Below are 47,735 nucleotides of genomic sequence, written 5' to 3' on the forward strand. Positions count from 1 at the left end.
GAACAAACAGCCTGTCAAGGATCGCCCGCATTTGCACCCCGAAGAATATCATGACAACGCCTGGTTTTTGGGAGCCTGTCCGGTTTGGGCTTCTTTCTCTTTCCTCTTTTTCCTCGACGAGCGCAGCAGGCGCATTGACGACAGAACGATCATGCCGAGGATCAAACCCGCCAGAACCGCGAGAAGGATGATGATGGCGAGCGATGCTTCGAAATGCCAGGACAGGAAGGAGACGGCCACTGGCGTTGCATTCTGCACGGAAAAAACGACAACGATGGCAACTACGAATATGACGAGACCGAGAACGATCATTGCTCCCCCCTTGGCAGCTTTTAAAATGGAAACAAATCTGGACCGCACAGAGACGATCTCCATGATCTCCCTGGTTGTTTATGTTCTTTTTTTATAGAACTATACGGGGTTATCGCGCCTGTCAGTGCGCTGATGATAATCAGCTGCCCTGTGCCTTTCTGGCGACTGTCCTTCATTCCTCCAGCCGGTAACCCAGCCGCTCGATGCTGTCCTTCGTGATCTTTGCCAGCTTCTCCTCTTCGATCGTGTTTTCATCGAACGTCACCGCGACCCTGCCTTGTTCGACGTCAATGGACTCGACCCCGTCCATTCCACCTATGAACCGGTGCAGCGCGAGAGAGCACTCGGCGCAGAGATTATTACGTATCGAGAACAGTGCTGTTTTCATCGAGGTTCCCCTCCTCCCCCGTTACCATCTCCCGGGGTATCTTGTCCGCCTCCTTGTATCTTTCTCTAATAATTTACCACAATATTACTGAATCAGGTTAGAAACGACACTGTTCCTTCGATGGCTAATCCCGAACCGGCCCCCCGTTATCCCTTCCGGAGGGGCCTTTCCATGTCCATTCCCTGATCTCCGGCATATCCTCTCCGTATCGGGTGATATACTCCCGGTGGTCGACCAGCTTGTCGCGGATCGTCTGCTTGGCATAGGCCGCAATGCGGGAGAGTCCGGGAACCCGGTCGACAGCATCTCCTGCGAGGTGAAAACGGTCCAGATCGTTTCGCACGACCATGTCGAAGGGCGTGGTCGTGGTCCCCTCCTCCTTATATCCCCGAACGTGCAGGTTTTTGTGGTTCGTCCTTCGATAGGTCAGGCGGTGGATAAGCCAGGGGTAGCCGTGGTAAGCGAAGATGATGGGTTTGTCGATCGTAAACAGCGCGTCAAAGTCCCTGTCCGACAGGCCGTGGGGATGCTCTTCATGGGGTTGAAGGGTCATGAGGTCGACCACGTTGACCACCCGGATCCTGAGCTTCGGCGCGTGGAAGCGGAGCAGTTCCACGGCGGCCAGGGTCTCGAGCGTGGGCACGTCACCGCAGCAGGCCATGACAACGTCCGGCTCATTGCCGCGGTCATTGCTCGCCCACTCCCAGATCCCGATGCCCGAAGTACAGTGCTTGACCGCGGATTCCATGTCGAGCCACTGCTGCTGGGGCTGTTTCCCGGCAACGATCACATTGATGTAGTTCCTGCTCCTCAGGCAGTGGTCCGTAACGGACAGGAGCGTATTCGCATCGGGAGGGAGGTACACGCGTATGATGTCCGCTTTCTTGTTCACCGCCATGTCGATGAACCCCGGGTCCTGGTGGCTGAACCCGTTGTGGTCCTGGCGCCAGACATGGGAGGTGAGAAGATAGTTCAGGGAAGAAATGGGCCTTCGCCACGGGATCTCGTTCCTCGTGACCTTCAGCCACTTGGCATGCTGGTTGAACATGGAGTCGACGACATGGATGAACGCCTCGTAACACGAGAAGAGGCCGTGGCGTCCGGTCAGGAGGTATCCTTCGAGCCAGCCCTGGCAGGTATGCTCGCTCAGTATCTCCATGACACGGCCGTCGGGGGCGAGGCTCTCGTCGTAGGGCAGCTTCTCCGCCATCCACGCCCGGTCCGTGGCCTCAAAAAGCGCGCCGAGGCGGTTGGAGGTCGTCTCGTCGGGCCCCATGACCCGGAAATTCCTGCTGTCCTTGTTCAGCTTCATGATGTCCCGCAGGAATGTGCCCATGATCCTGGTGGCCTCCGCAGTGACAAGGCCCGGCCCCGGGACATCCACAGCGTAGTCATGGAAGTCGGGCATGGTTAATTCCTGGAGCAGAAGACCGCCGTTCGCATGGGGGTTGGCGCCCATGCGGCGTGTCCCTTCGGGAGCGAGGTCGGCGAGCTCCGGGAGCAGCCTGCCGTCGGCGTCAAAAAGCTCTTCCGGCCTGTAGCTCTTCATCCATGTTTCGAGCAGTTTCACGTGTTCCGGTTTCGTCGCCATTTCAGCGAAAGGGACCTGATGCGACCGCCAGAACCCTTCCGTTTTTTTCCCGTCGACTTCTTTCGGACCCGTCCATCCCTTGGGCGTTCGCAGGATGATCATGGGCCATTGCGGACGCGCCGCTTTCCCGCTGTTGCGGGCCTCTTTTTGTATCGACCGGATCTCGGCGATCACCGTATCGAGTGTCTCGGCCATGCTTTGATGCATCGGTCCCGGGTCCGATCCTTCGACAAAATACGGTTTATAGCCGTAGCCTACGAACAGGTCCTCCAGCTCCTCACGGCTGATCCTCGCCAGTACGGCGGGGTTCGCGATCTTGTAGCCGTTCAAATGCAGGATGGGCAGCACGGCTCCGTCGGTAGCCGGGTTCAGGAACTTGTTGGAATGCCATGCCGCGGCGAGCGGCCCGGTCTCCGCCTCGCCGTCGCCCACCACGCAGGCCGCGATGAGCCCGGGGTTGTCGAAAACAGCGCCATGGGCGTGGGACAGCGAATAACCGAGTTCGCCTCCTTCATGGATGGAGCCCGGGGTCTCCGGGGCTGCGTGGCTCGGGATCCCGCCGGGGAACGAGAACTGCTTGAAGAGCTTTTGCATTCCCGCGCCATCACGAGTGATGTGGGGATAGAATTCGCTGTACGTTCCCTCCAGATAGGTGTTAGCCACCATGCCGGGTCCGCCATGACCGGGCCCACAGACGAAGATGACATTGAGATCACGTTCCCTGATCACGCGATTGAGGTGTACATAGATGAAATTGAGCCCCGGCGTCGTGCCCCAGTGCCCCAGGAGCCGCGGCTTGATGTGCTCCAGCTTCAACGGCTCCCTCAGCAGGGGATTGTCGTAGAGATAGATCTGGCCCACGGAAAGGTAGTTCGCCGCGCGCCAGTAGGCGTGCATCCTGTCCAGGAGCGCTTTCGGCGGCGATGATTGGGCAGAAGTTGGCTTCGGTGCCGGATCCTTCTTCATGCGTGCCTCCCCTCTATCGCGATGCAATGTGCGGTGTGCCGCGCGATCATCAGCTCTTCATTCGTCTTCATGACCCGGACCGTTACAAGGCCGTCTGCCCGGGAAATGACCGGGGCTTGTTCGCTGTTTCGCTCCGTATCAAGCCGGATGCCCAGGAAACCAAGGTCATTGCAGATGCGCTCACGAATCGAAGGAGCATTCTCCCCGATGCCTCCGGTGAAGACGAGCGTGTCGAGCCCGCCCAGCACTGCAGCGAGAGCACCGAGGAACTTTTTCGCCGTATAGCAGAAGAGCTCCACGGCCTCTGCGGCGCCCCGATTCGACGGCTCTGCCTTGAGCAGTTCAGCCATGTCAGCGCTCATTGCCGAAACGCCGTAGAGCCCCGACTCCCTGTTCACCATGCGGTTCAAAGCGGATGCGTCCATCCCCTTTTCCTTGAGCAGGTAAACGATCACGCCGGGGTCGAGGTCTCCGGAGCGGGTGCTCATGGCCAGGCCGCCCGCGGGAGTGAACCCCATGGTCGTGTCCGCGCTCTTCCCGTTCCTGAATGCCCCCATGCTTGCCCCGTTCCCCAGATGGGCGATGATCACTCTGCCGTCCGCCGCCTCCGCTCCAGAGATGTTCCCCAGCTCCTTCAGGATATACTCGTAGGACAGACCGTGGAAACCGTAGCGCACCACGCCGAGCCGCCGTACCTCCCCGGGCAGGGCATAACGCTGCGCAACGTCGGGCATGTTCCGGTGAAATGCGGTGTCGAAGCACGCGACCTGGTCCAGTTCGGGGTAGGAGCGCCCGAATGTCCTGATCGCGGCGATCTCCTGCGGCAGGTGATCGGGGGCAAGGGGAACGAGCGCATCAAGGGCCTCGAGCAGAGCGGCATCTACGCGGTGCGGCCTGACATAGGCGCTTCCGCCGTGCACGATCCTGTGCCCTATTGCCGATAACTTCTGGCCGGCCTCGTTGCCGACAAGCCAATCGATCGCTTCCCGGAGCGCCTCCCCATGGTCTCGCAGGTTGAGTGTCTTCTCGGTCATGGTCTTGCCGGCCGCATCCCTGATGCGGAACAGGCCCGTCGACAAACCGATGCCCTCGAGGCTTCCGGACAAGACCCGGGCTTCATTGCTTCCCATGCGGTACCGGGAGAACTTGATGCTTGAGGAACCGCTGTTGATCGTGAGTATGTCCATCGGGCCATGACCGGTCATGTCTGCATCGAGTTCTGCTGGCTCAGGCCTTCTGCTCCATCTCCGGCGCGTAGGTGCCGAGGCGCGCGAGGCCGTTCAGCCTGGCGCGCTGATAGAAAGTCTTCTGCGCGGCCGCCGCGTTCTCCTTTTTGCCGGCCCACGCATGCAGGGCGGTCTCCTGCAGGGCTCTCCCGTAGGAGAACGAAAGCTCCCAGGGTGAATTCGGGAAAAAGGCGTTCATGGCGTTCAGGTTGGCCGTTGCTTCCATGGGCCCCTGGCCGCCGGACAGGAAATTGATGCTCGGCACCGCCGCGGGCACCGTACGGCGGAGAACCTTGACCGTCGCCGCAGCAACGTGCTCGGGCCTTGCCTTGGGAGGATGCCCCTTGCCCGGCAGAACCATGTTCGGCTTGAGCACGGTATATTCCAGGATCACCCGGTGCCGGTGCAGGGCATGGAACACCGCGTGCAGCACCGCCTCGGTGACATCAAAGCAGCGCTCCAGGGTGTGGTCGCCGTCGATCAGCACCTCCGGCTCGACGATGGGAACAAAACCCTCCTCCTGGCAGACGGCTGCGTAGCGTGCCAGCATTTCCGCATTCACCTCGATGCCGAGCTGCGTGGGGTTCTGAGCGCCGATGGAATAGACCTCGCGCCACTTGGCAAAACGCGCCCCCTGGGCCTTGTATGTTCTGAGGCGCTCGGCCAGTCCGTCCAGGCCCTGGGTGACCTCGTCACCCGGAGCGTGGGCCAGGGGGATCTTCCCCTTGTCCACCTTGATGCCGGGCACGATGCCCTGGCGGGACAGCACCTCGGGCAGGGGCGCGCCGTCATCCGCAGCCTGGCCCAGGGTCTCCTCGAACAGGATGACGCCGCTGATGTATTCCGCGGCGCCGGGCGTGGTGAACAGAAGCGAGCGATAGGAGCGCCGGTTGGCCTCGGTGGATTCGACGCTGATGGCCTTGAACCTTTTGGCGATGGTCGGATCGCTCTCGTCGGCGGCAAGGATGCCCTTGCCTTTCTGCACCAGGTGCGAGATTGTTGACTGCAGTTCGTCTTCGTTATTCATGGCAATTCCTCCTTCTCTCGTATCGTGTACTGTTCATACTTAACCACAGAGTCACCAGAGAGGATTTGAATCCAAGGGATAATCGCATTCCTGGAAATAGTCTCACCCTCGGTGCACTCTCTTTAATAGCTCTTTACGCTCTTATACCGTTTCTCAAAATAATCGGTGAGAGCACAGAGCATGTCGGTAAAAAGCAGCCTTTTCGTGTGAGAATGAACCCGAACATTCCTCAAGACGCTCTGTGGTTTCATCTTTTATCAACTATTTTTCATAGAACTTTTGACAATATTTTGACAGTACCTTGCATCGTGTATCACCCCGTCCGTGCTCAGCCGGGGAACGCGGACAGGTCGAAGGTTGCGAGATCGCCGATCCGTTCAAGCGTGATCTGGGGACGCGGATAACGGGAAACGGTATCTGGATCGAGCGCATAGCGTCCCTGCCGGGGGAACACCGTTGTCAACCGGTCGCCCCAGACCCGCTTCATTGCCTCGAGTATGCGCAGCTTGTCATCGATCATGACGTAGTGCCGCGCGGGGTAGCGCCGTTCGACATCGGCAAGCATCTGCTCTTTGTGGACGTAGATCAGAACCCGGCCCTCGACAGCTTCCCACAGGCCTGACCGCTGCACCTTGCGCGGCTGAAACACCACGTCGCCGTCGGAGAGTATGACCGTTCTCCCCCGCGTCCGGACGTGTTCGATGGCCGCGATAGCGCCGGGGAACAGGCGGTCAACGAAGGGATAATCCATCAGAAAGGAGGACATCGTCAATAGCCGGGGATCGCAGAGGTCCTCGAGACGGTAGCGCTGCAGGGCGCCCAGATAGTCCGCGTAACCCAGCTCGGACCGCAGCTCTTCGAAGAGTGAGAAGTACCGGTCCCTGCTTGCGGCCCCGAACTCTCTTTCAAGGTGGACCCGCAGATCCTGTTCTACCCGGTCGTTGTCAAGCAGCGTATTATCGACATCGAACAGGAAGACGACCTCGTTCCGGGACATCATGACGTTGCCTCGCGACAGAATGCTTCAGAACGTTCTTTTCCTGAAGGCACTATCCGGTTACTTCCAGCACTCCCTCCATGCCCTTTGCCCGGTGGGTCCAGAAAAGGAACCGTTTGTCGCAGTAAAATTCGTACTTCCCGGCCTTTGTCGGCGTAAACTTGATTGTCTTCGGGTCGGTGCTGAGCTCCACCTTGAAATCGATCCCGGCCTCGGGCGCGTGGAGAACAATGTCATGCGGCACGAAACCCGATTCTTTCCGTATGATGATCTCCACCGGAACGTTCACCTTCACGATGATATCATTCGGCTTAAAAAAATAGCTGCCACCCAGCATTTCGACTTTCTGGCTGCCGCTGCTGTCGATAACGGCCTTGTAGACCACCCTTGTCTCATCACCCCATGCCCCTGACTGGACGAAGGCTGCCGCGAGAGCGATCAGCGTTGTTATTATAATGCTCTTCTTCATAACAATATTCCTCCTCATACTTAGGGTATCTCCCGGCAGGAGCACTGTCAAGACGTCCGGCCTTCATTTCAAGACAACCTTAGTAGCACAAGTTGAAATGAATGATCCAACGGGCCCACCCAATTAACTTTTCCTGAATGTAAGAGTCTAATATTTTGCTAGAATGATCTGTGTAGACAATGAGGTCATTTGCATATTCTTTATTTAGGAGGTCATCAATGAAGATTCAGAAGGGACGTGCAACAGTATTCGTTCAGGTTCTTTCCCTGGCCCTCGCGTTCGTGCTCGCAACAGCGCTGTCGGCAGCCGGCGTGGCGACGGCCAAGGAAAAGGCCATATCGCAGGAATCCGTAAAAATGCTCGGCAACCTGAGCAATGCCCTGTCGGAAGTCGCCGAGGCGGTCCGCCCGGCGGTCGTGAACATATCAACGACCTCGATCGAGACCATGGAGGACAACCCCTTCGGCGACATGTTCAACGATCCTTTTTTCAGGCACTTTTTCGGCGACCAGTTCGGGCACCCCGGGCAGAAGCGAAAATTCAAATCATCTGCCCTCGGCTCCGGCGTGATCGTATCGGAGAACGGCTATATCCTGACGAACAACCACGTGGTCAAGGGCGCGGAAGATATCAAGGTCATCCTCTATGACAAGCGTGAGTTCACCGGCAAGGTCGTCGGCACCGACCCGCGGACGGACCTTGCCGTCATCAAGATCAATGCGAAAGACCTGCCGACCCTTTCCTTCGGGGATTCGGCAAGGCTGAAGACTGGCGATGTCGTCCTGGCGATCGGCAACCCCTTCGGCCTGAACCAGACCATCACGATGGGCATCGTAAGCGCAGTCGGCCGGTCGAACATCGGGCTCGCCGATTTTGAGGACTTCATCCAGACCGATGCCGCCATCAATCCGGGCAACTCCGGAGGAGCGCTGGTGAACGGAAGTGGAGAACTTATCGGGATCAACACGGCGATCTTCTCGACCAGCGGCGGCTACATGGGGATCGGGTTCGCCATTCCCTCGGACATGGCCAAGACAGTCATGGACAGCATCATCAAGCACGGCAAGGTGGTTCGCGGCTGGCTCGGCGTGAGCATCCAGAACCTTACCCCTGAGCTCTCGAAGTCCCTGGGGATCAAGGAGACCGAGGGTGCCCTGATCTCGGGTGTAGAGAGCGGCAGCCCGGCCGACAAGGCGGGCCTCAAGCGGGGCGATCTTATCATTGCCATGGACGGGAAAAAGGTCACTGATGTTACGAACCTCAGGAACAGGGTCGCAGCAGCGGCACCGGGAACGAAGGTCGATTTCAGGATCATCCGTGAGGGCAAGGAGCTGACCCTGCCAGTAACGCTCGGAGAGTACAAAGAGAAAAAGATCATAAAAAAGACGGAGTACCAGAACGCGCTGCGGGGCGTGACGGTCCAGGAACTTACCCCAAGCCTGCGGGACAAACTGAACCTTCCGGAGGGACAGACCGGCGTGGTCGTCACTGATGTCAGTGCGGACAGTCCGGCCCAGGAGCTGCTGCAGGCCAATGATGTGATCCTGGAAGTGAACCGTAAATCTATCCAGAGCGCACAGGAGTATGAGGAGGTCGTATCGAAGATCGGAGAAAAGGACACCGTTTTGCTGCTGATCTCCCGCGAGGGCGGGTCGATCTATCTCACGATCAAGCCGTGAGGCGACACGTAAGCCTCTTCTAGATAAGTCTGAATTCCCTTTCGCCCGGTCAAGCCGGTTCGGGCAACACGTTGTTCTTCCGAAAGGGAGTTCAGGGAGGTTATATGAGAAAAGCTCGGTTCTGTTTCCCCCTCGTCGTAGTTCTGTGCCTGCTGCTGGCGTCTATGCCTGCGCAGGCAGGAGCGCAGACGGACGTTCTGCGTGCAACGCTGGAGAATGGCCTTCGGGTGGTAATTGTGCCGAACAGGCTGGCGCCGGTGGTCGCCACGGAAGTGAATTATCTCGTGGGTTCCGATGAAGCGCCGGAAGGCTTCCCCGGTATGGCCCACGCCCAGGAGCACATGCTGTTCCGCGGCAGCCCCGGGCTGTCCGCAGAACAGCTCGTGAACATCATGGCCCTGATGGGCGGTGATTTCAACGCCGATACGCAGCAAAATGTGACCCAGTATTTCCTTACGGTGCCGAAGGATGATCTTGACGTCGCGCTGAACGTGGAAGCGGTGCGCATGCGTGGCGTCCTCGACTCTGAAGAGCTTTGGGCGCAGGAGCGAGGCGCGATCGAACAGGAGGTGGCACAGGACCTTTCGAATCCCGAGTATGTCTTTTCCATGAGGCTTCTCGAGAATATGTTCGCCAATACGCCCTATGCCCACGACGCCCTGGGCACGCGACCCTCGTTCGAAAGGACGACAGGCGCGATGCTCAAGGCGTTCCACGATACCTGGTACGCACCGAACAATGCCATCCTCATCGTCGCGGGGGATGTCGACCCGGCGAAGACCCTGGATAAGGTGAAAGAGCTGTTTGGACCAATCCCCTCCCGGACCGTGCCTCCCCGGCCGGACATTCATCTTCAGACGCTCAGGCCGGCTTCGATCAATCTCGATACCGACCTTCCTTACGGCCTAGCCGTCGTAGCGTTTCGCCTGCCCGGCTTTGACAGCCCCGACCACGCCGCCGGGGAGATCCTTGCTGATGTTCTGGACAGCCAGCGGGGGTACCTCTATTCACTGGTTACCGAAGGGAAGGCCCTCTTCACGGGGTTTGATGGAGGGGCGCTTCCGAAGGCTGCTTACGGTTATGCCACGGCCGCGTTCCCTCCGGGCGGGGACGGCTCCGCCCTCATAGCCACGATCAAGAACATCATCGCCGGATACGTGAAGAACGGCGTACCGGCCGACATTGTTGAAGCCTCCAAGCGCCACGAAATCACGGACGCTGAATTTCAGTCCAATTCCATCTCCGGGCTCGCCTCGGTTTGGTCGCAGGCGCTGGCTGTCGAAGGCCGCTCCTCTCCGGAGGACGACATTGAGGCTATCAAAAAAGTGTCTGTCGAAGATGTGAACCGCGTTCTGAGGGAATACCTCGTGAACGACACGGCGATCACGGCCATTCTCACGCCGCGACCTTCGGGGATCCCCGTATCATCGGGCGGGTTTGGAGGCAAGGAGTCCTTTGCCCCGAAAGAAGCCTCGCTCGCGAGCCTTCCCGCGTGGGCGAAAGGGGTAGAATCATTGCCCTCCATTCCGGCGTCAAACGTCAAACCCGCGCTCTTTACGCTGTCCAACGGCATCAGCCTCATCGTTCAACCGGAAAATGTGAGCCCGACGGTAACGGTCATGGGACAGATCAAGAACAAGCCGGAGCTTGAAGAACCCGCGGGAAAGGAAGGTGTTGCCGAGGTCCTGGCAAGCCTCTTCTCCTACGGCACGACATCCCTCGACCGGATCGCGCTCCAGAAGGCGCAGGACGATATCGGGGCAAACATCTCCGCTGGCACGAGCTTTTCGCTCAAGGTTCTCTCCGATCGGTTCGACCGGGGCATGGAACTGCTCGCCGACAACCTGCTGCACCCTGCGCTTCCCGAGGCCGCCTTCGCGGTCGTGCGCCAGGAAAAAATGAGCTCGCTCCAGGGCCGTTTGAAGAGCCCTGCCTATCTTTCACAGCGAACTCTCCGCGAAGGCCTCTATCCCGTGAAAGATCCGTCGCTCCGGCAGGCCCTGCCCGAAACGGTCGGCGGGCTGACGTTGACGGATGTCAGGACTTATTATGAGAAGGCGTTTCGTCCTGACCTGACGACCATCGTGATCATAGGCCGCATAACGCCTGCACAGGCCAGGGCTGCGGTTGAAAAATATTTCGGCGCGTGGCGTTCTCAAGGCCGGAAGCCCGCAACCGATCTGCCGCCGGTGCCCTCCAACAGGCCTTCTGCCGCCACGGTGCCTGATGCGAGCAGGGTACAGGACCAGGTAACGCTTGCCGAAACGATCGGCATCACCCGCTCCCATCCCGACTATTACAAGCTTATGCTCGGCAATCACGTTTTGTCCGGCGCGTTCTATGCTTCACGGCTGTACCACGACCTGCGGGAGCAGGCCGGTCTGGTCTACACGGTGGAGTCTTTTCTCGATGCGGACAAAACACGCTCGCTTTTCGGCGTATTCTTTGCCTGCGATCCCCCGAATGTCGACAAGGCACGGGCCATGATCGAGCGGAACCTCCGTAAAATGCAGACAGACCCGGTAACGGAAGCTGAATTGCGGCGGGCCAAGATCTTACTGATAAAACAGCTGCCCCTCTCGGAAGCCAGCATGGACAGCATCGCCGGGGGAATGCTTTCCCGTTCCCAGGAAGACCTGCCGCTCGACGAGCCGGTCCGCGCGGCCGCGCAGTATCTGAAATTTACCGATAAAGAGGTGCAAAAAGCCTTTGCCCAATGGATCCGGCCGGCGGGATTTGTGCAAGTCACCATGGGGTCGAACCCGGTAAAGTAACTGACCTGACCCTGCGGGGCAGGGTCGCTTCCTCGCGGGATCACCCGGGAGCATTCTCTGGATGAGCGGGTAAAACAACCTGGCGCGAGAAAAAACTTGCTATTTATGCCGGAATCGGTATAATGCCTCGACTGTTAAAACATTGGCGGGATATGAAGCTCCTGAAATCCCATCCTATCCCCGCCTTCGAACTCCATCGATCCCTGACCCCCCCTTGCTTTCAGTCCCCTTCTGAAATAGCGGCAGCATGCATGGTTGGCGAACGATGACGTTACCAGCGGTCGCATCCGTGCTCATGCCGTCCTTGTTCAGGGATACAGGTGTATCCCTGCGGCCCGCACACTAACCACTAACCCGCTTTACCGCACGAAACGAACGTTCACGCAGTGTTGCCGTGAACGCACGGGACCGGTTCCCCGCGCGACGACGGATGCGCCGGTCGTTTTGGCTGATCAGCGGCTTTCTTGAAAGGACTAGAATGCCATTTTCACATCTGCAGCTCGTTGCACCGATCCTCAAAGCCATAACCCAGTGCGGCTATCCCGCGCCCACGCCCATCCAGGACCAGGCAATTCCCAGGGCGCTCGAAGGCCGTGACCTGATCGCCTCTGCCCAGACGGGCACCGGCAAGACCGCGGCGTTCGTACTTCCTGCGCTTCAGCGCCTCGCCGTGCCGTCAACAGCAGCAGGCCGGTCCAAAGGCCCGCGCGTGCTCGTGCTCACGCCGACGCGGGAACTGGCCAACCAGGTGACCGCCGCGGTCCAGACTTACGGGAAGTTCATGAAGATCCGGAGCGGCGCCATCCTCGGCGGCATGCCCTATTTCGAACAGCAGCGGCTCCTGTCGCAGCCCGTGGACCTGATCGTGGCGACGCCCGGCAGGCTGATTGACCACCTGGAACGGGGCCGCATCAATTTTTCGCGTCTCGAACTGCTCGTCCTCGACGAGGCCGACCGCATGCTCGACATGGGTTTCAGCGAGGCCGTCGAGACCATCGCAGCGGCCACGCCGTCCTCGCGACAGACGCTTCTCTTCACCGCGACGTGGGACAATTCGATGGCAAAGCTTGCCCAGCGCCTGCTGAAGGACCCCGTCCGCATCGAGATCGCGGGAAAAAAGACCACCCTCGAATCGATCGAACAGCGCCTCCATGCCGTCGATGACATGCAGCACAAGAACCGGCTGCTGAAGCACCTTATTGCCGACAGCGCCATGACGCGGGCGATCATTTTTTCGGGAACCAAGCAGAACGCAGACCAGCTTGCCCGGGAACTGTCCGATCAGGGCCACAGCGTCGAGGCGCTCCATGGCGATATGAGCCAGAATGCCCGGAACCGCGCCATCATGAGGATGCGCCAGGGAAGGATCCGGCTGCTCGTGGCGACCGATGTCGCCGCGCGGGGAATCGACGTGGCCGGCATCTCCCATGTCGTCAACTTTGACCTCCCGAAAAATGCCGAGGATTACGTTCACCGCATCGGCCGCACCGGCCGGGCCGGCGCCACGGGCATAGCCGTCTCCTTTGTCTCGGGCAGGGAACTGGATTCCCTGAACCGGATCGAGCGTTACATAGGCCAGACCCTTCCACGCCACGTGGTCCCGGGTCTTGAGCCGCGGTATGCGCTTCGCGCCCCGAGCCCGAGGAACAGCTCCTCGCGTCCCGGGCCGAAGACGTTCGGCGGCGCCCGAAAAAGCAATGCCTATTCGAAAGCCCGCGGATTCTCAGGCGGCATGCCCTCCCGTAACAGCGGCTTTGATCGCGACAGGATGAGACAGGATAGAAGAGACAATCGCTGATCCGGGAAGCAACACCCTGCGCACAGGCACCATGCTCCGGAAAAAGAGGGCCAAGGGGCTTGCACAGACACGGAACGTATGCTAATCTAGCTTAAAGGGCAACTTTTGTTCACCGAACAGGGAACCGGAAAACGTTGCGTTTTGGGGTCTACCCTGCGGAAAATCCAGGGAGGGATGGAGAGATGGCCAAGAAGCTTTATGTAGGAAATTTGTCGTACAGCACGACGGAAGAGGATCTGCGAGAAGCCTTCTCCAAGATCGGCGAAGTTTCGTCGGTCAAGCTCATCGTAGACCCGACAAACGGCAGGTCAAAAGGGTTCGGTTTCGTCGAAATGGGTTCCGATGATGACGGTGACAAGGCAATTACCGCCCTGAACGGCACTTCGTTGATGGAACGGACGATCACGGTAAATGAAGCGAGACCCCAGCGTGAGCGAAGCGGCGGGGGTGGCGGCTACGGTGGTGGTGGAGGCGGCGGCAGAGACCGGCGGGGCGGCAGCGGAGGCGGCTTCGGCGGGGGACGGAACAAGAACTGGAGGTAAGGGTCGAGGGCAAGAATGTTGAAAAAGCGCCCGGACACTTAAACGCACACTCCAGACCGACGGCATCTTCCGGGAACTGAAAAGCAAGCGCTTCGCGGCAATCGTCCTTCCAGCGGGGAGCAGCAACGATATGAAGCTTCCTGACCATCTCCTTTGATAGAATCTCCCGGGAAGTCCGGGTAACGTACGATGAATTGAGTTATAAAGAAGGGTCGGCTCTCTGCCGACCCTTTGCTGTTTAAACGCCTGTTGGTTTAGCGCATCGAGCGCGGGAAAACAATCCCTTGACATCAGGGAATGAAGACATACAATAAGAGCGGTTTCACGATTCCAGAATGTGCCGCATCACGGCCATGCTGTATGCACGGTACCCCTCTTCCCCGAACTTGTTCCGATCATCGGATGTCGCAGTTACCAATAGGAGCGAGGTTTCTATGAAGAACGAACAACTGAGCGCGGCCCTCGAACACTTCGCAAAGAATAAATCGGAACATGTGAAGGACCTGATCGACCTTGTCCGCATTCCGAGCATCAGTTTTCCCGGCTATGACCCCGCGCCGCTCGTCCAGGGCGCCGAAGCGGTTGCGCGGCTCCTCTCCAGGAACGGCCTCACTGACGTACGCGTTCTCCCCGCAGGAACAGGTCATCCCTCGGTGCTCGGCCAATGGACGGAACAGAAGGGCAAGGCCACGATCCTGCTGTACGCCCATTACGATGTCCAGCCGATCGGCCGGGAACCGCTCTGGAAGTCGGGCGCTTTTCTGCCCGAAGTGCGGAACGGCCGACTCTATGGCAGGGGCTCGTCGGATGACAAGGGAGGCGTGGTCATGCATGCCGCGGCCATCGGCTCCTTTCTCCGGTCAACGCGCTCCCTGCCCCTGAATGTCAAGGTGCTTGTCGAAGGCGAGGAAGAGGTCGGCTCCACGAATCTCGAGATGCTGCTCAAAAAGCATGGTGATCTCCTTGCCGCGGACGTCGTGCTGATCGCGGACAGTGAGAATTTCGACAGCGGCGTGCCGTCGCTCACCGCCTCCCTGCGGGGCATTGTCACCGTGAACGTGGAGGTCCGCTCGCTGGAATCGAGCGTCCATTCAGGCACCTGGGGAGGTCCGCTTCCGGACCCCGTTCTCGCCCTCGCCAGGATGCTCGCAAGCCTCGTGGACGACGAGGGACGGCCGGCTATCCCGGGTCTGATGGACAGGGTACGCCCGCTCTCGAGCGCTGAGCAATCTGACCTCGCTGCGCTCCCCTTTGATGAACGCCTGTACCGGAAGCAATCGAGAATGCTCGATACTGCGAAGCTCGTCGGCGGAGCAGGAACCGTGTATGAGAAGATGTGGCATCGCCCGTCCATCACCGTCAACGTGATCGAAGCAAGCAGCAGGAAGCAGGCCTCGAACATCGTGAATGACAGCGTCTATGCCCGCATCGGCATCAGGACCGTCCCCGACATGGACCCCTCTGAAACGCTCGAGCAGTTGAAGGGCCATCTGCTCCACCACGCGCCCTGGGGGGTGCAGGTCAGCATCGAGCCTGAAACGCCTTCGCGCTGGTGGTACTCCGATACGAAGGGCGATGTATTCGAGGCCGCGCTCAACGCGCTGGAGCGGGGTTATGGCAGAAAGCCGGCCGTCGTGGGAGCGGGAGGGTCCATTCCCTTTGTGCAGACCATTACGGACGCCCTCGGGGGGGTGCCCGCGCTTCTCTTCGGCGTCGGTGACCCGTACAGTGCGGCTCATTCCGAGAATGAGAGCCTGCTGCTCTCGGACTGGGAAAAGGGCTGCATGAGCCTGATCCATCTCTTTTCCGGCCTGGCGGATCTCAAGCGCTGATACCCGGCAGCCTTTTGCCGCGTGAACATTCATCGGTTGTGAGGAATTCCTGAAATGTCCGAAAAAAAATCCGTCCTGATCATCTGCCGCACGCCGGCAGGCCAGATGTACCTCGGCGTCCTGCTGAAGCGCATCTGGTACTCGCCGATCCTCGCGAAAACCGCTGAAGAAGGCGTGCGCCTGGCGCAGAATACCCGCTTTTCGCTGATCATTTATGACGGAGACGTCACCGGCCTGGAGCAGCGGGCTTCGATCATGCTCTTGAGGAGCGATGCCGCGGTGAAGGATCTGCCGCTCGTCGTATTCCTGACGAGCGAGAACACACCGGCCGACGATTCGCTCCTGTCGCTCGGCTGCACGGCGGTCCTCACCAAGCCGCTCGACCTGTCCATCGTCTACGGCGTCCTCGGCCGTCTGACCGGCGAACAGCGCCACGCGCCGCGCATCCCCGCAAAGTTCATCGTGGAGATCAGGGAGGGAACCCCTGAAGCGCGACTGATGTGTGTCGACCTTTCCGAGGGCGGTCTCTATCTGCGGTCGCACGAAAGCCTGCCGGAAGGTGCGGTGATCCATGTCCGTTTCACCCTGCCCCGCGATACCGTGGTCATGGAACTGACCGCCCGGGTCGCCCGGGTGATCCCTCTTGGAACGCAGATCGATGCCGAGCCGGGTATCGGTCTCGAATTCGTGGACGCTCCGGAAGATTCCAGGCTCAGGATCCGGAACTTCGTGCAATGGGAAATGACGGGGGATCTGGAGTGGAAGGCGGATATCTGAGCTCCTCTCGTGATGTCCGGGACATTGTCTGGCATTAAACCTGTCGATCCAACAAAAAAGCCGCCGGATGCATTCCGGCGGCTTCTGTTTTATTGTCGGTTCTCTTCTGATTACGACCCCATGGACCGTTCGTTTACGCTGATGGACGCCTTGCCCATCAGGCCCTTGACGAAGGCGTTCAACGCCTCACGCTTCTTTTCCGCTAAGTACGTCTGACCGAACGCTTCCCTGTTCTTCTCGAAATCGCCCTTCTTCGCCTTGGGGTTCTTTGCGGCATAGGCCGAGCTCACCTCACTGTCCGTCACGGCGACCGCGTCTTCGACCAGCCGCTCCAGCTTCATGCGAAGGAGATATTCACGCTGGCTCGCCTCGAATACGGCAGGCGTCATATTGATGTTCCTGAGCGCGTACTCGTAATTCCGCTGGTCGAACTTCCCCTGCTGGTTCGTGAACGCTGGGATCTGCATGATGTAGGATTGGATCTCGCTGTCGCTTACCTTCATCCCCATGCGCTCCGCCTCCTGCACGAGCAGCCTGGTCTGGATCAGCTCCTGCAGGGCCTGTTTTCTGAGCACCTGGGAAAAGCCCTCATTGAACTGGTCCTTCAGGATCCTGCGGTAATTCTCGACCATGTTCTGGTAGACGCGGTTCACGTCGTCGGATCCGATCACATAGCCGTTCACCTTGGCCACCGTCCTGCCGCTGACTGACGATGGGTAGATCCCGAAGAACAGGAACGTGACCGTGATGAGGACAACGATCGTCCACATGATCCATTTCATGTGTCTGTGCATTTGCTCAAGCATTGCTCAACCCCCCACTCTCTGATAATATTTTGAAGTGTACCATTTCCCCTATTTGTTACCCGCTCAATTTATTCTTGAGCAGCTGGTTCACCATGTCCGGGTTCGCCTTGCCCTTGCTGGCTTTCATGACCTGCCCCACGAAGAATCCGAACAGCTTCTCCTTGCCGGCGCGGTAGTCAGCCGCCTGGCCGGGGTTGGCCTTGATCACTTCATCGATGATCTTCTCGATCTCGCCGGTGTCCGATACCTGTACCAGTCCCTGTTCCCTGACGACCGCCTCCGCGTCCTTGCCGGACCGGTACATCTCCTCGAACACGGTCTTTGCGATCTTGGTGCTGATCACGCCGTCGATGATCAGTTTGATCAGACCGGCGAGCCGTTCGGGCCTGATGGGGCAGTCCTCGATCTCCCTGCCATCGGCATTCAGCAGCCGCATCAGCTCACCCATCATCCAGTTGGACACCACCTTGGGCTGGTTCGTGAGCTTCACGGCTTCCTCGAAGTAGCCGGCCAGGGCGCGGCTCTGGGTCAGCATGTAAGCGTCGTACTCGGGAAGGCCGTAGTCCTTCACGAAACGGCCGCGCTTGGCATCGGGCAGTTCGGGAATCGACGCCCGGATCTCCTCGATCAGTTCCTTCGCGATGACCACCGGGACGAGGTCGGGCTCCGGGAAATAGCGGTAGTCGTGCGCCTCCTCCTTGCTTCGCATCGAGAAGGTCACTCCCTTTGCCGAATCGTAGAGACGCGTCTCCTGGACCACCCGTCCGCCCTCATCCAGAACCTGGGCCTGCCGCTTGATCTCGTACTCGATCGCCTTCTGAACGAACTTGAAGGAGTTCACGTTCTTGATCTCCGCCCGGGTGCCGAACTCATGGGAGCCGGCGGGCCGGATCGAGACATTGGCGTCGCAGCGGAAGTTTCCCTTTTCCATGTCCGCGTCGGACACCTCGATGTAGCGCAGGATCGAGCGCAGTTTCTTCAGGTATTCCGATGCCTCCTCGGGCGTCCGGATGTCCGGCTCTGACACGATCTCCATCAGCGGCGTGCCGGCCCGGTTCAGGTCCACGAGGCTCGCCCCGCCCTCGGCCTGGTGCAGGTTCTTGCCCGCGTCCTCTTCGAGGTGTATGCGCGTGATGCCGATGCGCCTGACCTGTCCGTCGACCACGATCTCGACATGGCCCCGGCCGCAGACGGGCAGCTCATACTGCGAGATCTGGTAGCCCTTCGGAAGATCGGGGTAGAAATAGTTCTTGCGCGCGAAGCGGCTGAACGCGCTGATCGTGCAGTCCATGGCCAGGCCGGTCTTGACGATGTACTCGAGGGCTTTCCGGTTCAGGACCGGCAGCACGCCGGGCATGCCGATGCACACCGGGCAGGTCCTCGTGTTCGCTTCCTCGCCGAACCGCGTCTCGCACCCGCAGAAGATCTTCGTCCTGGTCTGGAGCTGAGCGTGAACCTCAAGCCCGATCACTGCCTCATATTTCATAGCTGTTCCTTTCAATGCATTGAACCACAGAGGACGCAGAAAATTTCTCAATAACCATAGAGACGATTAAAATCGTAACTCCGAACTCGGCACTCCGAGCTCATCACAGCTTCGGCTTTCTCCTGTGCCACTCCGTGGCCTGCTCGTAGGCGTAGGCCGTGTGGATGACTGATTCCTCATCGAAATGCTTCCCCAGGATCTGGAGACCGATAGGGAGGTTCGCCGAAGTGAAACCGCAGGGGATCGAGATGCCTGGTATGCCGGCCAGGTTCACGCTGATCGTGAAGATGTCGGACAGGTACATCTGGAGAGGATCTGCCGACTTCTCCCCGATCTTGAACGCCGCGGTAGGCGCGGTCGGCGTCGCGATGACATCGACGGTCTTGAACGCCTCATCGAAATCGTGCTTGATCAGCGTTCGCACCTGCTGGCCTTTCTTGTAATAGGCGTCGTAGTAACCGGCTGACAGTGCATACGTCCCGAGCATGATCCTGCGCTTCACCTCTGGCCCAAACCCCTCGTCGCGGCTCCTCTTGTACATATCAAGGAGGTCTTTGGGCGATGCGGCGCGATAGCCGTACTTCACCCCGTCATACCGCGCGAGGTTCGAGCTCGCCTCGGAGGTAGCGAGGATATAATAGGTTGCCACGGCGTACCGGGTGTTCGGCAGCGACACATCAACAATCGCGGCGCCCAGGCTTTCCAGGGTCTTGACCGCCTGCCGCACCGCGCGCTCGACCTCCGGGTCCATGCCGTCGATGAAATACTCCCGGGGGAGCCCCACCTTCAGGCCTTTCACGTCCCTCTTGAGCGCCTTTGTGAAGTCCGGCTTCGCGATATCGGCCGAGGTGGAATCCTTCGGATCATGGCCGGCAATGACGTTCATGAGGATCGCCGTGTCACTGACGTCCTTGGTGATCGGGCCGATCTGGTCCAAAGATGAAGCGAAGGCCACCAGACCATAGCGCGAAACTCGGCCGTACGTAGGCTTCAGGCCGACCACGCCGCAGCATGCAGCAGGCTGCCTGATCGAGCCTCCCGTATCAGACCCCAGCGAGCCGATGCACTCATCAGCGGCCGTAGCGGCAGCCGAGCCGCCGCTCGACCCTCCCGGGATCCTCGCGAGGTCCCAGGGGTTCTTCGTGATAAAAAAGCCAGAGTTCTCCGTGGAGGATCCCATGGCGAACTCGTCCATGTTCGGCTTGCCGCACAGGACGGCTCCCGCTTCTTTCAACCGGGCGACGACGGTTGCGTCGTAGGGCGGAACGAAATTGCCGAGGATCTTCGAGGCGCACGTGGTCTTGATCCCCGCCGTGCACATGTTGTCCTTGACCGCGATCGGGATGCCCTGGAGCGGCGATGCCACGACTCCGGCTTTCATCCGCTTATCCGCGGCCGCCGCATGGGCGCGGGCTTCTTCAGCCGTCACCGTGATATAGGCCTTGACCCTGTCATCAACGGAAGCTATTCTGCTCAGGACCGACTCGGTGATGGCAGCCGATGTCGTCTCTCCCTTCTTCAGCATCTCGTGCAGCTCATGGATCGTGCGCTGGCAAAGCTCCATTATTTCTCCCTCACCCGGTTGTTCTCGTCCACCAGGACGATCTTCGGCTGATAGGTCTTGAGTTCGTCCTCGTTGAAATATTCGTAGCAGAAGACGATGATCTTGTCTCCCTTCACGCCTTTCCGTGCCGTCGGGCCGTTCAGGACCATCTCGCCGGACCCGCGCTTCCCGGGGATCACGTAGGTTTCGAACCGTTCTCCGTTGTTCAGGTTCGAGACGCTCACCTGTTCATACGGGAGAATGCCGGCCGTTTCCAGCAGCACGGGATCGACGGTCAGGCTCCCCTCATACTCGAGGTTCGCGTCCGTCACGGCTGCCCGGTGGATCTTGGATCGAAGCATCAGTCTGAACATGTTTTCCTCTTTACCGTCTCTTCCATTTTGACACAGATTAACACGGATAATAAATTATGATGCATCTGAAAATAAGCACCAGAGACACCTCACCTATCCTGTCAGTATTCATCACGGTCACGCTGTTTTTCCCGCGACTACTCGATTATCTTCGGCACGCGGTAGTGCCCCGAGGCCTTGTCCGGCGCGTTCTCCAGCGCCTTTTCCTGGGGAAGACTCTCGACGGGCACGTCTTCGCGCATGACGTTGCTTATGTCCAGCACATGCGACGTCGGCTCAACGCCCTTCGTGTCAATCTCGTTCAGCTGTTCCACATAGGTCAGGATGTTCGAGAGCTGGTCCGTGAAGAGGTCCCTGGCCTGCTCCGAAAGCTCAAGCCTGGCAAGCTTGGCAACGTGCTCCACTTCCTTTTTTGTGATTTTCATGAAGATCTCCTATAAGCATTGACGCTGATTCACGCTGATAGAAGATATGATTCAAATAGTTTGATCAGATCATTCATAGCTTTTATCAGTGTCCATCAGTGTCTAAATCAAATGACTTCCAGCTTCGCGTACTTGACTGCCAGCGTCTTCACGCCGTGTCCCGGAAAACTGACGCTGATCTTGATATCATCGCCAGACCCTTCCGACCGCTGGACCGTCCCGATCCCGAACGTCGAGTGCTTTACGACGGCGCCCCGGTAATAGCGGCTGCTGCCGTCCTGCTTCTTGGCCGCCCCGGCGAACGTATCCGTCACAGGTACCTGCTTTTCGGGAATGACCGCGTCGGTCCAGCGCGGCCGGTCCCTGCCGATGGAGCGTTCGAACTCGTATTCCCCCGTTTTCTCCAGGGCCTCTTCGGGCATTTCCTGCAGGAAACGGGACACCAGGTTGGCCTGGGGATATCCATAGAGACGCCGCTCGGCGGCATGGGTGATGATCAGGCGCTCCTTTGCCCTCGTGATGCCCACGTAGCACAGCCTGCGCTCTTCTTCGAGCTCCTCTTCGTTCTCCGCGGAGCGCGAGTGCGGGAACAGGCCCTCTTCCATGCCCGCCAGGAAGACGACGCTGAACTCGAGGCCCTTGGCATTATGGAGCGTCATGAGGGTCACGGAATCCGACCTGCCCCGCCTGCCCTCGGCGTCGGCCTGCTCTTCAGCATCGGTTATGAGAGCAACCTGGTCCAGAAACGCGGCAAGCGATGCGTCCCGGTTCTGTTCCTGGAAGTCCTCGGTCGCGGTCAGGAGCTCATTCAGGTTCTCGAGCCGGATCCGTGATTCAACGCTCTTCTCCTGTTCCAGCGCGGCAGCGTACCCGCTCTCGTGGATCACGCGGCGGACAAGGTCGGTAATGGTCATCGTTCCCAGGTCGGCACGGACCCGCTCCATCATCGCCGTGAACTCGCGCAGTTTCCGTCTCGCGGCCGGGGTGATGGGAGCGCTGTCCGGGTTGCATGCCGCCTGATAGAGGCCGATGCCCGCTGCGGCAGCCGCGGCCTCCAGTTTTTCGATCGTCGTATCACCGATGCCGCGCGCCGGGACGTTCACGATACGGCGAAAGCCGACCAGATCCGCGGGATTCTGCAGGACCCGGAGATAGGCGATCACGTCCTTGATCTCCCTGCGGTCGTAGAAGCGCATGCCGCCGAAGATCCTGTAGGGGATGCCGCGGTTCCTGAGCTCGTCCTCCAGGGCGCGCGACTGTGCATTGGTGCGGTAGAGCACCGCCATCTCGCGGAGGCTCCTGCCTTCCTCGACCTGCTGCTGCACCGTCCGGAAGATGAAACGCGCTTCGTCCTTCTCGTCCTGCGCCTTGTAGACCAGGATCTTGTCGCCGCCCCGTTTCCGGGTCCAGAGCTCCTTCGGTTTCCTGCCCAGGTTCCGCGAAACCACGGCCCCGGCCGCTCCCAGGATGTTCTGCGTCGACCGGTAGTTCTGTTCAAGTTTGATCACCCGCGCTTCGGGGTAGTCCTTTTCGAAGTTCAGGATGTTGGATATATCGGCGCCCCGGAACCGGTAGATGCTCTGGTCGTCGTCGCCAACCACGCACAAGTTCTTCCGCACCGCGGTCAACAGGCGCACGAGCCGGTACTGGGCATGGTTCGTGTCCTGGTATTCGTCGATCAGAATATGGTGGAACAGGTTCTGAAAATAAGTGAGCACGTCCGGGTGCCGTTCGAAAAGCCGCACTGTCAGCATGAGGAGATCGTCGAAGTCCAGGCTGCCCGACTCCCTGAGCTTTTCCTCGTACAGCGCGTACACCCGCGAGACGGCGTCATCGAACCCGAAGCCGGCGCTCGTCTTCTGGAACTGCTCCGCGTCGGTCAGGTTGTTCTTGAGCGCACTGATCTTCGCGCCGATGGCCCGCGGCTGGTAGCGTTCGGTGTCGACCCGCAGGTCAGAGGCGCACGCCTTGATGAGCGAGGAACGGTCCGTCTCGTCGTAAATGATGAAGTGCTTCTTGTAACCCATCCGGTCGATGTACTGCCGGAGGATCCTGACACAGGCCGAATGAAAGGTGCTGATCCAGAGCCCGCCGTAACCGACCCCCCGCCCGAGCGGAATGTCGATCATCCGCTCAAGCCGCTCACGCATTTCGTTCGCGGCCTTGTTCGTGAAGGTCACCGCAAGGATATTGTAGGGATCAACGCCGCGCTCGCGGATCAGGTGCGCGATCCGGCAGGTGATGACGCGCGTCTTCCCGCTGCCGGCGCCGGCGAGGATCAGGAGCGGTCCATCTCCGTACAATACCGCTTCACGCTGGGGCGGGTTTAAATTTTCCAGGTAATCCATGATAAGGCGCAGTTCTCTGCCTGAACCGGAAGCTCCGGCGAAGTCAAGCGGAGGCTGTTCCCCGCCGTGACTACGCTTGAAAATCCGGAGCGGGTACATCGCGGATGACCGCTCCAGCCTCCGGGTCAGGAGATGCATTATAATGATATTCCGGTGATAAATCAACAGGAAAGACATTTCCTTGCGAAGGATATAAGTGGAGGAAAACCGGCGGAGGCTGAAAAAAACAGAGAAGGCACTCAAAACAATGAGTGCCTTCTCTGTTCAACTCTTTGCGGCATTTCAGGGCGATTGTTCCGAGGGCTCAGAACTTCTCAAATTCCCTGTCCCGTTCATCCATCGACCTGCCGTTTCCGGGATGCCCCAAATCGAACTTCACGCCTGAGAATATCGGCCCTCGCTTCACTGCGGGCGCCTCCCCGTGTACCGGCGGTGCTATTCTGACCCTGGACGCCGGGTCCTTCCGCATATCATCACCGGCCGTGGCCACCGTCGTTCTCCCCGCGTCTACCCTGAAGAAGGCGGTGGTCTGCAGAAGCTGGGCGGCCTGGGACGACAGTTCTTCGGCCATGGAGGCCATCTCCTCCGCCGATCCCGCGTTCTGCTGGATCACGTGATTGAGCTGCTGGATGGCGCTGTTGATCTGGTCCGCACCCGATGCCTGCTCCTTGCTCGACGCACTGATCTCCTGCACGAGCTCCGAGGTCTTCTGGATATCGGGAACGAGTTTGGAAAGCATGGATCCGGCTTTTTCCGCAACATCAACGCTGGACCGGGAAAGTCTGCTGATCTCAGCAGCCGCGATCTGGCTTCGTTCGGCAAGTTTGCGTACCTCCGCCGCGACCACGGCAAACCCCTTCCCATGCTCGCCCGCGCGGGCCGCCTCGATCGCCGCATTGAGGGCCAGCAGGTTCGTCTGCCGAGCGATCTCCTCGATGATCGATATCTTTTCCGCAATATCCTTCATGGCAGCCACCGCTTCGGCCACGGCCTTTCCGCTCTCCTGTGCATCGTCAGCGCTTTTCAGTGCTATCTTTTCCGTCTGCATGGCATTATCGGCATTCTGCCTGATGGTTGCATTCATCTCTTCAACGGAGGACGAGGCCTCTTCTGCGGAGGCTGCCTGTTCCGTGCTTCCCTGCGACATCTGTTCAGAGCCCGCGTTGATCGTCTGGCTGCCGGATGCCACTCCCGCGGCCGCAGCCTTCACGTCTCCTACGACGGTCCTCAGCTTCTCAACCATCGATCCGATCGAAGCGGACAGCATCCCGATCTCGTCGCCCGATTCAGCCTCCGGGGTTATCGTAAGGTCTCCCGACGAGACCTGATCGACAACGGCATTCAGCCGGTCGATGGGTTTGACCGCGAGGATGCGGAAAAGCAGATAGATGATGGCCGAGACCGCGAGCATGGTCGCGAGGGACAGCGAGGTCAGGATCGTCTGCGATTGCCGCAGCGCCCGGTTGATATCCCGGGTCGAATAGCCGATCTTGACAAGACCGATCTTCTCGCTCTGCTGGAGTATGGGGCTGGTATATTCAAGAACGTCGGCGGTGTCCCTGTTCTCTTTTTTCTGGCGCGTGAGCTCTTTCCCCTCCTTGTCGAGAATGACCGCATAGATGATGTCGTCGTCTCCTTCGGAAACATACCGTACATGGTTCTCGAGAAAAGAGAGGTTGTAGCTCAGGATCGGTTCGGCAGAAATGGCTGCGAGGAACCTCGCCACATTCTCCCCCTTGTCCTTGAGGTCGGAAACGAGCACGTTCTTTTCATGTATGCTGATGATCGTTCCCATGGCCGTAAAGACCAGAAGAAGCGCCAGCAGAATGCTGACCAGAAATTTTCTGGTTAACGTCCATTTTTTGAAATCGTTCCTGTCCATGACTGCTCCTCTCCTGTTCGCCGGTCGTTGTTGTCCGGCTTCCGCGCTCGCGCCGGGCAATGCTCTCTTTCCTGCGAAGGGACGTCCGGCTACATGCTGCCGGATATCTTTGTCGCCTTCCGCAGGTCATCATATTCCTTGTCAGCAATGGGGATGAACCCGGTGAGCCGGGCCGGGCCCAGGATGGCTTCATTATTCGGATCGTTCGGCTTCAGCTTGAGCAGGGCGGCTTTGATCTTCGTCGCCGTTTCTGCTTTCAGCTTCGGAGTGGCGAATAACGGCCAGTTCGGAACATAGTCGGTATACCCCACGATCCTGATCTGGGAAATATCGACCTTGTCCTTCACCTTTTCCAGTTCGTCCTCGCGGATCCCGCCGGCATCGGCGGTCCGGTCGAACACGGACTGAACGACCTTATCGTGCCTCTTGGCGAAGGGCAGGACAGTGATGTCCTTCTTCGTGTCGAAGCCGGCCTTGTTCAGGAGCAGAAGCTGGAACAGGTAGCCCGCGGGAGAATCCTTGTCCATGAAAACGAATTTCTTCCCCTTGAGGTCCGTGATGCGCTCTATCCCGCTGTCCTTTCTCACGATGATGATCCCCCGGAGCCTGGTGCCGCTTTTCACCTCCGATGACAAGGCGAGTGGCTCGATATTCACCTTGTCTTTGATCTCGACGTAGAGCAGGGGGTTCGCGAAGCCGATGTCCATCTGGCCGTTTTTTGCCGCCTCCTTGAATGCCGGAAAGTCCTTCGGGACTACAATGCTCACTTTTTCCCCGGTTTCTTTTGCCAGGTATTCGGCCAGCGGCGTATACATCCTATGCAATTCGGACGCGCTTAGACGAGGCACCGTCCCAAGCTTGATCTCGGCGGACGCGATCCCGGCCATGACCACAACAGCTCCCACGCTTAAAAGTACCGGTGTTACGACTACTTGCATCACCCAGTTCTTCATTGTTCCTCCTTAGATTATGGAATTGCAATTTTACATCGGCATGTACACGGCATGCCCCAACGTTGTCATCTTCCTCAATTCCCGATCATGCTCTGTTCCCGCCTGAATGACCGGATTTTAGCAGCCTGTCCTCGGGCAGGGACAGCGCCACGTGCGGGAACGCCTTTCGTTCCCCTATCGATTTGATCAGCCCCGCCTGCAGGTCCCGCCGTATGAGGTCGGCCGGGTCGATCAGCTTCAGCACTTTTTCTTTCATCCCCGCATTTTCAGCATCGAACGATTTTATTTCCGCATTCGTGAACCGCACCTGTTCTCCTCTGGGGATAAAGATGCGGTCATAACCCAGGGCGTCGAGAATATGGCCGGCCACGGCTTCGAATATCCTGATATCCTCTTCCCTGGCCTCCCGCAGGAATTTGCGATTGTTGTTCTGCATTACGGGGTTGACGACATTGCCCCAGAGTTCGCTGGAGGACGCCGCTCTCTTAGCTTCCTCGGTTCGATAATAGTCCAGCATGGCATCGCGAAAGGGCAGGCCGAGATAATCACAGATGTCCTGAGCCGTTCTCTGCGGGTCTCCGGTCAGTTCTTCGTAGCTGATATCCAGAAACCTGCCCGGTTCCATCTCCTTCCGGATCTGCAGTGCCAGTTCCTGGGTGGCCGCCCATTCACGGGCAATATGGTAGAAGTGCTTCTCGCCGACGACGGCCTTATGAAAGGAAACAGCGACATCCCGCCCGTCGCGGTACAAATAGATGTATTTGGGCTTGTGAAAATAGCTCTCTATCTGGGATACATACTTGATGTTCGCCAGGCTCTTGCAGCACCAGGTCGCTGCTCCCTTGGCCTCGGCGCACTTGTCATAGACCGCACCGTGGAGCGCCACCGGGCTGCGTTCGCGGCAGTGACGGGCAATTGCGTCCCGGTCAAGTTTGACCCCCTCCCAGGGGACCGGGTTCAGTTCCACGAGCCGGCACACATCCTCTACGAGCTGGGCAAAGTTCGAGTCCTGGCTCAAGTCTCCATAAACGGACACAAGCGGCATGATCCGCTGCAGGATATGCGGCGGGTGCGGTGCGGCAATCTCCGGCAGCTGGTTCAGCATCAAACGGAGCAGGTTCGAACCCGACCTCTGAGTTCCGATCATAAAAATGGGCATCATGGTAAAACCTCCCTCCCTGCCGACGCAGGTCCTCGCCTGTATGCTGCGTACCGCGGTCGCTGCAAAAACTTAATACAAGAGCAGACCCATGGCTCCCGCTGCGGGGATGATCCAGGCGGTCTCTACCTTAAAACGAAGGAGAGCGACGAGAGACAGACAGAAGATCAGGATCGTTACCCTGTTCATGGGCGCCGTGCGGGCTACCGTGACCGCTGCAGCCGCGATCATGCCGATGACGGCAGACCGTATGCCGCGCAACGAGGCTTTGATCATATCCGAGCGCTTGACCCTGTCCATGAACCGGGTGCAGAGCAGCATGACAATGGCCGGGGGTGTGAAGATACCAAGCGTTGCCGCAGCAGCGCCGCCCAGACCGGACACCTTGTATCCGATGAAGGCCGCACTGATCAAGATAGGGCCCGGCGTCACCTGCCCCATCGCGATGGCATCAACGAACTCCTGGCGGGTTACCCATCCATAACCATCCACCACGATGCGCTGGATCAGGGGAATGAACACGTAACCGCCGCCGAAGAGCAGGATGCTCATGGCTCCGAAGACTATCAGCAGCTTCGCGGCCGCGGGCAGAACCACAACAGAGGCGGCAGAGAGCGGGGCGGCCCATGCGTCTAACCGCGTACCCGCTCCGGGGTCGGTCGCTTTCGTTTTGTTGATCGGCCTACGGGCATCCCCTTGTCCCGCTCCTCCCCGGGGCAGGTGAAACAGCAGCCATCCCGTGAAACCGCTTGTCACGATGATGCCGACCGTAATCAGGAAACCACCCACGCCGAGCAAAAGACCGGCTGCAGCCAGGGCAATGACCGACTCGGTCGTTCCCTTGATCGCCTTTGTCGCCATGTTACCTGCTGTCACGAAAATAACGGCGGTAACGGCGGGGATAAAACCCTGGAACGCTTTGTTGACGGCCGGCATATGACCGAACGTGAAATAAGCATAACTGAGGGCAAGGACAAGCAGAAATGCAGGAAGGATTACCGCCCCTGCGCTCACGAGTGCGCCGGTGGCTCCGCGAGCCCGGTAGCCCACATAGGCCACAACATTCACCGCAACAGGGCCGGGCAGGACCGAGGCCAGTGAAACGCCATCCAGCATATCCTCGTGGGTGATCATTTTTTTTCGCTCGACTGCATAGTTCTGCACTACGGATATGAGCGCCATGAATCCACCGAAAGCAGTAAGCCCGATCTTGATAAATGTGAAGAACAGTGAGCACAGCGATGCTTCACTGGTGCTGCCAGAGCAGACGCGAGTCATGACCTTGTTGTCACGAGGTTCATCCAAGTTGTTTCCTGCTTTCCATATTCTTTATACTGCAGATGCGGCCAACGAATGTTCTCACAGCGCCGGATTGAACGATTACGTTGCAAATCGCGAGCCACCTGTTTACACCACGCTGAAGAGAGCTGCGTTTACGGACTTATTTGCGCCTTTCTGCAACACACGCCTCTAACGTCGACGCTGTCAATGAATGATTTTCCGATGGATGTGGCTGATGTTATGGCGTTTTTTTGAGGCGGGTTTGAAATGCTTTTTTAATTGGCTGGTCGTCTTAGCAAAAAGCACTAGTTCCGATTGTACGGTCAGGAACGAACATTGAGGGCTTATGACTGACAGGCTTTGTCCAGATTACGACTTATCCATTAATAATTTCATAATCCGGCAAGCAGCATTCTTTCGCAAGTTGTTATAAATAAAAGCATAAAAACAAGTCCGATTTTGGACAGGAATGCTATCTGGAGTGACAATAACTGACGTAAAGGAACCAGGAATTCGTCTCAATGACTACCCTATTATTATCTTAATCAGGGTATTGGCAGAAATTAATTAAAAATGGCCATTGGTATAGATCCTGCAAACAAACGAGTAATATCAGGGAAGCTTTCTTAAGTCCAAAGTGGATCACGGCAATTACCGGGCTTAAAAAGAGTTGCTCAAATGTATCCTCGTCTCTGGAAAGCACTGTTACAGACGACTCAAGGGGGTTTATATTCTCATGCTCAGGAGGATCAATCATGGCCAGGATTGAGAAATCGCCGACAGTTCACTTGATCGCTCCCTACGGCGGCAGGCTCGTTGATCTACACGCTGCTGCCGAAGAACGACTTCGACTGATTCGCAAGGCAAAAGGATTGCCGTCAATCCAGATTTCATTCCGGTCAATGTGCGACCTCCATCTGCTCGCCATGGGAGCATTCTCCCCCCTGGACCGGTTCATGGGCGAGAAGGATTATCAGTCCGTAGTGCGTGAGATGAGGCTGTCCGACGGCAGGCTTTTCCCGATCCCCATCACCCTGCCTGTGGACACGATTCAGGGACTCGAGGAAGGCAAAGGACTGGTCCTCCGAAGCCCGACAAACGAAATGCTCGCCATCATGTCGCTTGAAGAGATTTTCTCCTGGGACAGGGAGGCGGAAAATCGCATGGTGCTCGGCACTACGGATTCACGCCATCCGCTCGTATGCGAAATGCACCAATGGGGCCGCTACTGCCTTTCAGGCCCGCTCACGGTGATCAGCATGCCCCGATACGGCGACTTCCCCGATCACCGAAGAACGCCTGCGGAAGTGCGCGGCATGCTCGAAGCCATGGGCAGGGAGAACGTGATCGCTTACCAGCCCCGCCATCCCATGCACCGCGCCCACGAGGTGCTGACGAAATCGGCCGCCGAGGAGGTAGACGGGTCTCTGCTGATCCATCCCGTGATCGGAGCAACCGGGAACAATGACGCTGGACACTACGCCCGGGTGCGCTGCTACAAGGAATTGATCGAGAAATATTTCGATCGAGGGAAAACCCTGTTAAACCTGCTCCCCCTTGCGATTCGCATGGCGGGGCCGAGGGCCGGCATCTGGCACGGGATCATCAACAGGAATTACGGCGCCAATTACTTCATCATCGGCCGCGACCCCCACGGCCCGGGCAGAGACTCCGCCGGCCGGGACTTTTACATCTCGCGGCAGGTGCAGGATCTGTTCCATGCCCACGAGCACGAGATCGGGGTTGGCATGATCCCCCACAAGGAAATGGTCTATCTGCCCGAAGGGAACCATTACGTTTCATCGGACCGTGCCGTGAGCAGCCCGGCGCAGTTCATCCGGGTGTCGGCCACGAACGTCATCGAGGAATCCCTGTTCCAGGGAAAACGGCTGCCAGAATGGTTCACCTGTCCGGAAGTGGCGCAGATTCTTTTCGAGGCCTATCCTCCGAAAACGCGCCAGGGCTTCTGCGTCTGGCTGACGGGCCTGCCCAGCTCGGGAAAATCAACGATCGCTGAATGCCTCACCCCCCTGCTCATGGCTGCGGGCAGGAAGGTGACGATCCTTGACGGGGACGTGGTAAGAACCCATCTCACGAAGGGGCTGGGCTTCAGCAGGGAGGACCGGGTCACGAACATCCTCAGGGTGGGATTTGTTGCCTCCGAAGTGGTCCGCCATGAGGGCGTCGCCGTCTGCGCGCTGATCAGCCCCTATGCCTCTGCCAGGGACCAGGTGCGGTCGATGGTAGGAACCGGGCGCTTCATCGAGGTCTTCGTGGACACGCCCGTGGACGTGTGCGCCGTGCGGGACGTGAAAGGCATGTACGCCATGGCGAGACAGGGCAGGATAACGGGCTTCACCGGTGTCGATGACGATTATGAACCACCGCGCTCGCCGGAGCTCTGCATCGATACCGTTTCGTCGACGCCCGTGGAGGGCGCGCAGCGGATCATGCATGAGCTGACTCATATGGGATTTCTTGCCGATGACGAGGGGAACAAACACCGCACGGGCCGGAAGGGCGCTTCCCACGAGTTGAAGGCGTAATCCTGCGGAGACGGCTCAACGGAAACCGGGAGCCCGGGGATCAGCGAAGGAGCGATATAAACCCTGCGGTTGAGGACCGGGCAGACCCGCTCCTACCCCACCTTTTCATTCCCCATTATCATTTTTAGCGGCGCATTCTTCGCGAAGCAGTCTACTCCACCGTTACGCTCTTCGCCAGATTTCTTGGCTGGTCCACATCGGCCCCGCGAAGCACCGCAATGTGGTACGCGAGCAGTTGGAGCGGAATGGTCATGAGGATCGGCATGAGGAGCTGGTTCGTAATAGGAACGGAAATGGCATGAGCTACGCGCCCGGCGACCTCAGTGTCCCCCTCGGTGGTCACCGCGATCACGATGCCGCCGCGCGCCTTCACCTCTTCGATATTGGCCTGGATCTTCTCGTAAACGCCGTTCTTTCCCGCAAGCACGACCACCGGCAGGTTCTCGTCGATCAGCGCAATGGGACCATGCTTCATTTCTCCGGCCGGATAGCCCTCGGCGTGGATATAGGAAATCTCCTTCAGCTTGAGCGCGCCTTCCAGTGCGATCGGGAAGTTCGGCCCACGGCCGAGATACAGGAAATCATTTGCCTTGAAATAGCGTTTCGCAATCTGCTCAATGCCCTCGTTCGACTCGAGGCAGCGCTCCACCAGTGCCGGGATATGAACCAGGTCCTCGATCTTCTTCTTAAGCGCTTCCGCCGAGAGCGTTCCGCGGATGCTGGCGAAAAATAGTCCGAACAGGTACAGCGCTGTTAGCTGAGCCGTGAAAGCCTTGGTCGAGGCGACGCCGATCTCGGGGCCGGCGTGCGTATAGACCACGCCGTCGGCCTCGCGACTCGCCGTGGACCCTACCACATTGCAGACGGCGATGACCGTCGCTCCTTTCTGTTTCGCTTCGCGCATCGCCGCGAGCGTGTCGGCGGTCTCTCCCGACTGGGTGATTGCAATGAAGAGGTTGTCCCTGGCAACGAGCGGGCAGCGGTAGCGGAATTCCGAACCGATGTCCACCTCGGTTGGCATGCAGGCCAGCTCTTCGACCATGTATTTGCCCACCAGCGCCGCATGCCACGACGTCCCGCACGCAACGATGAATATCTTCTTTACTGCGGCCAGCCGCTCGCGCGTGAGGCCTATCTCCTCCAGGTGGATCGTTCCGGACTCCTGGGACACCCTGCCCCGGATGGTGTCCATGATGGCGCGCGGCTGTTCGTAGATCTCCTTCAGCATGAAGTGGCGGTACCCGCCCTTCTCGGCCATGACCGGGTTCCACAGGACGCGCGTTATCTCGCGAGAAAGCTCCCTGCCCGACAAGTCGGTTATCTTCACGCCTTCATTGGACAGGATGGCCATCTCATCATCGTTCAGGAACAGCATGTCACGGGTGCGGTGCAGGACCGCCGGGATGTCCGAAGCAAGGAAAAACTCGCCCTGGCCGAGCCCGACAACGAGCGGGCTGCCCTTCCGGGCGCCGACCACGACGTCCGGGCTTCGCTCATCGATAACGGCGATCGCATAGGCGCCCCGCAGTCTGGCGGCGGCCTCCCGCACGGCCTGTTCCAGCGGGATTCTCTTCCCGGCGATGCTGTCGATAAGGTGTGCGATCACTTCCGTGTCCGTTTCGGACAGAAAGATCCTTCCCTCTGCAGAAAGCTCCATTTTGAGCTCGGTGTAGTTCTCGATGATGCCATTATGGACCACGACAACGCTGCCCGCGCGGTGGGGATGGGCGTTCTCTTCGGACGGCCTGCCGTGGGTCGCCCAGCGGACGTGCCCGACGCCGACGGTGCCGTTCAACATCTCGCCGCGCAGGAGCGTCTCGAGATTCTGCAGCTTGCCAACAGCCCTGCGGACAGCGAGCTTCCCGTTCTCAAGAACGGCGATCCCCGACGAGTCGTAGCCACGGTACTCGAGCTTCTTGAGCCCCTCGATCAGGATCGGGACCGCCGGGTCCCTGCCGATATAACCGATAATGCCGCACATGGATCATCATGCTCCGTTCGAAATTTCAGACGGGAACTGGCAAATTGAAAGAGAAGCTCCTTCACTCTTCACTCTGCAATGTATTCAGTCCTTCTTCTGTTTCAACTTCCTTCTCCGGCTTGCAAAGCCTTCGCGGACGGCCTGGGGGACCCTGCTGATGGCCAGGGCATCCGGAGGGACGTCTTTGGTTATCGTCGCACCCGCGGCCACGACCGCGCCTTTGCCGATCCGCACCGGCGCCACGAGCTGTGCGTCACTGCCGACGAAAACGCCGTCCTCGATCACCGTCCGGTATTTCTGGAACCCGTCGTAGTTGCAGGTGATCACCCCGGCCCCTATGTTCACGTCACTGCCGACGGTCGCATCGCCGATATAGGAAAGGTGGTTCGCCTTGCTCCCTTTCCCGATGATCGACTTCTTGACCTCGACGAAGTTCCCGATCCGCGCGCGCTCGCTGATGACCGCTCCCGGCCGGAGGTGGGCGAAGGGGCCGACTGCCGCTTCCGACTCAATCTCGCTTTCCTCGATGATCGAGCAGTCCTTGACCGTGACCCTGTCCCCGATCACGCTGTCCGCGATGCGCGATCCGGGGTACACGGTGCAGCGCTCGCCGATCCGGCTCTTTCCCTCGATCCGGACATTCCCGTAGAGGACCGTGTCGCGGCCAAGCACGACGTCGCTTCCGATGAACGTGCTGTCCGGGTCGACCAGCGTGACGCCCGCCAGCATCCAGGCCGTGTTCACGCGGTCCCGCAGGACGGCCTCTGCGACGCTCAGGTCCTTCCTCGTGTTCACTCCCAGAACCTCGCGCGGATCGTCGCACACGAGCGCCGAGACTCTGCGCTGCTTCCTGCGCGCCAAAGCGATGGCGTCGGGAAGGTAGTATTCTCCCTGGGCATTGTTCCGGTCAAGCCGGTCAAGCGCATCAGAGAGAAAGGATCTATCGAAACAGTAGATGCCTGCGTTCACTTCCGTGATCTTCCGCTGGCGTGCGGTCGCGTCCTTTTCTTCGACGACCTTCATGACTCCGGATGATCCCCTCACGACCCGTCCGTACCCGTAGGGGTTTTCGACTCGCGCCGTGATGAGCGTGATCGCCGAGCGCGTTTTCACGTGGAGCTCTGCGAGATCACGGAGCGTCCCGGAGGTCAGGAGCGGCGTGTCGGCGCAAAGGATCATGACAGGTCCGTTCGCCCGGTCGATCGCTTGCCTCGCCTGCAGTACGGCGTGCCCCGTGCCGAGCTGCTCCTGCTGCAGGACGATCTCGGCGCCTTGCGCTTCGACAGCGGCGGTGACCTGTTCGGCCTGATGCCCGACGATAACGACAACCCTCTCAGGACCGATGCCGTTCGCGGCGTTCAACGCATGCGCGACCAGGGGACGGCCGGCAAGCGGGTGAAGGGCTTTCGCAAGGCCGGACTTCATGCGGGTTCCGAGGCCGGCGGCAAGAATGAGGACGGTCGGCTTCATGATGATATCTCCGGGCGTTTTTTCAGGCCATCAGTGTCGTCCTTGGGATGGGAGCGTTTCATCTTCTGCACATCGGCGTCGCGGAGAGGTACGAGCCCGAGCGATATGATGAATCTCATTCCCTGCTCGACGGTCATATCGAGCTGGATGACCTCCGGCTCGGGAAGGACCAGGAGAAACCCCGCTGTTGGGTTCGGCGTGGTCGGGACGAACACGGTCACGAACGTGCCGTTCAACTTCAGATGCTCGCCGGGCACTTCTCCGGTCATGAATCCGATGCTGTAGCATCCCCTGCGCGGATACTCCACGAGAGCAACACCGTGAAAGTTCTGCTTCAGGGAAAACGTCTCCATGACCTGCTTTACCGTAAAGTAGACACCGCGCACCAGGGGGACCTTGTGCAGCAGTTCGTCGCTCAGCCGGACGATGCGGCTGCCCAGATAATTGGCGGACAGCATGCCGACCGCGACAACGACCACGATCAGGGTGAGAATGCCCAGCCCGGGAAATTTCAAGCCGATAAGATCCCGCGGGAGGTCGCCTAGGATGCCGTCGATCACGCTGAGCAGGGCCGAAAGCACGTAGTAGGTCGCCCAGATCGGCAGCAGGACGAGCAGCCCCGTCAGGAAGTATTTTCTGAAGAAATATTTGATTTTTTTCACGAAATAAATATTACTGGTTTTATGCTGTTGTTGCAAGCTTTTTTTAGGATGGACGGCGTCAACCTACTGGTCGGTGACTTCCGAAACGGCGGCACTAGGCAGAAAAAAAGCCTTACCGGAAGGCGAAGGCCCGTGCAAGGATCGCATGCTACTCGCTTCGGAGGAAGACAATAGATTGGAAAAGTCAGGAGAATGATTTCTTTGAGGCTGCCCCCGGAAGAAGCGTTCGTCAAAAGAACGCGCACGGAGACGAACGAGACAGTTCACCACGTGTTGTAGGCGGTGCCGTCCGTAGCAACGAGCGGGCTGGCGCTGTGCACATCGAAGATCCCACCCTCGCTCCCCTCGGCAGGAGCAACCGTGATCCAGTCGGCAGCGTTCGTGAAGGGGTCCTTCGGCAGGCTGCGCATATAGCTCTTCGCGGGGTCCTGCGTGCTGGTCAGGTCCGCGAGCTGGTCAGGGTATTTTCCATAGTCTGCGTAGTACTGATCGATGGCCTCACGCAGGGAGAACAGGTTCTCCTTCAGCACCGCCTCCCGCGCCCTGACGATGGACTGCCTGAGGCTCGGCTGGGCAATGGTGAGGAGAATGCCCATGATCGCCATGACGATCAGCAGCTCCATCATGGTGAACCCGCGCTGGGAGGAGATGCCGGCGGCCGGGGTCCCGGCCCTTCCGTTATTCACTGTCACGTCTGCCCCCGGACAATCACCAGGTACTGTATTTCGTGCCATCGATTGCCACTGCCTCGCTCTTGGAATAAACGTCGAACACGTTCCCCCCGCCCCATTGGGTGGAATCGGGTTCATCCCGGTATGACCTGAGCCCCCAGTTGGCATTCTCGCCGTCCTCGGGGGGGGTCATGGGATCCTTTGGTATCCGCCTCAGGTACTTCTTCGTCTTGTCCACGGCGTTTGCCAGCCGCAGGGGCTTTGTCAGCTGTTCGAGGGATTCCGGGTAGTAATCCTGGTCCGCCTTGCAGTAGTCCGTCGACAGCTTGACCCCCTTCGTCGCGATGCAGTCGGCGCGAAATGCATCGATCGCGTTCCTGATGGTCCGCAGGTCGCTGCGCAGTTCCATTTCCCTCGTCCGCTTCACGGTCATGCGCGAGACGGGCATGACCGCAGAAGCCAGGATTCCGACGATGGCTATGACCACGATCAGTTCCACCAGCGTGATGCCCCGCTGCGCCGATGCCGTTCGAACGGGGAATGACCTGCATATGCCCGAATCCCGATTCGTCATACAGCGACTGTCGACCCCGCTACTTCACGACCGCCCTGGCACCCTTGAGATCGGTCTTGATGGGCTCCCGGTTGAAATTCCCCAGTTTTGCGTTCTTGAAAATAATATTGGCCGTGCCCGCTGATTTTCCCTGGAATATGATCGTGCAGAGGCTGCCTGAACCTTCGACCCCCCCCACGTCGCCGATGCGGGTCATGTAGATGTCCACGGTGCCGGCCTTGATGTTATTCGAGAAAAGGAAAGACGTCTGCTGACCGTCCTTCTTCAGAAACCCGTTTTCGCTCGCCGCCTTGAACTCCACGACTTTGGGATCGTAACCGAGCGTGACAATCGCACCGTACAGGTTCTTCACGTTGCTGACGGAGAGGTCGTACCTCAGATCCTGACCCAGGGGGGACGCGGACTCACCGGGTTTGATCTCCAGCGAGGCCGGTACTGCCTGATCCGCAGCCACCGGTTTAGCCGGCTCGCCTGCTGCCGGAGGCTGCCGCTGCGCCATGGAGTCAAGCACCGCCGCCTTGTCTAAGGGCTTTTCCGCCGATTTCGAGCTCTTCCCCGTGCTCACGAACAGCGGTTTCGTGTCGTAGGCCTCTTCCGTGCCCGACCAGAAGTTCAGCGCATCCTTGTCGGGAAGCTCCATGGTGCGCACGATGCTCGGCGTGATCGACATCAGGATATCGGTCTTGATCGTGCCGTTGCTCGTATTTGAAAAAAGCTTGCCCAGGATCGGGATGTCCCCGAGGATGGGGAGCTTCACCGTGCTTTTGCGGTCCTCGTCCTGGATAAGGCCTCCGATGATCACGCTCTCGCCGTCGCGCAGGTTGACCACGGTCTCAGTGTTGCGCGTGCCAAACTTGTACTGTTTCTGGCCGTTGCCGAAATCGATGGCGTCTTCGAGCGTGCTGACCTCCATGCCCATCTTGAGCGTGACCGTGTTGTTGAGATGGACGTTCGGCTCGATGTTCACCTTGATGCCCACGTCCTTGTACTCGAACGTGGACGTTACGGCCACTGTCGCCGTCGATTGGATCGTCGAGGTCTGGACTGGAATTCGCTCTCCGATGTGGAACTTCGCTTGTTTGCCGTTCAGCACCCTCACCCGGGGGTTCGCCAGCGTCTGCGCATCGGAATCCTGCTTGAGCAGGTTCAGTACCAGTCCCGGCAGGGTCAGTATGATATTGTCCCCCGTAATATTCCTGAGGTTTGCTAGAGTGATCTGTGAGCTGCCCTGCGTCTGGTTGGTCCCCTGTACAGTAGCGGTCGCCGACCCTGGATTGAGGTTCCAGCCGTACTGGATGGAATTGCTGCGCGCGATCTCGAGCACCTCGACATCGAGGACGACCTCCGCCTCCTTGAGATCATTCGCGTTGATGATCTTTTCCACGAGCTTGATCTTCTCCGGCGTGTCCCGGACGGTGATCGAGTTCTGGACCTCGTTCACGTAGATCTTCTTCACGTCGAGCATGGATCTGAGCAGGTTCACCGCCTCCTTCGATTTGACGTTGGTCAGGTAGAAGGTCTTGACCAGAAGGTCCTGATACTGGTCCAGCTTGGCCTTGCTCTTGGGTATGATGATGATCGTATCGGCGCTGATCTTCTTCATGAACAGTTTGTTGGTGGAGAGCAGGAGATTGAGCGCGTACTGGAACGATACGTCCTTGACGAAAACGGTGACGTTCTGCGCCCGCACGTCCTCGTCGAACATGATATTGATGCCCGCAAGCTTCGACAGGACCTCGAACACTTCCTTGATGTTGGTGTTCTTGAAATTCAGCGTGATCGGCTTGTCCGAGGCCAGGGTAAGCGCTTCATCGGGCTCCGTCTCGGACTTTGTTTTTTGAAGCTTCGCGAGCGAATCGAAGTACTTTGCGTTTTCGGGATCGAGCTCGACCGCGAGGTTCAACTCGTTGATCGCATCGTTCAAGCGGTTCAGTTCCTGGAAGGTGAGTGCCGTGCGGTAATGATCCTCGGCCTGTTTCATGTTCAGCACCGACTTGAGGGCGCCCTGGACGGCCGCGCTCGTGGGGTTCAGGTACATGGCCTGCTGCAGTTCGACGATGGCCTGGTCCAGCTTGCGTTCTTTCAGAAACGAACGTGCCTTCTTATAATGCTGGTTGGCGGCGGTCTCCTGGGCCCGCAGCAGGGCCGAACGGTATTCGATGTTCTGAGGATCGGTCTTGTTGGCGTCGCGGTATTCCTTGACGGCCAGGTCCCATTCTCCGTTATGGGCGAAGCTTTCGCCCCGCTGGAATGCACGGGAACCGGCGCAGCCCGCGAGCGACAGGGCGGCAAGCGCGACCACGCACAGTAGGATGGCCCTTTTCATTAGCTCCCTCCTTGCCATGTTACCGCTGCTTCGGGGCAGCTCCGGACTGGTCGGCCCCGCCCGAAAGCTCGACCCGGACTTCCACGCGGGTGACCGTATCCTGCAGGACCACGTGTTCCTTGCCGGCCTCTTTCACACGGTAGTTCTTCAGGACCGACTCTCCGCTCCGGACGATAAAGAGCTCTCCGTCCTTGGAGAGGAACAGGCTACTGTCCTTCTCCGTAAGGTATCCGAGAAAGCGGAACTTCGAGAGGTCGGCCCGGGCAGCTTCCGCCGCGATCTCTTCCGGTGTCTTTTCCGGGACTGGCGGCGAAACAGGCACGGTCGGCGTGGGTGCCGTTTTGATAACCGGCTTTATCCTGCTCGCCGGGTTCTCCATCCGGAAGAAGTCCCTGACCATGCCGGGGTACTTCTCCTCGCGCCGGACGAGGAACAGCAGCAGGGGGTCCGGTGCGGACGACGGCGACTGCCCCCCCCCGCGCACTGATGTCGTCGCCACCGCTCCTCGGACATAGATCAGGGGAGCGGTGCGGGGTTTCCCCGCCGTCAGGACCCGGTACCCGATCAGGATCATGAGCAGGGCGAGCAACCCAGCCAGCAGTTTCTTCTGATTTTCCGGAGTCAGCGTCATATCAGTCGCCCATCACTGGCCCTTCACGTAGGTCACCAGCTTCAGCTGCATCCGCACGAGACCCTTGTCCCCTTCGAGCTTGAGGTCCTGGATGCCGACAGGCCGGTCCGATGTCTCGATTTCGTAGACGAACCGCTTGATATCGGCATACCTGCCCTCAGCCGGGAACGCAAAGGAGAGGATGGCCAGTTCTTCGCCGCTTCGCTTCGGGATATCATAGGTGATCGCAGACACGGTCAGGTTCAGCCGCCGCGCGGACTGAACAAGGTCCTTGACCAGGATCGGCATGTCCTTCTGGGTCGGGATGCCTGCCCGGATGCCTGTCAGCTCTTTTTTCTGTTTCTCGAACAAGATGGCCTCGGTGCGCCTTTTTCTGAGCTCGCCGTACCTCGCCTCCAGCGACCGGATCCCGTTGATGTACGGAACAACGAGGAACGCATAGAGTAACAGGTCGGCGATCAGAAGCGCGGCGCAGACAAGGACCGCCTTCTGCAGCCGTCTATTTGCCCGGAGCCACTCCGGAAGCGTTATGTTCCTGATAGAGAGCGACGACATTGAACGATATGATCCCTTTCTCGACCGACTGATGTCGCAGATAGGCTTCCTTGAACACCAGGGACCGCTCCAGGCCGATCATGAGGTTCCTGAGCGCTTCCGGCGACTGAGCTGTTGCCTCGAGGACGAGTTGGCGCTCCCGGGGATTGTAATCCACTTTATTTACCGCGACACCGGAGGGGAAAACCCGCTCGATCTGGGTGAAGAGGCGTGTCCACGAGAAGCGCCGCGCATCCATGAGCGCTGACATGGACGAAAGGTCCTTGATGATCCGGTCCCGCTCGGCCAGCAGTGGTTTGATCTGTTCCTCGGATGACAGGATCTCCCGCACCTTACCGTCTATGTCCCGGGTGTGCAGGCGAAGTGCCAGTGAGGTCCAGACAATCGCCACGACGCCTGCTGCAAGCAGCACGCTCGCCGCGACGAGCCCGGTCCGGAGCCTGTCCATGAGCGGATAATCCCTGCTCGCGAAATTGATCGAGATCATGCCGGAATCCCCGCCCCTAGGGCCGCGGCCATTTCCGTCGGCGCCTCTACGCCGTGGGGAAGGACCACTGCGGGAGAGAGAGCCTCGACCGCGAGCGCATGCTGCGATTTCAGCTCCTGCTCCAGCACCTCCCCGATCCTGGCGTCCCCGGTCAGATAGAGATATCCCAGTTCGGATTGCTGCGACCGGTCGCGGTGGGTGTAAAAATGGAGGGAGTCCTCGATCTCGCGCAGCAGCCGGGCCGTGATTTCATCACCGCCGCTCCGCTTCAGATCCTTGGAGCGGTAGAAGCGGACGCCCCCCTTTTCCGCGATGATCGTCGAGAACGAATCGGTGTGCACGTGCGTGAGGGCGAAGGAGCCGGACCTGGCATTCATATAAGGGGCATAAAAGTTCAGTGCAGAAAGCGACGAGATCCCCATTGACCAGGGCTCCACGTCCAGCCCGAGAAAGAGGTCCTCATACTGGGCGAGAACGGCCTTCTTGGCAACGCAGGCAAGAACGGTAATCCCCGGCCCGCGCCGGAGGATCTGGTGCCTGAGAACCGTTTCCGCGAGATCGAAGGCCGCTGTTTTTTCGAGCCTCCAGCGTATCAGCCGATCGCGCTCAACAGCCTTCGGCGGAAGTTCATCGAACTCAAGCGTCTGGATCCGGAATATCTGGTCTGGAAGACAGACCGACGCGCGGCAGGGCTTCGGGAGAGACGGACCGGCGCAGCGTTTGATTGCCTCGGTTAGTCGGTCCGGGTCGGCGATATTCAGTGCGGAATAGGACTCCGTCAAAACTCCCGGTGGAAGGTCCTCTTGGATGGCCGAGCTAACCCTCAGGGAACCGCCGTAGCCGGAGAGCGCCGCGACCCGCACCGCCGACGACGTCAGTTCGATGCCTAACCGCGGATTTCTGTTCAGAAACCATAGCATTGATCGTATATATTAACAAGGTGGTAGAGGGATGTCAATTAAAACAACGCGCCTAGGCCGAGAAACACCTGGACGGGATAGACGGACAAGATGGCTATGCCAATCGCGAAATGCGGTGTACGCGAAGCCGATTCCTGACCCCTGATGGTGCGGGATATGGCAACGCTCGCGATCATGAGAAGAACAAGGACAGTGCCCAGGAAGAGGTGCGGAGGATATTCAAATATCTTTCCGGTATCGAGCATGACGAGGATGATCCCGTAGACATACCCGAGAACGGCCAGAACCGCGTAAAGAGGACCGCCTTTCCGGTGCTGCCTGATCGCCGGGAAGGGCAGCGGCGCCCTGGCTTTGCGCGCTTTCCTGATCTTTATCCCAAGCCATGCCTGGTGCCAGAACAGAAGCATCACGAGAAAATTATAAGTCCCGTGAGCGAGCCGGAGTGAAACAAGCAGTTGCCTGTCGATGAGCGGATATTGCATGGGAGAACAGGGGACGGACAATACGCGGAAATCACAGTTTCCTTACCGTGTCTGTCCCCATTTTTATGATTTTACTGGACAACCTCGATGAAACCGTCCATGCCCCTGTCCTTATGGCTCTTGAAGAACAGGAAGCGCTCGTCACACTCCATTTCATATTTGCCTGTCTTCGTCGGCGTGAACTTGACGGTCATGGCCTCTTTGTCGCTCAGCTTGACCTTGAAATCGATCCCTGCCTCAGGAGCTTTCACCAGGATGTCATGAGGCACGTACCCTTTGGTTTTTTTTACGGACAGTTCCACCGGCACGTTGACCTTTACCACGATATAGTTCGGATCGAAAAAATACTCGCCGCCCGTGATATCCACATGCTGGACCCCGTCAGGACCGACCGTGGCGACGAATCGTTTCTCTTTCATGCCCTCCTCCCCATGGGCGGCCAGTGCGAACAGCAGAAGGTACGCGAATACCATGGTGGATGATCTGATGTATTTCATGTCTGTTGTCTCCCCCTTTCGCTGGAAATTCTAAGCTGATTATAGCATCAATGTACCGGCATCGGTCAATAATTTGTGATGTTATCATGAGATTTTTATGGTATATTTTCCTCTGATCATCCGGCACTTAATTTCATTATGATCCAGCGTGCTATGGAACCGAAAAAAATCCTTGTCGTTGACGACGAACCCGACCTGATCGAGCTGGTGTCCTACAACCTGAAAAAGGAAGGCTACAAGGTCTCCACCGCGGCTGACGGAGAAGAGGCGCTCGAAAAGCTGCGTAAAGGCGGCTTTGACCTTGTCATCCTCGACCTCATGCTCCCCGGCGTTCAGGGTGTCGAGGTCTGCAGGATGCTCAGGAACAACCCGAAGACCGAATCCCTGCCAGTCATCATGCTCACCGCGAAGGGCGACGTGTCGGACAAGATCAGAGGACTCGAGACCGGCGCCGATGATTATATGACCAAGCCATTCAGCCCGAAGGAGCTCCTTGCCCGGGTTAAGGCGCTGCTCCGGAGGACCGGCGAGGGCGGCGCCCGGGACAAGGTCATACGCATCGGCGACCTCACGATCAACACCGAAACCGTTGCGGTCTCCAGGGGAGCCGAAGCACTCCACCTGAGCGCGACGGAATTCAAGCTCCTCCTCTTCCTTGCAGAGCGAAAGGGCCGCGTGTTCAGCAGGGACCAGCTGCTCGACGCCGTGTGGAAGGACGAGACCTATGTCGAGCCGAGGACGGTCGATGTCCACATCCGGCGTCTCCGGACCCAGATCGAGACCGACCCGTCGAACCCCGCTCACATCAAGACACGACGGGGCGTTGGCTATTATGTCGAATAGCGGTAAGGGCGGCATTTTCAGGCGGATGTTCGTGATCTATGCAGTGATCATGATCCTCGCCGTGATTGGCGTCGAGCTGTCAGTGACCAGTGCCGTTCGGGACACCTACATCTCCCATCTCCGGGACAATCTCGCTGTTCAGGCAGACCTCGTATCCGACACCCTCTCATTCCGCTCCCTGTCACCTCTCGACGATGCGTGCAGGCAGTTGAAACAGCGCATGGGAGCCCGCGTCACCATCATTAACACGGACGGCAGGGTCCTGGGCGACTCGGACAGCGATTCACGGACCATGGACAACCATGCTCACCGCCAGGAGATCCAGCAGGCCATGCTGAATGGCATTGGCATGGCCGTGCGATTCAGCAATACCCTAAAATATGACTTCCTGTACGTCGCGGTCAAGATATCCCGCGGTGGTGCTGATGCGGGATTTATCCGGCTGAGCATCCCCCTTGCGGACGTGGATGCCGCCGTCAATTTCCTGAGGCTCAAGATCCTGGCCATCGTGCTCTCGATCCTTGTCGCAGCGGCCCTGTTCTCGTTCTGGCAAATGGACCATATACGGAGGCTGACGCGCCAGATCCGCGATTTCGCCGGGTCCATGGCCAGCGGGGAAGTGGGGAAGAAGCTCTTCCTGCACCAGGAAGGCGAGTTTGACGAGATCGCCGCGAGCCTCAACGCCATGTCCGAGGAACTGAAGAACAGCATCGCCAGCCATGAAGAGGAGCAGCACCGCCTGAACATGGTCCTGAGGAACATCCCGGACGCCCTTTTCATCATCAACGCGAAGGGCATGATAACGCTGTCCAGCGTGGCGGCCAGGACCCTGTTCGGGGAAACGGCCCTCACCGGCAGGCCGTTCATTGAGGTTGTCCGTAACAGCGAGTTCCTGTTGCTCATGGAAACCGTGCGGAAGGAGGAGCGGTCGGCCAGCGCGGAACTGCGCATCGACTCGCCGCTCGAACAGTACTGTGTGGTCCAGGTCTCTCCCCTTTTCTATCATGAACGGGAGCTGTCGGGTTTCGTCGCCATTTTCCACGACATCACCCAGCTCAGGAAACTGGAGCAGACCAGAAAAGATTTCGTCGCAAACATCTCCCACGAGATCAGGACCCCGATCACGGCCATCCAGGGTTTTGCCGACACGCTCCTCGAGGGAGCCCTCGATGATCGCCAGAACGCTCTCAAGTTCCTCCAGACCATCAAGGCGAACAGCGAACGGATCAACAGCCTCGTGGAAGACCTGATGACCATTTCCAAGCTCGAACTGGGCGTGATCAGGATCGAAAAGTCTCGGGTCGATATCCGGGAGGTCGTTGACCATGTCCTGGCGACCCTGAGCGACAAGGCTGTTGCCAAGGGCCTGTCCGTCGGTGCGCGTCTGATGACGGAACCGGCTGCGATCGATGCAGATCGTGACCGGTTGATCCAGGTCCTGAGCAACCTGGTGGACAACGCCATCAAGTTCACGGAACAGGGCGGAGTGACTATCGGCGATGAGATGCATGGAGGGAAGCTGGTGCTGTTCGTCGAGGACACGGGCATCGGTATTGAAGCCAGACATGTCCCCCGGCTGGGTGAGCGCTTCTACCGGGTCGACCCCGGCCGTTCACGCAACATGGGCGGCACCGGCCTCGGTCTCGCGATCGTGAAGCACCTCGTGAAGGCGCACGGGTGGGACCTGCAGATAGAAAGCACGCCCGGGAAAGGGACCAGGGCAAGAATCGTCACCGGCTGATCCTGCGCTGCTCACGCCCTTTCCTAGAAGACAAACCGACAGCTGCATTCGCCACGAGCCTGCAGTAAATCCACATCACGACGGGCACTTCCCTGTTCTCGAGGTATCCCCGCAGGCCGAGAGGGGCAAGATGCCGGCTGTCATCCCGGAATGCGCCTATTCTCTCGTGAGAGAGGCAGCGTGGCGGGTCTTGATTTCTCTCAGGAGGCCTGCCTGAAGGTCCCGGCGCAGGAGGTCGGCCGGGTCCACGCCTTTTCGGGAGTCCTCCTTCAGACGGTTGTTCTCTTCGTCGAATGCCGCAAGGTCATAGCCCGTGAACATCATCTCTTTATCTTCCCGCACATAGGTCCGTTCATATCCCAGCGCGTCGAGTACGCGGCCTGCGACCGACTCGAAGATGCGTATGTCCCGTTCGCTGGCTTCCCGGAGGAACTTCCGGCTGTTGTTGCTCAGGACCGGCTTTGTCACATTGCTCCACAGGTCGCTCGAGGAAGCTGCGCGTTTCGCTTCGTCGGTGCCGTGGTAGTCGAGCATGGACTCGCGGTAGGGTACGCCCAGGAATGCGCAGATCCTCCGTGCGGTCGCCCCGGGGTTTCCACTCAGCTCCTCGTAGCTCACGCCGAGGAAGCGGGCAGGATCGATGGTGCGCTGGTACTTTAATGCCAGATCCTGGGTCGCTGCCCATTCTTTTGCAATATGGTAAAAGTGTTTCTCTCCAACTACGGCCTTCCGGAACGAGAGGGCCACGTCGCGGCCGTCGCGGTATAGGTAGATGTAACGGGGATCGCGGAAGTATGCCTCTATCTGGGGCACATAATGGATGTTCGCAAGGCTCTTGCAGCACCAGGTCGCTGCTCCTTTGGCTTCGGCGCAGACGTCGTATACGGCGCCATGGATCGCCACAAGGCTGTGCTCCCGGCACCGCCCGGCGACATCACTCCTGTCCAGCCGGACCCCTTCCCACGCCACGGGGTTGAGCTCCACCAGGCGGCAGACGTCCTCCACGAGCTGCATGAAATCATCACGCCGGGAGAGGTCTCCGTAGCTTGCGACAAGCGGCATCATGCGCTGCAGGATATGCGGCGGATGGGGCGCCGCAATCTCCGGGAGCTGGTTCAGCATGAGTCGCAGCAGGTTCGAGCCGGACCGTTGGGTGCCTATCATGAATATGGGTCTCATGGCGATATCCTCCTGAATTGGTCGTTGTACATGACACACAGAAGTGTGTTCACATGCTTCTGCATATTGCCAGGAACACTGGCCGCTCGTTGACCGGGCTCCGTGCTCCCTCGCTCCCGTGGCGAATCCCAGGCGTCAATACAGCAGCAGTCCGGCGATCCCCGCAGCAGGGATGATCCAAACGACCTCCACCTTGAAGCGGAGCAGAGCGGCCAGCACCGCTGCAAAGATCACGAGCGACACCCAATTGTGCTGGGACGTCCGCCCGACGACGACGGCGGCCGCAGCGATCATGCCGATGACCGCCGGCCGGATGCCCCGGAGACACGCCTTGATGGTATCCGATTTTTTGATCCGTTCGAAAAACCCGGTGCAGATTACCATCACGATCGCCGGCGGAGTAAAGATGCCGGCCGTTGCCGCCGCGGCTCCCGAGATCCCGGCCACCTTGTAGCCTATGAAGGCGGCACTGATCAGGATGGGCCCAGGCATTACCTGCCCGAGGGCGATACCATCGATGAACTCTTGGCGAGTGACCCACCCGTACCCGTCGACCACGGACTGCTGGATCAGGGGGATGAACACATACCCGCCGCCGAAAAGCAGCACGCTCATGCCGGCAAAGGTGATGAAAAGCTTGGCCGCGAGCGTCATGTTCAGGCCCAGCAACGGCGCTGCGCCCGCCCAAATCGCCGGGAGCGGCTTCGCCGCGGGAGGACCTTGTGCATCGCCGTCGTTCCTCCCGCCGCTGGCTCCTGCTTTCCGGACGCTGGCCGGATTCTCCGGGAAAGAGGCTGATGACGAAGCGGGGCGGAACAGGAACCATCCGGCAATCCCTCCGCCCGCAATGATAGACACCGTGATAAAGAAACCACCGACGCCGAGCAGAAGAAGGAAAGCCGCAAGCGCAATGACGACTTCGGCAGCGCCCTTGATGGTCTTGGTGCTCATGTTCCATGCAGCGGTCGCGATGATAGCGGCGATCGCGGGCAGGAAGCCCTTGAAGAGTTTACCCACGACCGGCATCTGACCATAGTTGAAATAGGCATAGCTCAGGCCGACCATAAGCAGAAACGACGGAAGGACCACGCCGAGGACGCTTGCGAGCGCGCCGCGCCAGCCTCGCACCTTGTGACCCACGAAGGCCACGACGTTCACCGCGACCGGCCCGGGCAGGATGGTAGCAAGCGAAATGCCGTCGAGCATGTCCTCCTGCTTGAGCCACTGCCTGCGTTCCACGGCGTAGTTCTGCACGACCGAAATGAGCGCCATGAAACCGCCGCCGAAAGCCGTACTTCCGATCTTCAGGAATGTCAGGAACAGTTCCCCGATCGATACTTTCCGGTCGGGGGTTGAAATAGTCACCGCTAATGTCTCCATGGTCGTATCCCCTAGTTATTGATGGGCCGGGAGCCGGTAGCCCAGAGATTCCCCGATGACCGCCCCGCTGACCGGTGATTCCCGCTCTACGAATCCCTGCTCTTCCAGGAATGCGATGATCGCGCGGGCGCTCGCTTCGGGGGAGTCACTCGTGG

At 59.0% G+C, this 47,735-nt stretch carries 41 protein-coding genes; 10 read left to right on the forward strand and 31 right to left on the reverse strand.

The window, feature by feature from the left end; genetic code table 11:
- Nucleotides 1–48: 48 nt before the first annotated feature.
- The 7 genes from VL197_07205 to VL197_07235 form a co-directional block, all read right to left on the reverse strand.
- The gene (locus tag VL197_07205) at nucleotides 49–312 is read right to left on the reverse strand and encodes a LapA family protein (protein ID HUJ17765.1); all 264 of its coding nucleotides are present in this window, start codon (nucleotides 310–312) and stop codon (nucleotides 49–51) included.
- A gap of 172 nt (nucleotides 313–484) precedes the next feature.
- Nucleotides 485–700 (reverse strand): heavy-metal-associated domain-containing protein, encoded by a 216-nt coding sequence (locus tag VL197_07210; GenBank protein ID HUJ17766.1) that lies wholly within the window; start codon nucleotides 698–700, stop codon nucleotides 485–487.
- A 124-nt stretch (nucleotides 701–824) separates the two neighbouring features.
- On the reverse strand, nucleotides 825–3,188 hold the full coding sequence (locus tag VL197_07215) for a phosphoketolase family protein (GenBank protein HUJ17767.1): 2,364 nt from the start codon (nucleotides 3,186–3,188) through the stop codon (nucleotides 825–827).
- A 65-nt stretch (nucleotides 3,189–3,253) separates the two neighbouring features.
- Nucleotides 3,254–4,462, reverse strand: a complete 1,209-nt coding sequence (locus VL197_07220; protein HUJ17768.1) for an acetate/propionate family kinase — start codon at nucleotides 4,460–4,462, stop codon at nucleotides 3,254–3,256.
- A gap of 22 nt (nucleotides 4,463–4,484) precedes the next feature.
- Nucleotides 4,485–5,510, reverse strand: a complete 1,026-nt coding sequence (locus VL197_07225; protein ID HUJ17769.1) for a class I fructose-bisphosphate aldolase — start codon at nucleotides 5,508–5,510, stop codon at nucleotides 4,485–4,487.
- Between the two features lie 328 nt (nucleotides 5,511–5,838).
- Entirely contained in the window at nucleotides 5,839–6,510 is a 672-nt protein-coding gene (locus VL197_07230; GenBank protein HUJ17770.1) for an HAD family hydrolase, read from the reverse strand.
- A 49-nt stretch (nucleotides 6,511–6,559) separates the two neighbouring features.
- Nucleotides 6,560–6,976: a cupredoxin domain-containing protein gene (locus tag VL197_07235; protein HUJ17771.1), complete on the reverse strand. Its 417-nt coding sequence runs from the start codon at nucleotides 6,974–6,976 to the stop codon at nucleotides 6,560–6,562.
- Between the two features lie 218 nt (nucleotides 6,977–7,194).
- Here VL197_07235 and VL197_07240 point away from each other — a divergent pair, with 218 nt between their 5' ends.
- The 6 genes from VL197_07240 (at nucleotide 7,195) to VL197_07265 (ending at nucleotide 16,378) form a co-directional block, all read left to right on the forward strand.
- Nucleotides 7,195–8,655, forward strand: coding sequence for a DegQ family serine endoprotease (locus tag VL197_07240; protein HUJ17772.1), 1,461 nt, complete (start codon nucleotides 7,195–7,197; stop codon nucleotides 8,653–8,655).
- 104 nt (nucleotides 8,656–8,759) lie between these two features.
- A complete protein-coding gene (locus tag VL197_07245; protein ID HUJ17773.1) occupies nucleotides 8,760–11,429 on the forward strand; it encodes a pitrilysin family protein in 2,670 nt (889 codons plus the stop codon).
- 478 nt (nucleotides 11,430–11,907) lie between these two features.
- Nucleotides 11,908–13,227 (forward strand): DEAD/DEAH box helicase, encoded by a 1,320-nt coding sequence (locus VL197_07250; protein HUJ17774.1) that lies wholly within the window; start codon nucleotides 11,908–11,910, stop codon nucleotides 13,225–13,227.
- Nucleotides 13,228–13,409: 182 nt separating this feature from the next.
- The gene (locus VL197_07255) at nucleotides 13,410–13,769 is read left to right on the forward strand and encodes an RNA-binding protein (GenBank protein ID HUJ17775.1); all 360 of its coding nucleotides are present in this window, start codon (nucleotides 13,410–13,412) and stop codon (nucleotides 13,767–13,769) included.
- A gap of 434 nt (nucleotides 13,770–14,203) precedes the next feature.
- Nucleotides 14,204–15,601: a M20/M25/M40 family metallo-hydrolase gene (locus tag VL197_07260; protein ID HUJ17776.1), complete on the forward strand. Its 1,398-nt coding sequence runs from the start codon at nucleotides 14,204–14,206 to the stop codon at nucleotides 15,599–15,601.
- A 54-nt stretch (nucleotides 15,602–15,655) separates the two neighbouring features.
- A complete protein-coding gene (locus tag VL197_07265; protein ID HUJ17777.1) occupies nucleotides 15,656–16,378 on the forward strand; it encodes a PilZ domain-containing protein in 723 nt (240 codons plus the stop codon).
- A gap of 110 nt (nucleotides 16,379–16,488) precedes the next feature.
- Here the strand turns inward: VL197_07265 and VL197_07270 are convergent, their stop codons facing one another.
- The 10 genes from VL197_07270 to chrA (VL197_07315) all read right to left on the reverse strand — a co-directional run bounded on the left by VL197_07270 (nucleotide 16,489) and on the right by chrA (VL197_07315) (nucleotide 28,536).
- A complete protein-coding gene (locus VL197_07270; GenBank protein HUJ17778.1) occupies nucleotides 16,489–17,184 on the reverse strand; it encodes a SurA N-terminal domain-containing protein in 696 nt (231 codons plus the stop codon).
- Between the two features lie 55 nt (nucleotides 17,185–17,239).
- A complete protein-coding gene (gatB, locus tag VL197_07275; protein HUJ17779.1) occupies nucleotides 17,240–18,685 on the reverse strand; it encodes an Asp-tRNA(Asn)/Glu-tRNA(Gln) amidotransferase subunit GatB in 1,446 nt (481 codons plus the stop codon).
- A gap of 88 nt (nucleotides 18,686–18,773) precedes the next feature.
- Entirely contained in the window at nucleotides 18,774–20,234 is a 1,461-nt protein-coding gene (gatA, locus tag VL197_07280; protein HUJ17780.1) for an Asp-tRNA(Asn)/Glu-tRNA(Gln) amidotransferase subunit GatA, read from the reverse strand.
- Nucleotides 20,234–20,587 (reverse strand): aspartate 1-decarboxylase, encoded by a 354-nt coding sequence (gene panD / locus VL197_07285; protein ID HUJ17781.1) that lies wholly within the window; start codon nucleotides 20,585–20,587, stop codon nucleotides 20,234–20,236. Before panD ends, gatA begins: the two co-directional genes overlap by 1 nt.
- 137 nt (nucleotides 20,588–20,724) lie before the next feature.
- The gene (gene gatC / locus VL197_07290; GenBank protein ID HUJ17782.1) at nucleotides 20,725–21,012 is read right to left on the reverse strand and encodes an Asp-tRNA(Asn)/Glu-tRNA(Gln) amidotransferase subunit GatC; all 288 of its coding nucleotides are present in this window, start codon (nucleotides 21,010–21,012) and stop codon (nucleotides 20,725–20,727) included.
- Between the two features lie 107 nt (nucleotides 21,013–21,119).
- Nucleotides 21,120–23,360 carry a DNA helicase PcrA gene (gene pcrA / locus VL197_07295; GenBank protein ID HUJ17783.1) on the reverse strand — a complete coding sequence of 747 codons (2,241 nt, stop codon included), beginning with the start codon at nucleotides 23,358–23,360 and terminating at the stop codon, nucleotides 21,120–21,122.
- Nucleotides 23,361–23,664: 304 nt separating this feature from the next.
- On the reverse strand, nucleotides 23,665–25,242 hold the full coding sequence (locus VL197_07300; GenBank protein HUJ17784.1) for a methyl-accepting chemotaxis protein: 1,578 nt from the start codon (nucleotides 25,240–25,242) through the stop codon (nucleotides 23,665–23,667).
- A gap of 89 nt (nucleotides 25,243–25,331) precedes the next feature.
- On the reverse strand, nucleotides 25,332–26,195 hold the full coding sequence (locus VL197_07305; GenBank protein HUJ17785.1) for a phosphate/phosphite/phosphonate ABC transporter substrate-binding protein: 864 nt from the start codon (nucleotides 26,193–26,195) through the stop codon (nucleotides 25,332–25,334).
- Between the two features lie 85 nt (nucleotides 26,196–26,280).
- Complete coding sequence (locus VL197_07310) at nucleotides 26,281–27,357, reverse strand: sulfotransferase (protein HUJ17786.1); 1,077 nt, start codon at nucleotides 27,355–27,357, stop codon at nucleotides 26,281–26,283.
- A 69-nt stretch (nucleotides 27,358–27,426) separates the two neighbouring features.
- The gene (gene chrA, locus VL197_07315; GenBank protein HUJ17787.1) at nucleotides 27,427–28,536 is read right to left on the reverse strand and encodes a chromate efflux transporter; all 1,110 of its coding nucleotides are present in this window, start codon (nucleotides 28,534–28,536) and stop codon (nucleotides 27,427–27,429) included.
- Between chrA (VL197_07315) and VL197_07320 the strand changes: the two genes are divergently transcribed.
- Nucleotides 28,535–28,828 carry a hypothetical protein gene (locus VL197_07320; protein HUJ17788.1) on the forward strand — a complete coding sequence of 98 codons (294 nt, stop codon included), beginning with the start codon at nucleotides 28,535–28,537 and terminating at the stop codon, nucleotides 28,826–28,828. The genes chrA (VL197_07315) and VL197_07320 overlap by 2 nt on opposite strands.
- Nucleotides 28,829–29,390: 562 nt before the next feature.
- A complete protein-coding gene (locus VL197_07325) occupies nucleotides 29,391–31,181 on the forward strand; it encodes a bifunctional sulfate adenylyltransferase/adenylylsulfate kinase (GenBank protein HUJ17789.1) in 1,791 nt (596 codons plus the stop codon).
- A gap of 151 nt (nucleotides 31,182–31,332) precedes the next feature.
- Here VL197_07325 and glmS read toward each other — a convergent pair whose 3' ends face one another.
- The 12 genes from glmS to VL197_07385 form a co-directional block, all read right to left on the reverse strand.
- A complete protein-coding gene (glmS, locus tag VL197_07330; protein HUJ17790.1) occupies nucleotides 31,333–33,162 on the reverse strand; it encodes a glutamine--fructose-6-phosphate transaminase (isomerizing) in 1,830 nt (609 codons plus the stop codon).
- 84 nt (nucleotides 33,163–33,246) lie between these two features.
- Nucleotides 33,247–34,632: a bifunctional UDP-N-acetylglucosamine diphosphorylase/glucosamine-1-phosphate N-acetyltransferase GlmU gene (gene glmU, locus VL197_07335; GenBank protein ID HUJ17791.1), complete on the reverse strand. Its 1,386-nt coding sequence runs from the start codon at nucleotides 34,630–34,632 to the stop codon at nucleotides 33,247–33,249.
- Nucleotides 34,629–35,294 (reverse strand): DUF502 domain-containing protein, encoded by a 666-nt coding sequence (locus VL197_07340; GenBank protein ID HUJ17792.1) that lies wholly within the window; start codon nucleotides 35,292–35,294, stop codon nucleotides 34,629–34,631. The genes glmU and VL197_07340 overlap by 4 nt, the downstream gene beginning before the upstream one ends.
- A gap of 263 nt (nucleotides 35,295–35,557) precedes the next feature.
- The gene (locus VL197_07345) at nucleotides 35,558–35,986 is read right to left on the reverse strand and encodes a prepilin-type N-terminal cleavage/methylation domain-containing protein (GenBank protein HUJ17793.1); all 429 of its coding nucleotides are present in this window, start codon (nucleotides 35,984–35,986) and stop codon (nucleotides 35,558–35,560) included.
- Between the two features lie 16 nt (nucleotides 35,987–36,002).
- On the reverse strand, nucleotides 36,003–36,539 hold the full coding sequence (locus VL197_07350) for a type II secretion system protein (protein HUJ17794.1): 537 nt from the start codon (nucleotides 36,537–36,539) through the stop codon (nucleotides 36,003–36,005).
- Between the two features lie 19 nt (nucleotides 36,540–36,558).
- On the reverse strand, nucleotides 36,559–38,865 hold the full coding sequence (locus tag VL197_07355) for a secretin N-terminal domain-containing protein (GenBank protein HUJ17795.1): 2,307 nt from the start codon (nucleotides 38,863–38,865) through the stop codon (nucleotides 36,559–36,561).
- Between the two features lie 19 nt (nucleotides 38,866–38,884).
- Nucleotides 38,885–39,496: a hypothetical protein gene (locus tag VL197_07360; protein HUJ17796.1), complete on the reverse strand. Its 612-nt coding sequence runs from the start codon at nucleotides 39,494–39,496 to the stop codon at nucleotides 38,885–38,887.
- Between the two features lie 12 nt (nucleotides 39,497–39,508).
- Nucleotides 39,509–40,051, reverse strand: coding sequence for a type 4a pilus biogenesis protein PilO (gene pilO, locus VL197_07365; protein HUJ17797.1), 543 nt, complete (start codon nucleotides 40,049–40,051; stop codon nucleotides 39,509–39,511).
- The gene (locus VL197_07370) at nucleotides 39,996–40,538 is read right to left on the reverse strand and encodes a PilN domain-containing protein (protein ID HUJ17798.1); all 543 of its coding nucleotides are present in this window, start codon (nucleotides 40,536–40,538) and stop codon (nucleotides 39,996–39,998) included. The genes pilO and VL197_07370 overlap by 56 nt, the downstream gene beginning before the upstream one ends.
- The gene (locus VL197_07375; protein ID HUJ17799.1) at nucleotides 40,535–41,458 is read right to left on the reverse strand and encodes a hypothetical protein; all 924 of its coding nucleotides are present in this window, start codon (nucleotides 41,456–41,458) and stop codon (nucleotides 40,535–40,537) included. Before VL197_07375 ends, VL197_07370 begins: the two co-directional genes overlap by 4 nt.
- A 38-nt stretch (nucleotides 41,459–41,496) precedes the next feature.
- Nucleotides 41,497–41,940: a DUF4079 family protein gene (locus VL197_07380; GenBank protein HUJ17800.1), complete on the reverse strand. Its 444-nt coding sequence runs from the start codon at nucleotides 41,938–41,940 to the stop codon at nucleotides 41,497–41,499.
- Nucleotides 41,941–42,011: 71 nt separating this feature from the next.
- Nucleotides 42,012–42,437 carry a cupredoxin domain-containing protein gene (locus VL197_07385; GenBank protein ID HUJ17801.1) on the reverse strand — a complete coding sequence of 142 codons (426 nt, stop codon included), beginning with the start codon at nucleotides 42,435–42,437 and terminating at the stop codon, nucleotides 42,012–42,014.
- Nucleotides 42,438–42,590: 153 nt separating this feature from the next.
- Here VL197_07385 and VL197_07390 point away from each other — a divergent pair, with 153 nt between their 5' ends.
- Nucleotides 42,591–43,280 carry a response regulator gene (locus VL197_07390; protein ID HUJ17802.1) on the forward strand — a complete coding sequence of 230 codons (690 nt, stop codon included), beginning with the start codon at nucleotides 42,591–42,593 and terminating at the stop codon, nucleotides 43,278–43,280.
- Nucleotides 43,270–45,021 (forward strand): ATP-binding protein, encoded by a 1,752-nt coding sequence (locus VL197_07395; protein ID HUJ17803.1) that lies wholly within the window; start codon nucleotides 43,270–43,272, stop codon nucleotides 45,019–45,021. The genes VL197_07390 and VL197_07395 overlap by 11 nt, the downstream gene beginning before the upstream one ends.
- A 156-nt stretch (nucleotides 45,022–45,177) precedes the next feature.
- Here the strand turns inward: VL197_07395 and VL197_07400 are convergent, their stop codons facing one another.
- Nucleotides 45,178–46,200 carry a sulfotransferase gene (locus tag VL197_07400; GenBank protein ID HUJ17804.1) on the reverse strand — a complete coding sequence of 341 codons (1,023 nt, stop codon included), beginning with the start codon at nucleotides 46,198–46,200 and terminating at the stop codon, nucleotides 45,178–45,180.
- A gap of 135 nt (nucleotides 46,201–46,335) precedes the next feature.
- Nucleotides 46,336–47,580, reverse strand: a complete 1,245-nt coding sequence (gene chrA, locus VL197_07405) for a chromate efflux transporter (GenBank protein HUJ17805.1) — start codon at nucleotides 47,578–47,580, stop codon at nucleotides 46,336–46,338.
- Nucleotides 47,581–47,735 lie beyond the last annotated feature (155 nt).

The organism is Nitrospirota bacterium (assembly GCA_035516965.1).
Classification (GTDB): domain Bacteria; phylum Nitrospirota; class UBA9217; order UBA9217; family UBA9217; genus MHEA01.

Coding starts and splice junctions, on each gene's coding strand:
- VL197_07205 (HUJ17765.1), bottom strand. CDS start 312: ATGATCGTTCTCGGTCTCGTCATATTCGTAGTTGCCATCGTTGTCGTT.
- VL197_07210 (HUJ17766.1), bottom strand. CDS start 700: ATGAAAACAGCACTGTTCTCGATACGTAATAATCTCTGCGCCGAGTGC.
- VL197_07215 (HUJ17767.1), bottom strand. CDS start 3,188: ATGCACGCCTACTGGCGCGCGGCGAACTACCTTTCCGTGGGCCAGATC.
- VL197_07220 (HUJ17768.1), bottom strand. CDS start 4,462: ATGACCGGTCATGGCCCGATGGACATACTCACGATCAACAGCGGTTCC.
- VL197_07225 (HUJ17769.1), bottom strand. CDS start 5,510: ATGAATAACGAAGACGAACTGCAGTCAACAATCTCGCACCTGGTGCAG.
- VL197_07230 (HUJ17770.1), bottom strand. CDS start 6,510: ATGATGTCCCGGAACGAGGTCGTCTTCCTGTTCGATGTCGATAATACG.
- VL197_07235 (HUJ17771.1), bottom strand. CDS start 6,976: ATGAAGAAGAGCATTATAATAACAACGCTGATCGCTCTCGCGGCAGCC.
- VL197_07240 (HUJ17772.1), top strand. CDS start 7,195: ATGAAGATTCAGAAGGGACGTGCAACAGTATTCGTTCAGGTTCTTTCC.
- VL197_07245 (HUJ17773.1), top strand. CDS start 8,760: ATGAGAAAAGCTCGGTTCTGTTTCCCCCTCGTCGTAGTTCTGTGCCTG.
- VL197_07250 (HUJ17774.1), top strand. CDS start 11,908: ATGCCATTTTCACATCTGCAGCTCGTTGCACCGATCCTCAAAGCCATA.
- VL197_07255 (HUJ17775.1), top strand. CDS start 13,410: ATGGCCAAGAAGCTTTATGTAGGAAATTTGTCGTACAGCACGACGGAA.
- VL197_07260 (HUJ17776.1), top strand. CDS start 14,204: ATGAAGAACGAACAACTGAGCGCGGCCCTCGAACACTTCGCAAAGAAT.
- VL197_07265 (HUJ17777.1), top strand. CDS start 15,656: ATGTCCGAAAAAAAATCCGTCCTGATCATCTGCCGCACGCCGGCAGGC.
- VL197_07270 (HUJ17778.1), bottom strand. CDS start 17,184: ATGCTTGAGCAAATGCACAGACACATGAAATGGATCATGTGGACGATC.
- gatA (HUJ17780.1), bottom strand. CDS start 20,234: ATGGAGCTTTGCCAGCGCACGATCCATGAGCTGCACGAGATGCTGAAG.
- panD (HUJ17781.1), bottom strand. CDS start 20,587: ATGTTCAGACTGATGCTTCGATCCAAGATCCACCGGGCAGCCGTGACG.
- gatC (HUJ17782.1), bottom strand. CDS start 21,012: ATGAAAATCACAAAAAAGGAAGTGGAGCACGTTGCCAAGCTTGCCAGG.
- pcrA (HUJ17783.1), bottom strand. CDS start 23,360: ATGGATTACCTGGAAAATTTAAACCCGCCCCAGCGTGAAGCGGTATTG.
- VL197_07300 (HUJ17784.1), bottom strand. CDS start 25,242: ATGGACAGGAACGATTTCAAAAAATGGACGTTAACCAGAAAATTTCTG.
- VL197_07305 (HUJ17785.1), bottom strand. CDS start 26,195: ATGAAGAACTGGGTGATGCAAGTAGTCGTAACACCGGTACTTTTAAGC.
- VL197_07310 (HUJ17786.1), bottom strand. CDS start 27,357: ATGATGCCCATTTTTATGATCGGAACTCAGAGGTCGGGTTCGAACCTG.
- VL197_07320 (HUJ17788.1), top strand. CDS start 28,535: ATGAATCCACCGAAAGCAGTAAGCCCGATCTTGATAAATGTGAAGAAC.
- chrA (HUJ17787.1), bottom strand. CDS start 28,536: ATGGCGCTCATATCCGTAGTGCAGAACTATGCAGTCGAGCGAAAAAAA.
- VL197_07325 (HUJ17789.1), top strand. CDS start 29,391: ATGGCCAGGATTGAGAAATCGCCGACAGTTCACTTGATCGCTCCCTAC.
- glmS (HUJ17790.1), bottom strand. CDS start 33,162: ATGTGCGGCATTATCGGTTATATCGGCAGGGACCCGGCGGTCCCGATC.
- glmU (HUJ17791.1), bottom strand. CDS start 34,632: ATGAAGCCGACCGTCCTCATTCTTGCCGCCGGCCTCGGAACCCGCATG.
- VL197_07350 (HUJ17794.1), bottom strand. CDS start 36,539: ATGACGAATCGGGATTCGGGCATATGCAGGTCATTCCCCGTTCGAACG.
- VL197_07355 (HUJ17795.1), bottom strand. CDS start 38,865: ATGAAAAGGGCCATCCTACTGTGCGTGGTCGCGCTTGCCGCCCTGTCG.
- VL197_07360 (HUJ17796.1), bottom strand. CDS start 39,496: ATGACGCTGACTCCGGAAAATCAGAAGAAACTGCTGGCTGGGTTGCTC.
- pilO (HUJ17797.1), bottom strand. CDS start 40,051: ATGTCGTCGCTCTCTATCAGGAACATAACGCTTCCGGAGTGGCTCCGG.
- VL197_07370 (HUJ17798.1), bottom strand. CDS start 40,538: ATGATCTCGATCAATTTCGCGAGCAGGGATTATCCGCTCATGGACAGG.
- VL197_07375 (HUJ17799.1), bottom strand. CDS start 41,458: ATGCTATGGTTTCTGAACAGAAATCCGCGGTTAGGCATCGAACTGACG.
- VL197_07380 (HUJ17800.1), bottom strand. CDS start 41,940: ATGCAATATCCGCTCATCGACAGGCAACTGCTTGTTTCACTCCGGCTC.
- VL197_07385 (HUJ17801.1), bottom strand. CDS start 42,437: ATGAAATACATCAGATCATCCACCATGGTATTCGCGTACCTTCTGCTG.
- VL197_07390 (HUJ17802.1), top strand. CDS start 42,591: ATGGAACCGAAAAAAATCCTTGTCGTTGACGACGAACCCGACCTGATC.
- VL197_07395 (HUJ17803.1), top strand. CDS start 43,270: ATGTCGAATAGCGGTAAGGGCGGCATTTTCAGGCGGATGTTCGTGATC.
- VL197_07400 (HUJ17804.1), bottom strand. CDS start 46,200: ATGAGACCCATATTCATGATAGGCACCCAACGGTCCGGCTCGAACCTG.
- chrA (HUJ17805.1), bottom strand. CDS start 47,580: ATGGAGACATTAGCGGTGACTATTTCAACCCCCGACCGGAAAGTATCG.